This is a genomic window from Methylobacterium sp. Leaf87 (assembly GCF_001422775.1).
Classification (GTDB): Bacteria; Pseudomonadota; Alphaproteobacteria; order Rhizobiales; family Beijerinckiaceae; genus Methylobacterium.
The window spans coordinates 57,672-114,256 of the sequence record NZ_LMMI01000061.1 but is presented as its reverse complement, the minus strand read 5'-3'; the positions used below and the strand labels follow the sequence as shown (position 1 = coordinate 114,256).

51 protein-coding genes and 1 riboswitch (2 of these 52 cut by a window edge) are annotated in these 56,585 nt (G+C 68.8%); of the genes, 26 read left to right on the top strand and 25 right to left on the bottom strand.

Going from position 1 to position 56,585, the window contains the following annotated elements; translation table 11 throughout:
- Positions 1–765 carry the 5' portion of a GTP 3',8-cyclase MoaA gene (gene moaA / locus ASF22_RS22315; RefSeq protein ID WP_244474396.1) on the bottom strand. The gene continues 378 nt to the left of window position 1, outside the view, so 765 of the gene's 1,143 nt are visible here — the first part of the coding sequence; it begins with the start codon at positions 763–765; the stop codon falls past the left edge of the window.
- A gap of 96 nt (positions 766–861) precedes the next feature.
- Between moaA and ASF22_RS22310 the strand changes: the two genes are divergently transcribed.
- The 7 genes from ASF22_RS22310 (at position 862) to ASF22_RS22280 (ending at position 6,552) form a co-directional block, all read left to right on the top strand.
- The gene (locus ASF22_RS22310; protein WP_056268470.1) at positions 862–1,353 is read left to right on the top strand and encodes a DUF971 domain-containing protein; all 492 of its coding nucleotides are present in this window, start codon (positions 862–864) and stop codon (positions 1,351–1,353) included.
- Positions 1,354–1,377: 24 nt separating this feature from the next.
- Positions 1,378–2,754, top strand: a complete 1,377-nt coding sequence (locus ASF22_RS22305; RefSeq protein WP_056268610.1) for an MATE family efflux transporter — start codon at positions 1,378–1,380, stop codon at positions 2,752–2,754.
- Positions 2,755–2,952: 198 nt separating this feature from the next.
- Positions 2,953–3,525 (top strand): iron transporter, encoded by a 573-nt coding sequence (locus ASF22_RS22300; protein ID WP_056175007.1) that lies wholly within the window; start codon positions 2,953–2,955, stop codon positions 3,523–3,525.
- An 11-nt stretch (positions 3,526–3,536) separates the two neighbouring features.
- On the top strand, positions 3,537–3,869 hold the full coding sequence (locus ASF22_RS22295; RefSeq protein WP_056175011.1) for a cupredoxin domain-containing protein: 333 nt from the start codon (positions 3,537–3,539) through the stop codon (positions 3,867–3,869).
- Positions 3,870–3,898: 29 nt separating this feature from the next.
- A complete protein-coding gene (locus ASF22_RS22290) occupies positions 3,899–5,299 on the top strand; it encodes a 4Fe-4S binding protein (protein ID WP_056268607.1) in 1,401 nt (466 codons plus the stop codon).
- Positions 5,300–5,339: 40 nt separating this feature from the next.
- Positions 5,340–6,164, top strand: coding sequence for an FTR1 family protein (locus ASF22_RS22285; RefSeq protein WP_056268467.1), 825 nt, complete (start codon positions 5,340–5,342; stop codon positions 6,162–6,164).
- Positions 6,165–6,180: 16 nt separating this feature from the next.
- Positions 6,181–6,552, top strand: a complete 372-nt coding sequence (locus ASF22_RS22280) for a tRNA-binding protein (RefSeq protein WP_056268464.1) — start codon at positions 6,181–6,183, stop codon at positions 6,550–6,552.
- Between the two features lies 1 nt (position 6,553).
- On the opposite strand, the gene ASF22_RS22275 is transcribed toward ASF22_RS22280, so the two are convergent.
- Together ASF22_RS22275 and ASF22_RS22270 are read right to left on the bottom strand one after the other, a co-directional pair.
- Positions 6,554–6,889: a DUF167 domain-containing protein gene (locus tag ASF22_RS22275; protein ID WP_056268462.1), complete on the bottom strand. Its 336-nt coding sequence runs from the start codon at positions 6,887–6,889 to the stop codon at positions 6,554–6,556.
- A complete protein-coding gene (locus ASF22_RS22270) occupies positions 6,886–7,275 on the bottom strand; it encodes a tautomerase family protein (RefSeq protein WP_056268459.1) in 390 nt (129 codons plus the stop codon). Before ASF22_RS22270 ends, ASF22_RS22275 begins: the two co-directional genes overlap by 4 nt.
- A gap of 202 nt (positions 7,276–7,477) precedes the next feature.
- On the opposite strand from ASF22_RS22270, the gene ASF22_RS22265 reads away from it, so the two are divergent.
- Positions 7,478–8,362 carry a CoA ester lyase gene (locus ASF22_RS22265; protein WP_056174490.1) on the top strand — a complete coding sequence of 295 codons (885 nt, stop codon included), beginning with the start codon at positions 7,478–7,480 and terminating at the stop codon, positions 8,360–8,362.
- Positions 8,363–8,387: 25 nt separating this feature from the next.
- On the opposite strand, the gene ASF22_RS22260 is transcribed toward ASF22_RS22265, so the two are convergent.
- Together ASF22_RS22260 and ASF22_RS22255 are read right to left on the bottom strand one after the other, a co-directional pair.
- Entirely contained in the window at positions 8,388–8,693 is a 306-nt protein-coding gene (locus ASF22_RS22260) for a hypothetical protein (RefSeq protein WP_056268458.1), read from the bottom strand.
- Entirely contained in the window at positions 8,690–10,987 is a 2,298-nt protein-coding gene (locus tag ASF22_RS22255; RefSeq protein WP_056268455.1) for an FdhF/YdeP family oxidoreductase, read from the bottom strand. The genes ASF22_RS22260 and ASF22_RS22255 overlap by 4 nt, the downstream gene beginning before the upstream one ends.
- 237 nt (positions 10,988–11,224) lie before the next feature.
- Here ASF22_RS22255 and ASF22_RS22250 point away from each other — a divergent pair, with 237 nt between their 5' ends.
- Positions 11,225–11,515: a hypothetical protein gene (locus tag ASF22_RS22250; protein ID WP_056268452.1), complete on the top strand. Its 291-nt coding sequence runs from the start codon at positions 11,225–11,227 to the stop codon at positions 11,513–11,515.
- Here the strand turns inward: ASF22_RS22250 and ASF22_RS22245 are convergent.
- Positions 11,512–12,591, bottom strand: a complete 1,080-nt coding sequence (locus tag ASF22_RS22245; protein WP_056268449.1) for a quinone-dependent dihydroorotate dehydrogenase — start codon at positions 12,589–12,591, stop codon at positions 11,512–11,514. The genes ASF22_RS22250 and ASF22_RS22245 overlap by 4 nt on opposite strands.
- Positions 12,588–12,941, bottom strand: a complete 354-nt coding sequence (locus ASF22_RS22240) for a DUF952 domain-containing protein (protein WP_056268446.1) — start codon at positions 12,939–12,941, stop codon at positions 12,588–12,590. The genes ASF22_RS22245 and ASF22_RS22240 overlap by 4 nt, the downstream gene beginning before the upstream one ends.
- 212 nt (positions 12,942–13,153) lie before the next feature.
- Here ASF22_RS22240 and ASF22_RS22235 point away from each other — a divergent pair, with 212 nt between their 5' ends.
- The 4 genes from ASF22_RS22235 (at position 13,154) to ASF22_RS22220 (ending at position 19,050) form a co-directional block, all read left to right on the top strand.
- Entirely contained in the window at positions 13,154–13,786 is a 633-nt protein-coding gene (locus ASF22_RS22235; protein ID WP_056174501.1) for a helix-turn-helix transcriptional regulator, read from the top strand.
- Between the two features lie 170 nt (positions 13,787–13,956).
- Complete coding sequence (locus ASF22_RS22230) at positions 13,957–15,072, top strand: ATP-binding protein (protein WP_056174503.1); 1,116 nt, start codon at positions 13,957–13,959, stop codon at positions 15,070–15,072.
- A gap of 112 nt (positions 15,073–15,184) precedes the next feature.
- Positions 15,185–16,204: a TIM44-like domain-containing protein gene (locus tag ASF22_RS22225; protein WP_056268443.1), complete on the top strand. Its 1,020-nt coding sequence runs from the start codon at positions 15,185–15,187 to the stop codon at positions 16,202–16,204.
- A gap of 527 nt (positions 16,205–16,731) precedes the next feature.
- Complete coding sequence (locus ASF22_RS22220) at positions 16,732–19,050, top strand: EAL domain-containing protein (RefSeq protein WP_244474395.1); 2,319 nt, start codon at positions 16,732–16,734, stop codon at positions 19,048–19,050.
- A 35-nt stretch (positions 19,051–19,085) separates the two neighbouring features.
- Here ASF22_RS22220 and rsmA read toward each other — a convergent pair whose 3' ends face one another.
- The 5 genes from rsmA to lptF form a co-directional block, all read right to left on the bottom strand.
- A complete protein-coding gene (rsmA, locus tag ASF22_RS22215; protein WP_056268437.1) occupies positions 19,086–19,961 on the bottom strand; it encodes a 16S rRNA (adenine(1518)-N(6)/adenine(1519)-N(6))-dimethyltransferase RsmA in 876 nt (291 codons plus the stop codon).
- Positions 19,958–20,980, bottom strand: coding sequence for a 4-hydroxythreonine-4-phosphate dehydrogenase PdxA (gene pdxA / locus ASF22_RS22210; RefSeq protein WP_056268435.1), 1,023 nt, complete (start codon positions 20,978–20,980; stop codon positions 19,958–19,960). The genes rsmA and pdxA overlap by 4 nt, the downstream gene beginning before the upstream one ends.
- A 72-nt stretch (positions 20,981–21,052) precedes the next feature.
- Positions 21,053–23,740: an LPS-assembly protein LptD gene (locus tag ASF22_RS22205; protein ID WP_056268432.1), complete on the bottom strand. Its 2,688-nt coding sequence runs from the start codon at positions 23,738–23,740 to the stop codon at positions 21,053–21,055.
- Entirely contained in the window at positions 23,740–24,834 is a 1,095-nt protein-coding gene (gene lptG, locus ASF22_RS22200; RefSeq protein ID WP_056268429.1) for an LPS export ABC transporter permease LptG, read from the bottom strand. Before lptG ends, ASF22_RS22205 begins: the two co-directional genes overlap by 1 nt.
- A 3-nt stretch (positions 24,835–24,837) precedes the next feature.
- On the bottom strand, positions 24,838–25,983 hold the full coding sequence (gene lptF, locus ASF22_RS22195; protein ID WP_056268426.1) for an LPS export ABC transporter permease LptF: 1,146 nt from the start codon (positions 25,981–25,983) through the stop codon (positions 24,838–24,840).
- 272 nt (positions 25,984–26,255) lie between these two features.
- Between lptF and ASF22_RS22190 the strand changes: the two genes are divergently transcribed.
- From ASF22_RS22190 to msrP, 4 genes are all read left to right on the top strand, one after another.
- Entirely contained in the window at positions 26,256–27,749 is a 1,494-nt protein-coding gene (locus ASF22_RS22190) for a leucyl aminopeptidase (protein WP_056174517.1), read from the top strand.
- The gene (locus tag ASF22_RS22185; protein ID WP_056268423.1) at positions 27,746–28,462 is read left to right on the top strand and encodes a hypothetical protein; all 717 of its coding nucleotides are present in this window, start codon (positions 27,746–27,748) and stop codon (positions 28,460–28,462) included. Before ASF22_RS22190 ends, ASF22_RS22185 begins: the two co-directional genes overlap by 4 nt.
- An 85-nt stretch (positions 28,463–28,547) precedes the next feature.
- Positions 28,548–30,257: an AMP-binding protein gene (locus tag ASF22_RS22180; protein WP_244474394.1), complete on the top strand. Its 1,710-nt coding sequence runs from the start codon at positions 28,548–28,550 to the stop codon at positions 30,255–30,257.
- Positions 30,258–30,379: 122 nt separating this feature from the next.
- A complete protein-coding gene (gene msrP / locus ASF22_RS22175; protein WP_056268420.1) occupies positions 30,380–31,330 on the top strand; it encodes a protein-methionine-sulfoxide reductase catalytic subunit MsrP in 951 nt (316 codons plus the stop codon).
- A 19-nt stretch (positions 31,331–31,349) separates the two neighbouring features.
- Here the strand turns inward: msrP and ASF22_RS22170 are convergent, their stop codons facing one another.
- The 6 genes from ASF22_RS22170 to carB form a co-directional block, all read right to left on the bottom strand.
- Positions 31,350–32,240 (bottom strand): LysR family transcriptional regulator, encoded by an 891-nt coding sequence (locus tag ASF22_RS22170; RefSeq protein WP_056175021.1) that lies wholly within the window; start codon positions 32,238–32,240, stop codon positions 31,350–31,352.
- A 206-nt stretch (positions 32,241–32,446) separates the two neighbouring features.
- Positions 32,447–33,421, bottom strand: coding sequence for a thioredoxin-disulfide reductase (trxB, locus tag ASF22_RS22165; RefSeq protein WP_056174523.1), 975 nt, complete (start codon positions 33,419–33,421; stop codon positions 32,447–32,449).
- Between the two features lie 14 nt (positions 33,422–33,435).
- Entirely contained in the window at positions 33,436–34,470 is a 1,035-nt protein-coding gene (locus ASF22_RS22160; RefSeq protein ID WP_056268418.1) for a mitochondrial fission ELM1 family protein, read from the bottom strand.
- Between the two features lie 60 nt (positions 34,471–34,530).
- Positions 34,531–35,043: a hypothetical protein gene (locus tag ASF22_RS22155; RefSeq protein WP_244474393.1), complete on the bottom strand. Its 513-nt coding sequence runs from the start codon at positions 35,041–35,043 to the stop codon at positions 34,531–34,533.
- A gap of 8 nt (positions 35,044–35,051) precedes the next feature.
- Positions 35,052–35,528 (bottom strand): transcription elongation factor GreA, encoded by a 477-nt coding sequence (gene greA, locus ASF22_RS22150; protein ID WP_187272944.1) that lies wholly within the window; start codon positions 35,526–35,528, stop codon positions 35,052–35,054.
- 126 nt (positions 35,529–35,654) lie between these two features.
- Complete coding sequence (gene carB, locus ASF22_RS22145) at positions 35,655–39,140, bottom strand: carbamoyl-phosphate synthase large subunit (RefSeq protein WP_056268415.1); 3,486 nt, start codon at positions 39,138–39,140, stop codon at positions 35,655–35,657.
- Between the two features lie 318 nt (positions 39,141–39,458).
- On the opposite strand from carB, the gene ASF22_RS22140 reads away from it, so the two are divergent.
- The gene (locus ASF22_RS22140) at positions 39,459–39,902 is read left to right on the top strand and encodes a pseudoazurin (protein WP_056268414.1); all 444 of its coding nucleotides are present in this window, start codon (positions 39,459–39,461) and stop codon (positions 39,900–39,902) included.
- Between the two features lie 51 nt (positions 39,903–39,953).
- Here the strand turns inward: ASF22_RS22140 and ASF22_RS22135 are convergent, their stop codons facing one another.
- Together ASF22_RS22135 and carA are read right to left on the bottom strand one after the other, a co-directional pair.
- Complete coding sequence (locus ASF22_RS22135; RefSeq protein ID WP_056174531.1) at positions 39,954–40,331, bottom strand: hypothetical protein; 378 nt, start codon at positions 40,329–40,331, stop codon at positions 39,954–39,956.
- A 191-nt stretch (positions 40,332–40,522) separates the two neighbouring features.
- Positions 40,523–41,770 carry a glutamine-hydrolyzing carbamoyl-phosphate synthase small subunit gene (carA, locus tag ASF22_RS22130; protein ID WP_056174533.1) on the bottom strand — a complete coding sequence of 416 codons (1,248 nt, stop codon included), beginning with the start codon at positions 41,768–41,770 and terminating at the stop codon, positions 40,523–40,525.
- A gap of 203 nt (positions 41,771–41,973) precedes the next feature.
- Between carA and ASF22_RS22125 the strand changes: the two genes are divergently transcribed.
- The 3 genes from ASF22_RS22125 (at position 41,974) to rpoD (ending at position 46,640) form a co-directional block, all read left to right on the top strand.
- Positions 41,974–42,435, top strand: coding sequence for a GatB/YqeY domain-containing protein (locus ASF22_RS22125; protein WP_056174535.1), 462 nt, complete (start codon positions 41,974–41,976; stop codon positions 42,433–42,435).
- A gap of 80 nt (positions 42,436–42,515) precedes the next feature.
- Positions 42,516–44,441, top strand: a complete 1,926-nt coding sequence (dnaG, locus tag ASF22_RS22120) for a DNA primase (protein WP_056268411.1) — start codon at positions 42,516–42,518, stop codon at positions 44,439–44,441.
- 198 nt (positions 44,442–44,639) lie between these two features.
- The gene (gene rpoD, locus ASF22_RS22115) at positions 44,640–46,640 is read left to right on the top strand and encodes an RNA polymerase sigma factor RpoD (protein WP_056268408.1); all 2,001 of its coding nucleotides are present in this window, start codon (positions 44,640–44,642) and stop codon (positions 46,638–46,640) included.
- A gap of 103 nt (positions 46,641–46,743) precedes the next feature.
- Here rpoD and ASF22_RS22110 read toward each other — a convergent pair whose 3' ends face one another.
- Entirely contained in the window at positions 46,744–47,880 is a 1,137-nt protein-coding gene (locus tag ASF22_RS22110) for a hypothetical protein (protein ID WP_056268405.1), read from the bottom strand.
- A gap of 304 nt (positions 47,881–48,184) precedes the next feature.
- On the opposite strand from ASF22_RS22110, the gene ASF22_RS22105 reads away from it, so the two are divergent.
- From ASF22_RS22105 to ASF22_RS22085, 5 genes are all read left to right on the top strand, one after another.
- Positions 48,185–49,435: an adenylate/guanylate cyclase domain-containing protein gene (locus tag ASF22_RS22105; RefSeq protein WP_056268402.1), complete on the top strand. Its 1,251-nt coding sequence runs from the start codon at positions 48,185–48,187 to the stop codon at positions 49,433–49,435.
- A 47-nt stretch (positions 49,436–49,482) separates the two neighbouring features.
- Positions 49,483–49,612: riboswitch (TPP riboswitch) on the top strand.
- A gap of 76 nt (positions 49,613–49,688) precedes the next feature.
- A complete protein-coding gene (gene thiO / locus ASF22_RS22100) occupies positions 49,689–50,897 on the top strand; it encodes a glycine oxidase ThiO (RefSeq protein WP_056268400.1) in 1,209 nt (402 codons plus the stop codon).
- Positions 50,894–51,106: a sulfur carrier protein ThiS gene (thiS, locus tag ASF22_RS22095; RefSeq protein ID WP_056268397.1), complete on the top strand. Its 213-nt coding sequence runs from the start codon at positions 50,894–50,896 to the stop codon at positions 51,104–51,106. The genes thiO and thiS overlap by 4 nt, the downstream gene beginning before the upstream one ends.
- 4 nt (positions 51,107–51,110) lie before the next feature.
- Positions 51,111–51,890 carry a thiazole synthase gene (locus tag ASF22_RS22090; protein WP_056174548.1) on the top strand — a complete coding sequence of 260 codons (780 nt, stop codon included), beginning with the start codon at positions 51,111–51,113 and terminating at the stop codon, positions 51,888–51,890.
- Entirely contained in the window at positions 51,890–52,519 is a 630-nt protein-coding gene (locus ASF22_RS22085; protein WP_200927170.1) for a thiamine phosphate synthase, read from the top strand. Before ASF22_RS22090 ends, ASF22_RS22085 begins: the two co-directional genes overlap by 1 nt.
- 67 nt (positions 52,520–52,586) lie before the next feature.
- On the opposite strand, the gene ASF22_RS22080 is transcribed toward ASF22_RS22085, so the two are convergent.
- From ASF22_RS22080 to ASF22_RS22065, 4 genes are all read right to left on the bottom strand, one after another.
- Entirely contained in the window at positions 52,587–53,342 is a 756-nt protein-coding gene (locus ASF22_RS22080) for a hypothetical protein (RefSeq protein WP_056174552.1), read from the bottom strand.
- 37 nt (positions 53,343–53,379) lie between these two features.
- The gene (locus ASF22_RS22075; RefSeq protein ID WP_056268596.1) at positions 53,380–54,207 is read right to left on the bottom strand and encodes a transglutaminase family protein; all 828 of its coding nucleotides are present in this window, start codon (positions 54,205–54,207) and stop codon (positions 53,380–53,382) included.
- 143 nt (positions 54,208–54,350) lie between these two features.
- Positions 54,351–55,295, bottom strand: a complete 945-nt coding sequence (locus ASF22_RS22070) for an alpha-E domain-containing protein (RefSeq protein ID WP_056174553.1) — start codon at positions 55,293–55,295, stop codon at positions 54,351–54,353.
- A gap of 127 nt (positions 55,296–55,422) precedes the next feature.
- A protein-coding gene (locus tag ASF22_RS22065) for a circularly permuted type 2 ATP-grasp protein (protein ID WP_056174555.1) crosses the window boundary here: on the bottom strand, positions 55,423–56,585 show its 3' portion. The gene runs 292 nt beyond the window's last position; only the last 1,163 of its 1,455 coding nucleotides appear in the window; its start codon lies beyond the right edge, outside the window; its stop codon occupies positions 55,423–55,425.

Genomic DNA, 56,585 nt, shown 5'->3' with positions numbered 1-56,585 from the left:
GAACTGATCGGTGCGGTCGCCCTCGATCTCGCCGAGGGGCATGACCTCGATCAGGGTCATGTCCATGCCGTCGCCGTGCGCCCAGGCGATCATATCGGCGATCTCGTCCTCATTGACGCCCTTGAGCGCCACGGCGTTGATCTTGACCTTGATGCCGGCGCGCCGGGCCGTCGCGATGCCGTCGAGCACCACCTTGAGATCGCCGCGACGGGTCACGGCCTTGAACTTGGCGGGGTCGAGGGTGTCGAGGGAGACGTTGACGCGCTTGACCCCGAGGTCGGCGAGTTCGGGCGCGAAGCGGCCGAGCTGCGTTCCGTTCGTGGTCATGGTCAGCTCCTCCAGCGCGCCCGTGCCGAGATGGCGGGACAGGCGGCGGAACAGATGCATGATGTCACGCCGCACCAGGGGCTCGCCCCCGGTGATGCGCAGCTTCCTCACCCCGCGCCCGATGAACACCGCGCACAGGCGATCGAGCTCCTCGAGGCTGAGAAGGTCGCGTTTCGGCAGGAAGCTCATGTCGTCGGACATGCAGTAGACGCAGCGAAGGTCGCAGCGATCCGTCACCGAAATGCGCAGGTAGGTGATCGCCCGCTGGAACGGGTCGATCAAGGGCGCGGGCGCGGACAAGGGCGCAGACGCAGGCTTGGACAAGGGCGCGGGGACAGGCGTCACGGGCGCGTCGTCGGTGCGTGGACCCCACATGCGAAACTCTGAACCCTGGTCTGGGGAAGGCACTGGCGTTTGGTCGCGTGACGAACCTAGCATGAAGAAGCATATGAGGTCTTGCACCCGCGCGGGCAAGCGCGCACCGGGGCGACGTGTCCGCACGTGGAACCACCCCTTCCACAAGGAGACTGCCACATGGACCAGCAGACCCCCGCTCAACGAACCACCGCACCCGCTCCGGTCGCATCGGAGCGCTGGCCGACGGAGATCCGGCTGTCGGGCGACAAGCGCAGCCTCATCGTCGCCTTCGAGGATGGCGGGCGCTTCACCCTGCCGGCGGAATACCTGCGGGTGTCGAGCCCGTCGGCCGAGGTCCAGGGCCACTCCCCGGCGGAGCGCAAGGTGATCGGCGGCAAGCGCGAGGTCGCGATCCTCAAGGTCGAGCCCATCGGCAACTACGCCGTGAAGCTCACCTTCGACGACATGCACGACACCGGCCTGTTCGGCTGGGGCTACCTCTACGACCTCGGCCGTGAATACCGGAACCGCTGGGCCACCTACCTATCGGAGCTGGACGAGCGAGGCCTGACGCGCGATCCCGCCATGCGGCCGGCGAAGAAGCCGGCCGGGACTCCGACGGAGAGTTCGGGTGGCGGCAGTTGCGGCACCGGGTGCGGCTGTCATTGAGGGCATATCGATGAGGGCATGCCGATGAGCGTCCGCGGAGCCCACCCCGCACCCGCCACGAACCGGCGCGTCCTGTCCCTCGCTCTGCCGATGACGGTCGCCAACGTCACGACGCCGCTCCTCGGCTTCGTCGGTGCGGCGGTGATCGGACGGCTCGGCGATGCGGCCCTGCTCGGCGCCATGGCGCTCGGCGCCGTGATCTTCGACGCGATCTTCTGGTCGTTCGGCTCCCTGCGCATGGCGACCGCCGGCCTGACGGCGCAGGCGGTGGGCGCCCGCGACGGCGCGGAAGTCGACCGCACCCTGGCGCGGGCGCTCGCCGCAGGTCTCCTCGTCGGCCTCGTCATCGTGATCCTGCAAGGGCCCATCGGGCAGGGCGCCTTCGCCATCAGCGGCGCGAGCCCGGCGGTGATCGCCGGGCTGTCGGACTATTTCCATATCCGCATCTTCGCGGCGCCCTTCACCCTGGCGAACTACGCCATCCTGGGGTCCGTGCTCGGCCGCGGCCGTACGGATCTCGGGCTCGTGCTCCAGATCGCCATCAACCTCGTCAACATCGCCCTGACCCTCGCCCTCGTGCTCGGCGCGGGCATGAGCGTCGCGGGCGCGGGCCTTGCCACCCTGGTGGCCGAGGCGGTCGGAACCGGGCTGGGGCTCCTCGTCCTCGCCCGACTCGGCTCCTATCCGTTCGGCGTGCCATGGCGGATCGTCGCCGATCCCCTGGCGCTCGCCCGGATGCTCAGCGTCAACGCCGACGTCATGATCCGCACCCTCCTGCTCGTCGCCTGCATCGCGGCGTTCTCGGCCCTCGGCGCACGCTCCGGCGACGTGGTGCTCGCCGCCAACGCCGTCCTGTGGAATCTCTTCATGATCGGCGGCTTCTTCCTCGACGGCTTCGCCACCGCCGCCGAGACCCTGTGCGGACAGGCCGTGGGCGCCCACGACGAGGCGGGCTTCCGCCGCGCCGCGCGCCTGAGCCTCGCCTGGTGCCTCGCCTTCGGGGCCGCCATCGCGGGCCTGTTCCTCGTGACGGGTGGGGCTTTCATCGACGCGGTGACGACGAACCCCGAGGTCCGCGAGACGGCGCGGACCTACCTCGTCCCGGCGGCCCTGGCGCCCCTCGTCGCCGCGCTCCCCTTCGCCTTCGACGGCATCTACATCGGCGCCACCTGGACCCGTGCCATGCGCAACCTGATGATCGGGGCCAGCGTCACCTATGGCCTCGCCCTGCTGGCGTTCCACGCGCTGGATCTCGGCAATGCCGGCTTGTGGGCCGCGTTCCTACTGCTGCTGGGCGGCCGTGGCGTCGGTCAGGCCCTGGCCTATTCGGGCCTGACGGCGCGGACGTTTTCCCCAGCGGTCAAGCCGGGACTGCCCGCGCCGGTACGGCAGGTTGCGTGACCGTAATCGCCCCTCGGGCTGAAAGACCAGGAACCAATAGATCGGACGCGAGCACCCACTTTGTTTCGAAAAGATCCAACCACCGTCGAATTAGAATGATTCCGATGTAACAATGTGACGAAGAAGCCTCTTTGCTTGCTTGTGTGGCTGGTCTACGCGCTCGATACCCTGCGCGAAGCTCCGATGTGCGAGAGATCCATGACCGCCCGCTCCATCACCGCCCGATGCTTGCCGTCCCTCCTCGTCGCCGGCTTCCTCGCCGCCGGTGCGGTCCTTCCCGCTCACGCGAAGGAGACGCCCATCGGTCCGCACGTGATCCAGAACGGGCTCGAAGTCGCCGCCGTCTACCTCCAGCCCATCGAGATGGACCCGCCGGACATGATGCGCGCCGCCGCGCAATCCGACCTGCATCTCGAAGCCGACATCCGCGCCGCCAAGGACAACCGCAACGGCTTCGCGGAGGGGGATTGGGTGCCTTCGCTCGCCGTCTCGTTCGAGCTGACGAAGCTCGACGGCGAGGCCGCCACGGGGCCGAAGGTGTCCGGCACCCTCATGCCCATGGTGGCCAACGACGGCCCGCATTACGGCGACAACGTCAAGCTGTCCGGGCCCGGCCGCTACCGCCTCAAGCTCACGGTGGCGCCCCCCGGGGCCGGTCAGCATTTCGGCCGCCACGTCGACAAGGAGACCGGGGTCGCCGAATGGTTCAAGCCGTTCGACCTGATCCAGGACTTCACCTTCGCGGGCATCGGCAAGAAGGGCGCGTACTGACCGTGGCCCGGCTGCCGAACCTCCTCGCCGCCGCAGCAACGGCCACCACCCTCGCGCTCGGGCATCCGGCCCGCGCCGAGGACCTGCCGGTCATCAAGGTCGAGATGCGCGACGGGGCGATCATCCCCGAAATCATCGAGGTGCCGGCCAACACCCGGTTCAAGCTCGAGATCACCAACACGGGCAAGAGCCCTGTCGAGTTCGAGAGCACCGAACTGAAGCGCGAGAAGGCGCTCGCCGCCGGCGCCACCTCGTCCATCGTGTTCCGCACCATCGATCCCGGTCGCTACGACGTGTTCGACGACTTCCACCCGGATTCCAAAGCCACTCTCGTGGCGAAGTAGGCAGCGAAACGGACCGAATGGCGAACCCCATGGCGGCATCGGCCTCCATTTCACCGGGCGAGGCCTGGGTCGATGCCAAGCTGGCCGGCCTCGGCCAGTGGCTCCAGCGCAACGGCGGCATCATCCGCACGATCCAATGGGTCGTCGTGGCGATCTACCTCGTCCTCGTCGCGGTCCCGGCCTTCCTGCCGCTCCCTGGACGCACGGCGCACCTGTGGAACGACCTCACGGTGTTCGCCCAGTTCGCGTTCTGGGGCATCTGGTGGCCGTTCGTGCTGGTCAGCATGGTGGTGGTCGGGCGCGCGTGGTGCGGCATCCTCTGCCCCGAAGGCGCCCTCACGGAATTCGCCAGCCGGTGGAGCCTCGGCCGCGCCGTGCCGCGCTGGCTCACCTGGGGCGGCTGGCCGTTCGTGGCGTTCGCCGGCACCACGGTCTACGGCCAGATGGTCAGCGTCTACGGCTACCCGAAACCGGTATTGGCCGTGCTCGGCGGTTCCACGGTGGCGGCCATCGCCGTCGGCCTGCTCTACGGCCGCAACAAGCGGGTGTGGTGCCGCTACCTCTGCCCCGTCAACGGCGTCTTCGCGGTCCTGGCCAAGCTCGCGCCGGTGAGCTTCCAGGTCGATCACGCGGCGTGGAGCGCATCGCCGAAGCCGAAGGGCGAGAGCTTCAACTGCGCGCCCCTGGTCCCGGTCAAGACCATGAACGGCGCCGGCGCCTGCCACATGTGCGGACGCTGCAGCGGCTATCGCGGGTCCGTGCGCCTCGCCCGGCGGTCGCCCACCCACGAGATCGTCAACGTCGCCGGCAACGAGCCGAGCCTCGACCAGACCGCCCTCATCCTGTTCGGCATGATGGGCCTCGCGGTGGGCGCGTTCCAGTGGTCGTCGAGCCCGTGGTTCATCGACGCCAAGCAATGGCTCGCCACGATCCTGATCGAGCGCGGCATCTCCTGGCCCCTGGAGACGACACTGCCGTGGTTCGTCCTCACCAACTACCCCGAGCACAACGACGTGCTCAGCCTCCTCGACGGCGTGCTACTGCTCGCCTACATCGTCGCCTCGGCCCTCATCCTCGGATCGTCCCTGTCGGGCTTCGTGGCCCTCGGCACCCGCGCCTTCGGGGCGTGGTCGACCCAGCGGTTCCACCACCTCACCCAGACGCTGATACCGGTCGCCGGCTGCGGCGTCTTCCTCGGCCTCTCGGCCCTCACCGTGACGTTCCTGCGCGGCGACGGTCTCGTCATCCCCTATGTCTCCGAATTGCGCGGCGGTCTCCTCCTCGGCAGCAGCCTGTGGAGCACCTGGCTCGCCTGGCGGGTGTCGGGGCTCTACGCGGCCGGCGCGCGCCGGATCGCCGCCACCCTCGCCATCGCGGCGGCCTGCGGCCTCTCGGTGTTCGGCTGGGTGCTGCTGTTCTGGATCTGGTAACCCGCGCGGCCCTTCGGCGCGCACAAAAGGATATCCCCGCATGATCGGCGCTTTCGTCATCGCCTTCCGCGAGGTCATCGAGGCCGGCCTCATCGTCGGCATCGTGCTCGCCGCGACACGCGGGATCAGTGGGCGCGGCCGCTGGATCGCCCTGGGTATCGTCGGGGGACTGGCGGGCGCCGCCCTCATCGCGCTGTTCGCGGAAAAAATCTCCGACGCCTTCGAGGGCGCCGGCCAGGACATCCTCAACGCCGCCGTGCTCATCGTCGCCGTGCTGATGCTGATCTGGCACAACACCTGGATGAGCAAGCACGGTCGCGAACTCGCCGGGGAGCTGCGCGCGGCCGGCGACAAGGTCCGCACCGGACAGACCACGGCGGCCGCCCTGGCCCTCGTGGTCGGCGCCGCGATCCTGCGCGAGGGCGCCGAGCTCGTGCTGTTCCTCTACGGCCTCGTCGCATCCGGCACCTCCGGGATCGATATCCAGCTCGGGGCGCTCGCAGGCGTCGCGGCCGGTGCCGCCCTGTCGGGGGTGAGCTATTTCGGTCTCGCCGCCATCCCGACCCGCTACGTCTTCTCGGTGACGAGCGCGCTGATCATCTTCCTCGCCGCCGGCCTCGCCTCGCAGGCCGCTCAGTTCCTGGTGAACGCGGGCGTCGTCACCGTGCTCGACCGCCCCCTGTGGAACACCACCGCAATCCTGCGGGAGGACAGCCTCGCGGGCCGCGTGCTCCACGCCCTCGTGGGCTACACCGACCGGCCGAGCGTCCTCCAGGGCCTCGTCTACCTCGGCACCATCCTGGTCATGGTCGCCCTGATGCAATGGTCGTCGGCGGACAAGCGCCGGCAGGTCCGGACGGCCTGAGGCGCGCGAGGTCGTCATGCACGTCAGCCCCACGCCCGACGCCCCGGCGGCCGAGACCATCGGATTCGACGCGTTCCTCGCCGTGGATATCCGGGTCGGCACCATCGTGTCGGCCGAGCCGTTCCCGGAGGCTCACAAAGCCGCCCTGAAGCTCGTCATCGATTTCGGCGGCGGCATCGGCCGGAAGCGGTCGAGCGCCCAGATCACCGAGCATTACCGGGCCGAGGACCTGCCCGGCCGTCAGGTCGCCGCCGTGGTGAATTTTCCGCCCCGGCAGATCGGGCCGTTCCGGTCCGAGGTGCTGACCCTGGGCTTTCCCGACGCCGACGGGGCGGTGGTGTTGTTCGCGCCGGACAAACCCGTGCCGAACGGCGGGCGCCTGTTCTGACTTATCGACGCAGGGGCGCGGCCGCGATCCACTCGCCGATGCGGCCGCTCAGAACGACGGGATCGCCCGCGAGCGCCACCACCTTCCGACGAGCCGTCTCGCCCGAGACGATGCGGATCTCGCTGCGCCGCAGCTCCAGGACCTCGGCAAAGTAGCCGATCAAGGCCGCGTTGGCGGCGCCCTCCATCGGCGGAGCAGCGACGCGCAGCTGCACGGCAATCCGTCTGTCAGCCCCGGCGACGAGACCGTCGAGGCCGGACCGCGCGGCGCGGGGGGTGAGCCGGACGGCGAGGCGCACGCCGTCCGCATGGGCGGTATAGGGGAGGGCCGGCGTCACAGCTCGCCCGTGAGGAACTGCGCCCGGCCGTGGCCGAACGACCAATCGGCGTCGCTGTTGACCATGCAGGACACCATCACGTCGGCCGGAGCGATGCCGCAGGCGGCCTCCAACTTCTCCGTGAGCAGGCGATAGAAATCCTGCTTCATCTCCTGCGAACGCGGGCGGGTGAACACCTGCACCACAACCACGTCCTTCGTGCGCGGGATGCCGAGGCCGGTATCCTCGACGATCATCCGCGACGGCTTGTGCTCGGTGACGATCTGGTAGCGGTCGCCGGCCGGCACCCGGAAGGCTTCCAGCATGGCCTCGTGGGCCGCATCGAGCAGGGTCTTCAGCTCGGCCTCGGTACGGCCTTCGATGAGATCGAAGCGGATCAACGGCATGGCACTCTCACTCTTCGGGATCGACGAGCCGCGGCAGAACGGCTGCCTTGCTTGGTTTCGTCGGCGACGTCGGGCGAGATCATAGCAGTCCCTGTCCGCCCGCGTCCCGATTCGGGGAAGGAACTGCCATTCGCGGGGCCGTGCGGGGTGCCCAGGCGCCGATGTTGCATTAAGGTGCGCGGCGATTTCACAGGAACCCGCGATGTCCGACCTCCGCCTCCGCCGCAGCGTGCTGTATATGCCCGGTTCGAACCAGCGTGCTTTGGAAAAGGCCCGGACCCTCGCCGCCGATTCGCTCATCCTCGACCTCGAGGACGCGGTGGCGCCCGACGCCAAGGAACTCGCGCGCGAGCAGGTCTGCGCGGCGGTCAAGGAAGGCGGCTACGGCAAACGCGAGATCGTCATCCGGGTCAACGCGCCCCAGACGCCCTGGGGTGAATCCGACCTCAAGGCGGCGATCCAGGCTCGACCCGACGCGATCCTGATGCCGAAGGTCTCCTCGCCCGCCGTGCTGGAGAGCATCGCCAACCACCTCGAAGCCCTGGAGGCGCCCGACAGCATCGCCGTCTGGGCCATGATCGAGACTCCGGCGGCCATCCTCAACATTCAGGACATCGCGAAAGCCCGGCGCGACCGGCGCACCCGGCTCACCGGTTTCGTGCTCGGCACCAACGATCTCGCCAAGGACACCTGGGCCCAACTCGTGCCCGGCCGCGTGCCGATGCTGCCGTGGATGATGTTCACCCTCGCGGCCGCCCGCGCCGAGGGTCTGATCATCCTCGACGGCGTCTGGAACGACATCGGCGATGTGGACGGCTGCCGCGCCGAGTGCCAGCAGGCGCGCGACCTCGGCTTCGACGGCAAGACCCTGATCCACCCCAACCAGATCGAGCCGGCCAACACCTGCTTCGCCCCCACGGAGGAGGAGGTGCGCCGCGCCCGCATCGTCATCGAGGCGTTCGACAAGCCCGAGAACCTGAAGCGCGGCGCCATCAAGATCGAGGGCCGCATGTACGAGCGGCAGCATATCGGCATGGCCCGCCGGGCCGTGAACTGGTCGGAGGCCATCGCGGCCAAGGGGCAGTAGGGGCGCCTCGCGACGGCCGGGCCACTCAACCGTGAAGGTGGTCGAGGAGCGCCCGGCCCGCTTCGGTGACCGCGTAGTGCGTGCGCTGGGTGCGGGGGGCGCGCTCGATCACCGTCAGCAGCGCCGCCTCGCCGACCAGGACTTCGACGGCCCGCAGCACGAGGGCATGCTCGACGCCGAACACGCGCGAAAAGCTGCGGCTGTCGGCGGCGAGGGCGAGGTGCAGGGCCGCGAGCACGCCCGCTTCCAGGGTCGAGAGCCCGGGCTGCAGGGCGGCGACGGAATCCGTCACCGCCAGGAAGGTTTCGGCGTCGGCCGGGGGTTCGCTCACGCGGCGGCCGGCGCGCGGAGGTGGACGAGCACCGACTTCGAGGTCGGCGTGTCGCTGCCCTCGCCGAAGGTCGAGAGCGGCACGAGGACGTTGAGCTCAGGGTAATAGCCCGCGAGCGAGCCGCGCGGCATGTCGAAGGGCACGAGGCGGAAGCTCTCCGCCACCCGGGTCACGCCGTCGTCGTGGTTGCCGACGATATCGACCCGGTCGCCCATGCGCGCGCGGATCTCCGCGAGGTCGTCGGGATGGGCGAAGACCACCCGGCGTTCGCCGTAGACGCCGCGATAGCGGTCGTCGAGGCCGTAGATGGTGGTGTTGTACTGGTCGTGGCTGCGGAAGGTCTGCAGCACGAAGGTGCCGGGCGTCGTGCTGGCGCGCTGGTGCTCCGTCGTCTCCGGCAGCACATCGGCCGAGAAGTTGGCGAGCCCCGTCTCGGTCTCGAAGTTGCGCTCGGCGGCGAGGTTTCGGAGCATGAAGCCGCGCGGACGCCGCACCCGGACGTTGTAGCCCGCGAACCCCGGGATCGTGCGTTCGATGAGATCGCGGATCCGGTCGTAATCCTCCGTGAGCGACGCCCAGTCGACCCGCTCCGAACCGACGGTCGCCGCCGCCATGCCGGCGATGATGGCGATCTCGGACAGGAGCTCCTTCGAGGCCGGCTTGTTGATGCCGCCCGAGCCGTGGACCATGCTCATGGAATCCTCGACCGTCACGATCTGGGTCTTGCCCCGGGCGTTGCGGTCGATCTCCGTGCGGCCGAGGCACGGCAGCAGGTAGGCGACGCGGCCCGGCACGAGGTGCGAGTGGTTGAGCTTCGTCGCGATGTGGACGGTGAGCTCGCAGGATGCGAGGGCCTTGGCGACGAGGGCCGTGTCCGGCGTGGCGCGGGCGAAGTTGCCGCCGAGCCCGATGAACGCCTTCGACGAGCCGTCCAGCATGGCGCCGATGGCGCCGATGACGTTGTGGCCGTGACGGCGCGGCGCGGTGAAGCCGAACGTGGTCTCCAGGGCGTCGAGGAGGGCGGCGGAGGGCTTTTCGTTGATGCCCACCGTGCGGTCGCCCTGCACGTTGGAATGGCCGCGCACGGGGCACAGGCCGGTGCCGGGCCGCCCGACATGGCCGCGCAGGAACAGCACGTTGGCGAGTTCGCGAACCGTTGCGACGGAATGGCGGTGCTGGGTCACGCCCATGGCCCAGGTGCAGATCACCTTGTCGGCCCCGAGATAGACCTGCGCCGCGACCTCGATGTCGGCACGGGACAGGCCGGACTGATCCTCGATGGCCTCCCAGGTGGTGGCGTCGACGACGGCCCGGTATGCGTCGAGCCCGGCGGTGTGATGGGCGAGGAATGCGCGGTCGAGGACGGACGGCTTGCCGGCGTCGAGCGCCGCATCGTCGGCGGCGAACACCGCCTTGGCGATGCCACGGAAGGCCGCCATGTCGCCGCCGAGGCGCGGCTGGTAATAGTGGCTCGCCACGGGCGCGCTCGCGCCGCGCAGCATCTCGACGGTGTTCTGCGGATCGGCGAAGCGCTCGAGGCCGCGCTCGCGCACGGGGTTGAACACCACCACGCGGGTGCCGCGCTGGGCGGCCTTGCGCAGGTCCCCGAGCATGCGCGGATGGTTGGTGCCGGGGTTCTGGCCAACGACGAAGATCGCGTCGGCCTTCTCGAAATCTTCCAGCAGCACGGTGCCCTTGCCGATGCCGATGGCCGCCTGGAGGGCGATGCCGCTGGCCTCGTGGCACATGTTCGAGCAGTCGGGGAAGTTGTTGGTGCCGTAATGCCGGGCGAACAGCTGGTAGAGATACGCGGCCTCGTTGGATGCGCGGCCGGAGGTGTAGAACTCGGCCCGATCGGGATGGTCGAGGGCGTTGAGAGCAGCGCCGATGGCCGCGAAGGCCTCGGGCCAGGTGGTCGGCACGTAGCGGTCGCTGGTGGCGTCGTAGCGCATGGGATGGGTGAGCCGGCCCTCGCCCTCGAGGGCGTAGTCGGTCCAGCCGCGCAGCTCGCTCACGGTGTGCTTGGCGAAGAACTTCGGCGGGGTGCGCTTGTCGGTGGCTTCCCAAGACACCGCCTTGACGCCGTTCTCGCAGAACTCGAACGAGGAGCCGTGCGCCGGGTCACCCCAGGCGCAGCCCGGACAATCGAACCCATCGGGCTGGTTGGCCTTCAGCATGGCGCGGGCGCCCGAGAGCGGTGCGCGGCTGCCGAGGAGATGCTTGCCACAGCTTTTCAGCGCACCCCAGCCGCCGGCGGCGGACGAACGCTTGGGAGACGCGACCGGGTGATCCATGGACGATCCTGATGGGAAAGCTTCTGAAGTCGTAGCGACCTGCTTCCGTGAGGGATTACCGCACCGCACAGCGGCGCCTCAATCGGTCAAAAACGCAGGCCAGTCATGCGCTTGCACCGGGAAAGGTTTTACCCGGCTGGGTTTCGCCCGGGTTAAGGCACTGCGCTGCCGCACGCAGGTGGGGTATGCGTCGGCGAGGGGGCCTGCGGGCCTGGAACGGGCGAGGAGATCACCAGGATGCGAACCCCCGTACGGGTCAGCGCGGCCGTCGTCGTGGGCATCGCCGTCGCCGTCGCGATGATGGCGCACGATCGCCAGATGGACGCCGAATGGGCGATCTCGCCGGCGCAGATCGCGGACGCGCGAGGGGCGGGCAAGCCCGGCGTCGAGACCGCCCCGGGCCGGTTCGCGCGCCAGCCCGTGGCGAGCGAGGGCGCCGACCTCCTGCCGGTGAAATGGGGGCTGATCGGCCTGTTCGCCGCTTGCGTGGTCCTGGCCGGAACCGGCCGGCGGCGGTCGCGTCCCTAACCCGGCAGAGCCGCGAGAGCTTCGGCGTCCCGTCCGACGAACCCGGCCAAGCTGCCCGCGCCCTCGGCCGCCATCCGGGCGACGAGGCCGGCCTTGATCGACCCGATCAGGGCCGGCCCCTGATAGACCAGGGCGGAGTAGAGTTGGAGCAGGCTCGCACCCGCCAGGATCTTGGTCCAGGCCGCCTCGGCCGAATCGATGCCGCCGACACCCACGAGGGGGATCCGGCCGCCGACGCGCAGGTAGGTCTGCGCGAGCAGCCGCGTCGCGGGCTTGAACAGGGGTCGGCCGGAAAGGCCGCCGGTCTCGCGGGCGAGCGCCGTCTCGGCGAGGGTCGCGGGTCGCGCGATGGTGGTGTTGGAGACGACGAGGGCCTGCACGCCACGCTTCAGGGCGGTGGCCGTCATGGCATCGAGGGCCGCGAGGGTGATGTCGGGGGCGATCTTGAGCAGGATCGCCGTACCGGGATGGACCGCGTCGCGGGCTTCCACAACCCGCGCCAGCAGGTCGTCGAGGAAGGCCTCGCCCTGAAGGTCGCGCAGGCCCGGGGTGTTGGGGGACGACACGTTGACGGTGACGAAATCGACGAGGGGCGCGAGGGCGCGGGTGCAGGCGACATAATCGGCGAGGCGGTCCGTCGCCTCCTTGTTGGCCCCGATGTTGACGCCGATCCGGCCGGGCTTGTCCCGCCGGGCCGCGAGCCGGCGACGCACCGTGTCGAGGCCTTCGCTGTTGAGGCCGAACCGGTTGATCACGGCGCCGTCGGCCTTCAGGCGAAACACGCGCGGGGTGGGATTGCCCGCCTGCGCCTTCGGCACCACGCCGCCGACCTCGACGAAACCGAAGCCGAGGCCGAGGAGCGCGTCGGGCACCTGGGCGCCCTTGTCGTAGCCGGCGGCGAGGCCGACGGGGTTGGGGAAACTGCGGCCGAGGATCTCCACGGCGAGGCGTGGATCGTCGGGCGGCTGGCGGCGCGGCGGCAGCAGGGACAGGCCCCGGATCGTGAGGTTGTGGGCCGCCTCGGCATCGAGGCTGTGCAACAGGGGTTTGGCGAGGGGAAACAGCGCGCCGATCATGCGGCGTCTCCGAAACGTTCCGGGAAGACGTGGTTGCCGTCGGGCCCGACCGGCAGGTCGTGGACCGCCCGCACGGCCCCGAGTGGGAGGTCGCCGTAGAGGTGCGGGAACAGGTCGCCGCCGCGCGAGGGCTCGAAGCGGAGCGCCGCCCCCAGGGCCTCGGTGTCGACGGCGACGAGTAGGAGGTCGTGCACGCCGGAGAAATGCCGCGTCGCCGTCTCGGCCGCCTGGGGCGCGGTGGAGAAGTGGATGAAGCCGTCGGCGACGTCCACGGGCGCGCCGGTGAAACGTCCTTGCGCCTCCGCCGTCGCCCAGAGATCGCGCGGGCAGATCTTGTAGACGAGGGGCATCGGGTCTCCTTCGCGCGAGGGTCGCTCGCATCCGGCGATAGAGCGCAGGCCGGCCCGCCGCAACCGAATCCGCTCGGCCGCCCCCGATCCTTCGGCGGCTCGAGGGCGGGGCGAAACCCGCGGGGGACCATGCCGTTGCTTTCTGGGTATTTTAGTTCTACTTTCCTACACGTAGGCTGAGCGTCTTACACACTTTCCGTCGCGAGCCTCTCATGCTGTCGCACGAGCAGATCTGGACCGCCATCGATCGATTGGCCGAGCGCCACGGCTTCTCGGCCTCCGGCCTCGCGCGCCGTGCCGGCCTCGACGCGACGAGCTTCAACCGCTCGAAGCGCATCGGCCCGGACGGGCGCAAGCGCTGGCCCTCCACCGAATCCATCGCCAAGGTCCTGACCGCCACGGGCGCCAGCCTCGACGAGTTCCTGCGCCTCATCGAAGTCCGGACCGGACCGACCCGATCGATGATCCCCCTCGTGGGCATGACCCAGGCGGGGTCCGGACGGCTCTTCACCGACGAGGGCATGCCCACCGGCGGTCCCGGCTGGGAGGAGATCGAGTTTCCCGATCTCGCCGACGACCGGGCGTTCGCCCTGGAAGTGCAGGGCGATTCCATGGCGCCGCTCTACCGCGACGGCGACGTGCTCATCGTCTCGCCCTCCGCCAGCGTACGCAAGGGCGACCGCGTCGTGGTGCGCCTGAGCGCAGGAGAAGTCCTGGCCAAGGAACTCAAGCGCCGCACCGCCCGCACCATCGAACTCGTATCGCTCAATCCCGACCATGCCGACCGGGTCGTCAACGTGGCCGAGATCGCCTGGATCGGCCGGGTGATGTGGGTGCGGCAGTAGCGGCCCGTACGAAGCTTTGCCGCTTCGCCGGATCGGTTTATGCCTGAGATCCCGAAGGCGGAACGTGCCTCCCGGAACGCCCGGTCACCCGCGGTTCTCGTGTCGAACCCCGATGGGCCGAGGGCGTTTCGTGAAGAGGCGCCGAGAAGCCTCGCACGCGCGGACAGGCCATGGCATCGCCCCCACCGGACGATCAGGCGCCGGACGACCGGCCGGATGCGGCCCCGCAGGCCTACCTCGCGGCGTCGCGGGTGCCGGCACTGCTCGTCGAGGCCGGCCCGGACGGCGAACGGATCGTCTTCGCCAACCCGGCGTTCCTGACGCTCACCGGCTACGGCGCCGAGGCGGTGACCGGCCGCAGCACCCATTTCCTCCTCGGACCGGATACGGACCGGGCGGCGCGGATCGCCCTCGCGACGGCGCTCACCGATACGCCGCCCGAGGGCGTCGAGTTCCTGGCCTATACCCGCGCCGGAGCCGCGTTCTGGGCGCAGATCCTGGTGGCGCCGGTGCCCGGCACCGATCGGCGGCTCGTCCAGATCGTCGACGTCTCCCGCCGTCGCGATGCCGAAGGGGCCCTCAGCCTGTCGCGCCAGCGCGAGGCGCTCGGCCTCCTCACCAACAGCGTGGCGCACGAGTTCAACAATTTCCTCCAGATCCTCATCGGCTACATCGACGGCCTGAAACGGCGTCTGAGCGACCGCGACGAGCCCTTCATCCAGCGCGCCATCCTGCGCTCCACGGATGCGGCGGAGCGGGCGACGATCCTGACACGCCAGCTCCTCGCGTTCTCGCGTCGGATCGCCCCGGACGTCCGGCCCGTGGACCTCAACGCCCTGATCACCGAGTTCGGCGCACGCATGGGTCCGAGTCTGCCGGTGCGGATCAGCCTCGACATCCGCACCACGCCGGGCCTCGCCTGCGGCCTGAGCAACCCGCGCCAGGTGGAACTCGCCCTCAACCACATCGTGGCCAACGCGTGCGAGGCGATGCCGGGAGCGGGCCGCATCACCATCGCGACCTTCGCGGTACCGGTGGGGGATCGCGCCCTGCAGCGCCCCGGGGACGGCGCCGTCGGCATCACGGTTACGGATACCGGCCACGGCATGTCGCCCGAGATGGCGGCGCGCGCGCTCGCTCCGTTCATCACCAGCCGTGAGGCCGGGCGCGGCACCGGCCTCGCCATCGTCCATGGTCTGGTCAAGCGCCAGAACGGCACGGTGAACCTCGAGAGCAAGCCCGGCGAAGGCACCGTGGTCCGCCTCGTCTTCCCGGCCGTGGCTTGAGGACGGAAAAAAAGCGCGGGGCGAGATGGACTAAAACCGCGCCTCGCCCGTCACCATATAGTGACTGGCGCTTCCGCCAGACTCTCAAACGAACCGCATCAGGGGCGAATCCATGCTCACCACCCCCACGCGCCGCAAGCGCGCGGCCACCATCCTCACGCTCGCCGCCACGCTGGCACTGGCGGCGCCCTTGGCGGAGGCACGTCCGGGCGGCAGCAGCGGCGGCATGGGTTCGCGCGGCTCGCGCACTCACGATGCCCCCTCGGCCACCACCACGGCCCCCTCGACCGCAGCGCCGATCCAGCGCACGCAGACCCAGCCCGGTCCGGCCATGGGCAATCCCGGCATGAACCCGGCTGCGGCCCAGCGCCCGCGCTTCGGTGGCGGCTTCATGGCGGGCCTTCTCGGCGCCGGCCTCCTCGGCGCGCTCCTCGGCAGCGGCTTCTCGGGCGGGCTCGGCGGCATCGCGTCGTTCATCGGCCTTCTGCTTCAGGTCGGCCTCCTCGTCCTCATCGTCTCCTTCGCCGTGCGCTGGTTCCGCCGTCGCCAGGCGAGTCCGGCCGCGGCCGGTCACGCTCGCTCGGACCTGAGCGGCAACGGTGCGAACGGGACCGGCGCGAATGGGACCGGCATGGGTGGTGGCCTCGGCGGCAATGCCGGCCGCGGCCCCGTGGGTGGCGCCCTCGGCGGAATGGGTCGCGGTCCTGCGCCCGTGCAGCCGGTGCAGGCGCGTCCGGTCCAGATCGGACCGGGTGACTTCGAGAGCTTCGAGATCGCCCTGAACGGGGTTCAGGACGCCTACGGCCGTGAGGACGTGCCCGCCCTGCGCAACCTCGCGACCCCCGAGATGGCCGGCTACTTCGTCGAGGAGCTCCGTGCCAACGAGGCCAAGGGTGTCGTCAACCGCATCTCCGACGTGAAGCTCCTTCAGGGCGACCTGTCGGAATCGTGGGGCGAGGGCAACGCCGAGTACGCCACCGTGGCCATGCGCTACGCCATCAAGGACGTCACCCTGGACCGTCGCACCAACCGCGTCGTCGAGACTGGCGCACCCGAGGCCGTGGAGCTCTGGACCTTCGTGCGCGAGCGCGGCGGTCGCTGGGTACTCTCGGCGATCCAGCAAGGTCACTGAAGCCTTCACCATCCGAATGAAAAGCGAGGGCCGCCCGGGAAACCGGGCGGCCCATTTCGTTTCGATCGATGGGTCCCGGACGCCGAATGGGTACGTCGGTCCATCGTCGTCGCATCACGCTTTGACGGACGCACAAGACTTACAGGATCTCATTATGGATTTAATATGCAGGTCAATACTCGCGAATTGCTGATTCCTATATGCCCGAATTTTGGCGGGCCTCGATATTTGCGTAGCGACGCAAAAACCTACAAGTAAAAACAAGACATTTGCAATTTATACTGAGCCCTATAGGCTAAAAGCAAATATGTAAATTCGTTAACCATCCTATTAAGCCACGGGTTTGTGAAGAAACGCCGTTTCGACTTGGAAATAATTATCGCAGATCAAGAAAGGACGCAGCTGGAACTCGCTTGGTCATCGCAATGCTGACAACTCAAGGTTGCATATTCTACGAGCATGACTATCGCCTCGTCGGATTGTCCGCCGTCATTTGTATCCTCGGTTGTTTTGCTGCGACGACGACGATGGCTCAGGTGGAACTGTCGGGTCAGCGCGCCTTCTCGCGCTGGATGCTCGCCTCGGCGGCCGTCTTCGGCTGTAGCGTGTGGTCGCTGCACTTCGTCGCCATGCTGGCCTTCACACCCGCGACCGAGATCGCCTACGAACTCGGCCTTACGGGCGCGTCGATCCTGGTGTCCGTCCTCGGAACCTTGCTCGCGCTCCTCGTGCGGCACCGCCTGCTCGGCACCCCCATGGCCGCAGTGCTCCCCGGAACGATCCTGGGTCTGAGCGTCGCCGGCATGCATTACCTCGGCGTCAGTGCGATGCGGGCCTCCAGCCTCGTCGTGCTCGATCCTTCCTACGTCATCGCCTCGGTGGCGCTCAGCGTGGGGTTCGGGATCGTTGCCCTGACCCGAGCCCAGGCGCTTCTCAGCCTCGCGCGGCGCGTCGAGGTGGCGATCTGGCTCACCCTCGCGATCTGCGGCCTACACTTCACCGGTATGGCCGCCGTGTCGATCACCCCCCTGGAGCCCCTGGAGGGGGCCGACCTTCTTCTCGGGTCGACGCAGCTCGGCTTCGCGGTCGGGTCCATCAGCCTGCTCGTCCTCGTCGCCGGCCTGACGGCCCTGCTGCTGCAGCAGCACCTGTCGCGTCGCAACCTCGACGAGATCAGCCGGATGCGGTTGCTCAGCAACCTGGCCTACGAGGTCCTGCTCATTCATCGTGACGGAAAGGTACTTGAGGTCAACAGCGCCGGAACGCGCCTGTTCGGCATGCCGGTCGAGGACATCATCGGCAAGCCGGTCCTCGATCTCTTCTCCCGGTCCGACGCCCCGGCCCTGATCCGGCGCGCGACCCGGCGGTTGGAGGACCTGCATCCCGAGGAGTTCGAGGCGCGTACGGGGGCGGGCGTCCTCGTTCCCGTGGAACTGTCGTGCCGCATCATCGAGTTCGGCGGTCGAACGGCGACCGCGGTCGCCCTGCGCGATCTCACGGCGCTCAGGCGTGACGAAGCCCGCATCCGTCACCTCGCCCTGCACGATGCCCTGACGGATCTGCCCAACCGCTACCTGATGGAGCAGCGCATCGATCACGCGATCGCGACCGCGGCACAGGTCGGGAGCGGTCTGGCGGTGCTCTATCTCGACCTCGATCGTTTCAAGCCGATCAACGACCTGTACGGACATGCGGCGGGCGACGAGCTGCTGGTTCAGGTGTCCCGGCGTCTCCTCGGCGAGCTGCGCCCGACCGACACCCTCGCGCGGATCGGCGGTGACGAGTTCATCGTCGTTCTACCCCAGGCGGCGACGCCGGCGCATGTCTCGGAGGTGGCGACCCAGCTCCTCGCCGAACTCGCCCGGCCGTTCCGGATCGATAGCCACACCGTCGAGATCGGTGTCTCGGTAGGCATCGCGCTCTACCCGGACGACGGTACCACGGTGGAGAGCCTGCTGCGCGCCGCCGATACGGCACTGTATCGGGTGAAGGACGAGGGACGCGGTGGCCTGCGCTTCTTCGAAGCGTCCATGGATGCGCAGCTCCACGCCCGGCGCACCCTCGAGCACGAACTGAGCGGCGCAATCGCCCGCGACGAGTTGCAGCTGTTCGACCAGCCCATCGTGAACGCCCGCACCGGCGAGATCGAGACCTTCGAAGCCCTGATCCGCTGGCAGCACCCGGAGCGCGGCCTCGTCTCACCGGCCGAATTCATTCCCCTGGCCGAGCAGGCCGACCTCATCGCGTCGATCGGGCGGTGGGTGATCGACACGGCCTGCGCCACGGCGGCGACCTGGCCGAAAGCGTGGCGCGTCGCCGTCAACGTCTCTCCGAGCCAGTTCCGGCAATCGGACGTGCCGGCCATCGTCGCCGCGGCCCTCGCCCGGAATGCCCTCGACGCGAGCCGCCTCGTCGTCGAGATCACCGAGAGCGTCTTCATTCAGGACGCCACGAACGCGGTGGACGTGCTCTCGCGCCTGCGCCAGCAGGGCGTTCGCCTGGCCCTCGACGATTTCGGATCGGGCTATTCGAGCCTGAGCTACCTGCAACAGTTCAAGTTCGACAAGATCAAGATCGACCAGTCCTTCGTGCGCCGGCTCGGGCAGGACGCCGACACCCTGACGATCATCGGCGCCATCGTGAATCTCGGGCACAACCTCGGCCTCCACGTCACCGTCGAGGGGGTGGAGACGGCCGATCAGCTCGAAATTCTGCGGGGCCTCGGCTGCGACCAGATGCAGGGCTACCTGTTCGCGCGGCCATCCCCCACGATCACCGGCCGGGAGCTGGAACAGGCCCGTTTGCGTGCGATGTTCGCGGAGACGTTCGTCAGGGCGCGCGCCTGAACGGCGTGCGCCGGCGGGACTACACGCCCGCGGGACTAGGTGCCCGACGCCAGGGCGTGCGCCATGGCGACGAACCCGGCCACCGGCACCTCCTCGGCCCGCGCGGTCTCGGGAATGCCCGCGGCCGCCAGCAGGAGTGCGGGATCGGGGGTCGCGGCCTTGAGGCTCTGGCGCAGCATCTTCCGGCGCTGGCCGAAGGCCGCGCGGGTGACGCGCTCCAGGGTCTCGACGGCGCAGGGCAGGGGGGAGGACCTGGGCGTCAGCCGCACCACGCTCGACGTCACCTTGGGCGGTGGCACGAAGGCGGACGGGGCGACGTCGAACAGGATGTGGGCTTCCGTGCGCCAGCCGCACAGGACGCCCAGGCGACCGTAATTCGCGCGGTCGGATTCGTCCGCCACGATGCGCTCGGCGACCTCGCGCTGGAACATCAGGGTGAGGCTGTCCCACCACGGCGGCCACACCGGCGCGGTGAGCCAGCCCGTCAGCAGGGGCGTTCCGATATTGTAGGGAAGGTTGGCGACGATCCGCACGGGCCCGGTGCCCAGACCCGCTTCAATGAGGGGCACGGGATCGAAGGTGAGGGCGTCGGCATCCACCACGTCGAGGCGGCCCGGGTAATGCGCGGCGATCTCGGCCAGCGCCGGCAGGGCGCGCGGATCGCGCTCGACGGCGATCACCCGGGCGGCGCCGGCACTCAGGAGCGCGCGGGTGAGGCCGCCGGGGCCGGGGCCGATCTCCACCACGGTGACGCCCTCAAGGGGGCCGGCCGACCGGGCGATGCGACCCGTGAGATTGAGATCGAACAGGAAGTTCTGGCCGAGCGCCTTCTTCGGCTCCAGGCCGTGCGCGCGCACGACGTCGCGCAGGGGCGGCAAGCCGTCGTCGGCGCGGTAGTCGATATCGCTCATGACTTGGGGCTTTTCGCGAGGCGGGCGGCGAGGCGCAGGGCCGCCATCAGGCTGTCCGGACGGGCGATGCCCCTTCCGGCGATGTCGAAGGCGGTGCCGTGGTCCGGCGAGGTCCGGATGAACGGCAATCCCAGGGTCACGTTGACCCCGTCGTCAAACGCGATGGTCTTGATCGGGATCAGGGCCTGGTCGTGGGTCGGGGTCAGGGCCACGTCGTAGGTCGCTCGCGCCCGCGGGTGGAACAGGGTGTCGGCCGGAAGCGGACCGCGGATGTCGATGCCCTCGCCCTGGAGTTGCGCCACCGCCGGCTCCAGCACGTCGCGATCTTCCAGGCCCATGGTACCGTTCTCGCCCGCGTGCGGGTTGAGGCCCGACAGGACGAGGCGGGGGTTGGCGAGGCCGAAGCGATGGCGCAGGTCGTGGGCGACGATGCGGGCGGTGGCGACGACGAGCTCCCGCGTGAGCAGCTCGGGAACCCGGCGCAGGGCCACGTGGATGGTCACCGGCACCACCGCGAGGGTCTCGCTCCACAGCATCATCACCGGAAGCGGTACCGCCTCGCCGGGCTCGACGCTCAGCGCCGCGAGGAACTCGGTATGCCCCGGATGGGCGAAGCCGACCTGGGTCAGGACGTACTTGGCGATGGGGTTGGTGACGAGCGCCGTGGCGATCCCGGCGCGCACCAGGGCGACGCCCGCGGTGATGGATTCGAGGGTTGCGCCGGCGTTGGCCGAGTCCGGACGCCCCGCCACGGCGCCGATTCGGGCGCCGCTCGGCAGGGGCATCACCGGGAGCGCGCGGGGAAACACCTCGGTGGCGTAATCCGGGCCGACCTCCGCGATGGGGATCGAGAACCCGAGTTCGCTCGCGCGCCGCTCGACGAAATCCGGGTCGCCGATGAGGAAGAACGGCGGCAGACCGGGGCCTTCGTCGCGGTCCCGCCACGCCATCAGGGCGAGTTCCGGCCCGATCCCGGCCGGATCGCCGAGGGTGAGGGCGATCGGTTGGTGATCGGTCACGCTGGGCCCCGTCCTTGCGCTGTCATGCCGACCGCGTCGCAGGTCGAGGCCGACAAGGCAAGGCGGCCGGGCTCACCGGATGGTGGCGATCCCGTCGGATGTGGTGGCGGTGCCGAGGTTCTGGCGCAGGTCCGCCTCGCCGAGGGTCTTGAGCTCGACGCGCAGCAGCACCGTGCGGTTGCGCTCCGCCGTGCCCAGCGCCGTGGCGATGGGCGAAACGATATAGTTCAGGGACACCGTGGTGCACTCGTCCTGATAGCCGGCCCCGAGGCTGATGCCCGAGAGGTAGGACTTGCCGGGATTCACATAGATCGGCGACGGGCCGACGGGGTTCTGCAGATAGGCGGTGTAGGCGTCGGCGAAGTTGTCGCGCACGTCGAGGTAGTGGCTGAGGTCCACCAGGGCCGAGCCGGTGACGAACCAGTTCGGCGTCACATGGTAGGTGGCGGACGCGGTCACGCCCTCGCGCCGGTGTACGAAGCCGAGGGCCGGCTGGGCCTCGTAGTAGGAATAGAACACCGACAGGTCGAGGGGCAGGAACGGGGCGAAGCGGGCCGTGACGCCCGTCTCGAACCGGTTGACGGCAAAATCCCGCTGGTCGAACCGCGCCCGCGAAATGAAGCTGATGTTCTGGTTCGGCGAGAGCTGGAACCGGCCGACAAAGTCGGACCGGCGGTTCTCCAGGCCCGAATCGAGGCCCACATTGGCGATGTCGCCGCGGCGGAACGAGTTGACGCCGGCGATCTGGATCGACTCGCCGAACATCACGTTCGCGTACCAGCCGGCGGGCGTGACAACGGAATATTGCCCGCCGATGTTGGTCCGCAGGCCGCCCTCGACTCGGTCGTACCCTGAGAACTTGTCCCACTGGAACAGGGAGGTGTCGTCGAAGACGAGGCTCTGCGCGTCCTCGTTGGGCAGGCGGCCGATGCGGGTCTCGCTCGGACGGGCGATGACCTGGACGATGGGCTCCAGGGTGTGGACGCCCAGCGGCCCGAAATTCGAGACGAACGGGTAGCGGTAATCGAGGCCGATGGCCGGCATCACCCGGCCGGAAATGTCGGAATCCTGGGTCGTCAGGTTCTGAGCCAAGGCGTTCTGGTAGCCAGAGTTGCGCGGGTCGACGAAGAACGCGTCGGTGCGCAGGTAGGCGAACGGCGTGAACACCTGACCGGCGTCGTCGATGAAAGTCCGGCGCCAGGACACCTGCGCCGAGGCGCGGGTCGTCGTGCCGGCCAAGCCCCGGATCAGGCAGGTGCTGCGGGTGAAGGTCAGGCAGGTCTCGTAGAGCGGGAAGCTCTGGCCGTTGGCGCTCGGGCTCAGCAGGTACGCGCCCGTGCGGGGAATGCCCTGGAAGTCCGTGGCCTCGCGGGTCAGGCTGGTGATGTTGGATTCGAATCGGACCTCGCCGCCGAGCGGGGCCGGCCCGTTGATGCGCTTGTCGTAGTCGATGACCGGCGCAACGATGGGCTGTTCCTTCTGCCAGTCGAAGCTCGACAGGCCCTTGAAGTAGTAGCCCCGCGCCTCGAACCACGAGCGGTCGCCCTGTCCGATGAGGTAGGCCGTCGAGACCGCCTCGCGGAAATAGTCCGTCGTGATGCTCTGGTTGCGGATGCGGTAGTTGTCCAGGAACCACTTGTCGGTGACGCCGACGAGGTCCCATCCCGTGCGCCAGCGGTCGTTGATGTAGAACTGGCCCTTCGACTCGACGGCGCCGCGGAAATCGCGGTCCCCGGCGCCCAGCGGCCCGGGCAGGAACGCGCTCGGCGTCGTCTGGAAGATGCCCGAGAGACGCAGGTTGTATGAACCCGTCTCGAGGCGCTGGCGGAACTCGGCCTGGCCCAGCACACCCTGGTTGCTGAGGAAAGCCGGCGACAGGGTCAGGTCGTAATCCGGCGCGAGATTGAAGAAGTACGGCACGGCGAGGCCGCTGCCGAGCGCCGTGGACGAAATGAAACGCGGCGTGAGGAAGCCGGATTTGCGCTTCACGCTCGGATCGGCCGTCTCGAAATACGGCAGGTAGGCGAGCGGGATGCCGGCGATCTCGAGGGTCGATTCCTCGAACGCGATGGTATGGGTCTCGTTGTTGTGGATGATCTTGGTGGCGCGGATCTGCCACAGCGGCGGCGTCTCCGGGTTGTTCTTGCACGGCTCGCAGGCCGTGTAGGTGCCGTACTCGAAGCTCGTGCGGTCGCCCTCGATGCGCTCGGCGCGGGGCGCCGAGAACCGGGTGCGGACGGGCTGGCCCTTCACCTCGATGGTCTGCTGGATGCGCAGGGCGTCGATGAAGCCGTTCTTGAAGTCGTCCGTCAGCTCCATCTTCGCGCCGGTCAGCACCGCCCCGGTCTCGTCGGTGAGGCGGACGTTGCCCTCGGCGAAAACCCGGCTGGTGTTGCGGTCGTAGAGGACGCGGTCGGCCTGCAGGGTGCGCGGACCGTAATGCAGCTCGGCGTTGCCGCGCGCCGCGACGGTGTTCTTGTCGTTGTCGTAGACGAGCTCGGCCGCCTCCACGAGAAGGCGCTCGGCCGGCTTGTTCGAGGCGGGCTTGCCCGAAGCCAGCTTCGCCTTGGCGTCCGTCGTCTTGGCGTCCGTCGTCTTGGCGTCCGTTTGCGCAGCCGGACGGGCATCGGCCGCGGTGGAGACCACGGCCGGGAGCAGCGCCAGCAGACCGGCGGCGAGTGCGATGTCGGCGACCTTACGCAACGCGAGTCCCAACTCCTGCCACGACCCCACCCCGTTTCCCGATCCGGAGATCAGCATCAGCCGTCCTCCTGGTAGAGAAGCGTGAGCGTACCGAGAAGACTTCCTACCACAGCCGGGAACCACGCCGCCACCGCCGGCGTCACGATCCCGGACGCACCCAGTCCCTCGAGGAGCTGCCGGGCGACGTAGAGCGCGAACCCGGCCGCCACGCCGCCGAGCACGAGCTTTCCCACGCCACCAAAGCGGAAGAACCTTAAGGAAACGCTGGCCGCCACGAGCACCATGGCGACGAAGAGAACCGGGCGCGCCATGAGCACGTCATACTGGAGACGGTAGCGCGTGGCATCCAACCCCGCCCGCTCGTTGCGTGCGATGGTCTCGGGAAGTTGCCAGAAAGGCACAGATTCCGGGGGTGTGAAGCGCTGGCGCACCTGTCCGGGGTCGAGGGTGGAGGCGATGAGATATGTGGAAAAGCCCTCCGGCGGCGCGTCCGGGGTGAGGAGGCGGGCCTCCTGCAGCTCCCAGTACCCGTCGTGGAGGATCGCCCGCGCGGCATCGATCTCCGAAACGAACGCCCCGGCCTCGTCGAAGGTGTAGGCCGAGACGCCCGCCAGCGTCGTGGTCCCCTCGATGGCCGTCTCGGCCCGCAGGATCGCCTGCCCGTCGACGCTGCGCTGGCGGATCCAGATGTCCTTGCCCGAACCCGCCTTGGTGGAGCGCGCGAAGATCTTCGCCTCGATCTCGGTGGAGCGCTGCTTCAGCAGGGCCGAGACCGGATTGTAGACGCCCACCGTGAAGGCCCCGATGGCGAGCGCCACGAACAGGCCGGGCTGGAGGAACTGCCACGCCGAGATCCCGGCGGCCCGCGCCACCACGAGTTCCAACTTGCGCGAGAGCTGCAGCAGCGAGGCCATCGATCCGAACAGGATCGCGAAGGGCAGCACGCCCTCGGCCACCGCCGGGGTGCGGAACAGGGCGAGCTGGGCCATCAACCCCGTGGACGCGCCCTCGGCGTCGCCGGCGCGGCGCAGGAGCTCGACGAAATCGAGGGTGTAGACCAGGGTGAAGACCGTGAGGAACACGCCCAGGATGGTGCGCAGGAACCGCAGCGCGAAGTAGCGCCCGAGGGTGAGGCCGATGAGTGCGCTCACGGCTCAGGCCCGTCCGAGGCGTCGGCGGCGCAGCAGCCCGGCGAGGCGCGCGTTCCAGGCCCGGACCGCGGGCCCGTGGAAGATCAGGACGCTGGACAGCGCGATGGCCAGCAGCGGCACGGCGTAGATCGCCACGACGGCGCCCTGGCTGCGGGTGGCGGCACTGGTGGCGGCGAACCCTGCGATGCGCAGCACCACCACCGCCAGCACCGCCCCGGCGACGGCGAGCCCCCGGCCCTGGCGGGTGGTGCGGGGATCGCCGAGCGCCGCGAAGGCGATGAAGGTGAGCGCCAGCGGATAGAGCCACGACGACAGGCGGTCGTGCAGCTCGGAGCGGAAGCGGCCCTTCTGGAGCTGGTAGTAGCCCTCCGCCCGATCGGGAAAGAACAGCTGCGTCGTCGAGCGCTCGCGCGGCTTGTAGGTCACCTCCGAATCCGGAGGCGTGAAGGCGGCCAGATCCACGGTGTAGCGCTCGAAGGTGATGATCGAGGAGTCGCGCGAATCCTTCTGCTGCCGGTGTACGCTGCCCTTCTCCAGGGCGAGGTAGCTCTGGCCGCCGTAATCCACCGCCTGGCCGCGCTCGGCGAGGTAGACCACGCTTTTTCCCGCCTCGCGCTTGTCCTGGATGAAGATGCCGAGCAGCGATCCGCCCGGTCCACGCTCGCGGAAATGGAAGGTGATGCCGCTGTCGAGGCTGGTGAACTGGCCTTCCTTGACCACGTTGGCGATGAAGTCGCCCCGCACCCGGGTGAGCACGTCGCGCAGTTCCTGGAACGAGGACGGCATCACCTGGATCGTCAGGAACGCCACGGCGAAGCTGACGGCGAGGCCGAGGGTAAGGAACGGGCGCAGGATGCGGCGTGGCTTCATCCCCGCCGCCGACATGACGATGAGCTCGGAATCGCCGTTGAGCTTGTTCAGGGCGTAGACCACGGCGATGAACAGGGCCACCGGCGAGATCACGGTGACCAGGGTCGGCAGGGACAGGCCGGTGATGAGGAAGAAGATCACCAGGGTCTGGCCCTTGGCGGTGATGAGGTCGAGTTCCCGTAGAGCCTGCGTCACCCAGATCGTACCCGTGAGGCCGACGAGGCAGGCGAGGAAGGCTCCGAACGCGATTCGGAAGATGTAGCGCTCGATCTGCGTCATCGGTTCTCGCGGACGGATCTCCCGGGGGACGTTTGGCCGGGTCACCGATGCGGCGACCCGCCGATGTAGCGCAGGCCCGCAGGTCGCGTCGAGCCACCCCTGAAGCGCACCAAACCGGGCGGTTTGACGGCGTTTTCCGCCGCCGCGCCATCGCGTTGCGTTCTGACGCTCGTCGGGTACACAGGAAACCGATCCGGCGCCGCCCGTCCTTCGCGTGCCGCGCCGCACACACTCGACGCGCGACCTTGGCGCGCCCATGGAAAGCTGCAGGCATGGCGGACGGTATCACGATCGCATTCGAGGCCCTCGGACCGGTGGGCCGGGGCGACCTCGTCGTCTTCGTCGGCGACGATCTCGCCCTCTCACCCGAGGTGGCCCAGGCCGTCGGGCGCGGTGCCGCCGACCTCGTCGCCCGCGCCGCCGCGAGCGAGCGCTTCAAGGGCAAGTCCCTCTCGGCCCTCACCCTGCCGGCCCCCGCCGGCCTCGACGTGGACCGCCTGGTGGTGGTCGGCCTCGGCTCCGAGAAGGACCGGGCCAAGCTCGACTGGCCGGCGCTCGGCGGCTTTGCCGCCAGCAAGGTCACGGGCCGCACCGCCACCCTGGCGCTGGTGCTCCCGGGCGTGACGGTGACGCCCGAGAACGCCGCCGACATCGCGCTGGGCGCCCGCCTGCGTCACTACAGCTTCGACCGCTACAAGACCAAGAAGAAGCCCGAGGGCGAGGAGACCCGCGGCACGACGCTCACCCTCATGGTGACCGATCCGGCCGCCGCCGAGGCCGCCGTCAGGACCACCGATGCGGTGGCCGAGGGCGTGATCCTGGCGCGTGAACTCGTCAACGAGCCGCCGAACGTCCTCTTCCCGGCGGAGTTCGCCCGCCGCGCCGAGGACCTGACGAAGCTCGGCGTCGAGGTCGAGGTGCTCGGCCCCGGCAAGCTCGAAGCCCTCGGCATGGGCGCACTCCTCGCCGTGGCCCGCGGCTCGGTGCGCGAGCCCCGCGTGGTGATCATGCGCTGGAACGGCGGAGCGGCGGACGAGGCCCCCATCGCCCTCGTCGGCAAGGGCGTGTGCTTCGATTCCGGCGGTATCTCCATCAAGGGGGCGGCCGGCATGGAGGATATGAAGGGCGACATGGGGGGTGCGGCCTGCGTCGTCGGCACCCTGCACGCCCTGGCGTCCCGCAAGGCGAAGGTGAACGTGGTCGGTGCCATCGGCATCGTGGAGAACATGCCCGACGGCGACGCCTTCCGCCCCGGCGACATCGTCACCTCCATGTCGGGCCAGACCATCGAGATCATCAACACCGACGCGGAGGGACGCCTCGTGCTCGCCGACGTGGTCTGGCACGTCCAGGGCGCCTACAAGCCGAAGTTCATCATCGACCTCGCCACCCTCACGGGCGCGATCATCGTGGCGCTCGGCCAGGACATCGCCGGCCTGTTCTCCACCGACGACGACCTCGCCGCCAAGCTCACCGCCGCCGGCGAGGCGACCGGCGAGGCCGTGTGGCGGATGCCGCTGATCCCGGCCTACGACAAGGCCATCGACTCGAAGTTCGCCGACATGAAGAACACCGGCGGGCGCCACGGGGGTGCGGCCACCGCCGCGTCCTTCATCAAGCGCTACACCAACGACGTGCCGTGGGCGCATCTCGACATCGCGGGCGTCGCCATGTCGTCCTCGTCGTCGGAGATCAACCGGAGCTGGGGTGCGGGCTGGGGCGTGCGCCTCCTCGACCGCCTCGTGCGCGACAACTACGAGGCGTGAGCCGCGTATCCGCCGCCGCCTGGGCGCTGGCCCCTGCGGCGGCCGCGATCCTCGGCGTGGGCCTGGCCTGGGCGACGGGGTTCAGCCAGCGCACGGTCCTGCCGGGGGTGGTCGAGGCGCGGTTCTACGGCTTCTTCCTCGACCGGTACCCGCTGTTCGCCGCCGCCATCCTGTACGGGCTCGCCGCCCTCCTCGTGACGATGATCCGGCCGGGGCCGGGCCGACCCGTCCGGCGCTTCGCCGGCGGCGCGGTCGCGGTCGCGATGCTGCTCGCCGCCGGCCTGTACCCCACCTTCGGCGGCCCGACCCTGCGGTCGGGCTTCGCCACGGGCGGCGTCGCCTTCCTCAACGGGCAGACCATGACGGTGGCCTACGGCCTCGGCGCGGCCTCGGCCGCGTTCGTGTTCGGCCTCGCCCTCGGTTTCGGCGGCCTGCTCATGGCCGGCACCGTCCGAAGGGGTGGAGGCTGGGGCCGATGGCTCCTGGCGGCGGGCGGGCGCGTGCTGGTGCGATACATGTCGCTCTGGTTCGCCCTCGCGGTGCTCGGCCTCGCCCACGCCACCGGGCTCGGCGCCTGGCCGCGCCGCCCGCTCACGGGCGGGGAGGCGGCCCTCGCCGCCGCCCTCGTCCTCCTCGCCTTCCTGCCCCATTCGGCGCTCGCCTGGCTCGACAACCGGGCGCGCCATCGGCCACCATCCGGCGCGGTGGCTTGATCCGGGCCGGCAAATCCGGAAAGATGGTTCAGATGTGAACGAAAGCGGCACCAAGCCGCTGCGCCACATCACAGGGAGGTTCGCAATGCCCCAGGATCGGGTGGCCCCTCGTCGTGGCGCCGAGCGTCCGTGGCTGTCCGCCTACCCGCAGGGAATGCCGGCGGAGATCGACGTGGCGGCCCTCGGCACCCTCGTCGACCTGTTCGAGGACACCCTGCGGCGCCATCCCGACCGGCCGGCGGTGCAGTGCTTCGGCTCCCGCATCACCTACGGCGCGCTCGGCGAATCCGCGCGGGCGGTGGCGGCGTGGCTCGCGGCGCAGGGCTACGGCAAGGGCGACCGCATCGCGATCATGATGCCCAACGTGCCGGCCTACCCGGTGGCGATCCTTGGGGTGTTGCTCGCCGGCTGCACCGTCGTCAACGTCAACCCGCTGTACACGCCGCGCGAACTTACCGCGCAGCTCGCCGATTCCGGCGCGCGCGCCCTCTTCGTCCTCGAGAATTTCGCCCACACGGTGGAGACGTCCCTTGCCGAGGTGAGCCTGGAGCGCATCGTCGTCGCCGGGCCGGGCGACGGCCTCGGCCTCAAGGGGCGGGCCATCGGCTGGGCCAGCCGCACCCTGAAGAAAGCGGTGCCGGCCTATGCCCTGCCGCCCGAGCGGACGGTCCGGTTCGAGCAGGTCCAGCGCCTCGGCCGGACCCTGCCGCGCCCGGTCGTCGCCCTCGCCCCCGACGACCTCGCCTTCCTGCAATACACCGGCGGCACCACGGGGGTCGCCAAGGCGGCGATGCTGACCCACCGCAACATCGTCGCCAACGTCGCCCAGTGCCAGACCTGGTTCTGCATCGACGGCGACGACGGCCACGAGCGGGTGATGATCACGGCCCTGCCGCTCTACCACATCTTCGCCCTGACCTGCTGTTTCTTCCTGTTCGTGAAGCTCGGCGGGTGCTGTCTGCTGATCCCGAACCCGCGCGACGCCGACGGCTTCGTGAAGACCCTCAAGGGCAACCGCTTCACCCACCTCTCCGGGGTCAACACCCTGTTCAACCTGCTGGTGAATCATCCGGGCATCGGGGCGGTGAATTTCGGCCACATCGATTTCGTCATCGCCGGCGGCATGGCGGTGCAGGCCCCCGTGGCGGCCAAGTGGAAGACCATCACCGGCACCACCATCGTCGAGGGCTACGGCCTGTCCGAGACTTCGCCCGTGGTCTGCGTGAACCCGCCGAGCCTCGTCGAATGGTCCGGCACCATCGGCTTCCCGCTTCCGTCGACAGACGTCGCCATCCGCACCGTGGACGGGCGGAGCGCCGGCCCCGGCGAGCCCGGTGAATTGTGCGTGCGCGGGCCCCAGGTCATGGCCGGCTACTGGAAGCGCCCCGACGAGACCGCGCGGGCCACCACGCCGGACGGATACTTCCGCACGGGCGACGTCGCGGTGTTCGAGCCCGACGGGCAGGTCCGCATCGTCGACCGGATGAAGGACATGATCCTGGTCTCGGGGTTCAACGTCTACCCCAACGAGATCGAGGAGGTTCTGGCCGGCCATCCCGGCGTCCTCGAATGCGCCGTGGTGGGCGCGCGCCACGACGAGACCGGCGAGATGGTGGTGGCCCACGTCGTCCGGCGAACCGACGAGACCACGCCCGATCTCCTGCGGGCCTTCGCCCGGACCCAGCTCACGGGCTACAAGGTGCCGCGCCGGGTGGTGTTCCACGAGGCCCTGCCGAAGACCAATGTCGGCAAGGTCCTGCGCCGGGCCCTGCGCGACGATCCGCCCGCTTCGTGAGATCGCGCCGCGTGTAACCAAACGGGCCGCCGGTCCGTATGGTGGGTATCGGGCGGATGCCGAGAATCGACGCCGGGCGTCGAAGTGAAGCGTTCCGGCCGGCATCTGCGAAGGAGCCTCACATGCACATCAAGCGTCCGCGCGGCTGGGAAATCCCGGAGCACCTCGCGACCCCCGAGAGCGTCTTCCTCGACCGCCGCGCCCTGCTCGGCGCCGGGGCCGGTCTGGCCGCATCGGCGTTCCTGGGCGCCCGCGGCGCGTACGCCGCCGCCGAGCCCGGCCTGTACCCGGCGCCCCGCAACGAGGCCTACGCCCTCGACCGCGCCGTCACGGCGGAGAAGTACAGCGGCGACTACAACAACTTCTACGAATTCGGCATGTCGAAGAGCGTGCTGCCGGCGGCCAACGCCCTCAAGACCAAGCCCTGGACCATCAAGATCGACGGCCTCGTCGAGAAGCCGTTCGAGATCGGCTTCGAGGACCTCCTGCGCAAGGTGACCCTGGAGGAGCGGCTCTACCGCCACCGCTGCGTCGAGGCGTGGTCCATGGCCGTGCCGTGGACGGGGTTTCCCCTCTCGAAGCTGGTGGCGCTCGCCAAACCCGCCTCGGGTGCGAAGTACATCCAGATGCAGACCTTCCTCGACCCTGCCATGGCGCCGGGCCAGCGCTCGTTCCTGTACCCCTGGCCGTACATCGAGGGGCTGACCATGGCGGAGGCGGCCAACGACCTCGCCTTCGTGGTCACGGGCATCTACGGCAAGGCCCTGCCGAACCAGTTCGGCGCGCCGATCCGCCTCGCGGTGCCGTGGAAGTACGGCTTCAAGTCGGTGAAATCGATCACCAAGATCTCGTTCGTCGCCGAGCGGCCCAAGACCTTCTGGGAAGGTCTGCAATCGGCCGAGTACGGCTTCTGGGCCAACGTCAATCCGGCCGTCTCGCACCCGCGCTGGAGCCAGGCGACGGAGCGGGTGCTGGGCACCGACCAGCGCGTGCCGACCCTGATCTACAACGGCTACGGCGAGCAGGTCGCGGGTCTCTACAAGGGCCTGGAGAAGGAACGCCTGTTCGTGTGACGGAGCCCAGGCGCGGCGCTCAGTAGATCCAGCGCTGCGCCTTGGCGACGAGGAAGTCCCGGAACGCCTGCACGCGGGCGACGGTGCGCATCTCCTCCGCGTAGACGAGGTAGCTCTCCATGTGCGGCATCTCGCTGTCGCGCATGACCTGGACGAGGCCGGTGCCGCTCTCCACGGCGTAGTCGGGCAGGATGCCGATGCCGGCGCCCGTCTCCATGGCCTGCTGCAGGGCCGTGATGTTGTTCACCGTGAAGTGGATCGGCCGGCGCTCCTGGCCCTCGCGCCCGACGGTGGCGAGCCAGTGGGTGGCGAGCAGGTAGGACGGCTCGTTGCCGCCGAACGAGATCAGCCGGTGGTTGTCGAGGTCGGCGATGCTCTTGGGTTCGCCGAAGCGCTTGACGTAGTCGGCCGCCGCGTAGGCGTGGTAATGCACCGTGAACAGCCGCCGCTGGATCAGGTCGGGCTGGGCCGGCCGCCGCATGCGGATCGCGACGTCGGCCTCCCGCATGGCGAGGTCGAGTTCCTCGTTGGTGAGGATCATCTCGACGCGGACGTCGGGGTAGAGGTCGAGGAACTCGGCCACGCGCTGGGCGAGCCACGAGGTACCGAGCCCCACGGTGGTGGTCACCTTGAGGTCGCCGGACGGGCGCTCGCTGGTCTCGACGAGGCGCGCGCGGGTGTTCTCCAGGCGCAGCTTCATGTCCCGCGCGGCGCGAAACAGCAGGTCGCCCTGCTCGGTGAGGATGAGCCCCCGGGCGTGGCGGTGGAACAGAGGTGCCTTCAACTCCCGCTCAAGGGCGCTGATCTGGCGGCTGACGGCCGATTGGCTCAGGCCGATGTCGTCGCCGGCGCGCGTGAAGCTGCCGGCCTCGGCGACGTTGAGGAAGATGCGGATCTTGTCCCAGTCCACGGCGTCCACTCCCGTACGCACCCCGGTGCCGTCCCGTTCGCCGTTGCCGGCCCGGACCCTGACACGCGCCGCACGGATACCCACGGATCACAGTGTGGGCCGTCCATGCGAGAAGCGCCGACGGCCCATGCCGTCAGCGCTCAGGTTAGGACTTCGATCTTGCGATTGTGTTGCGGCCGGGCGCAAGCCGCGGCGGACAAAAATCGCTATTCGGCCGCAGCTTGCTGTGGGGTCTCGCCGACTTCGAGGGCGGCGATGAACTTTTCGGCGTCGAGGGCCGCCATGCAGCCCATGCCGGCCGCCGTGATCGCCTGGCGGTAGATGTCGTCGGTGACGTCGCCGGCGGCATAGACGCCGGGAATCGCCGTGTGGGTCGTCCCCGGCTTGGTCTCGATGTAGCCGCCGTCGCGCATGGCGAGCTGACCCTCGAAGATCGCCGTCGCGGGCTGGTGCCCGATGGCGATGAACACGCCGTCGGTCTTGCGTTCGACGATCTCGCCCGAGCGCACGTCCTTGAGGCGCAGGTGCGTCACCGACGGGGGCTTCTGCGTGCCGCAGACTTCCTCGACGGCGTGGTGCCACAGCACCTCGACGTTGGGATGCTTGAACAGGCGCTCCTGCAGGATGCGCTCGGCCCGGAACTCGCCCCTGCGGTGGACCACCGTCACCTTGGAGGCGAGGTTGGCGAGATAGAGCGCCTCCTCCACGGCGGTGTTGCCGCCGCCGACCACCACGACCTCCTTGCCCCGGAAGAAGAAGCCGTCGCAGGTGGCGCAGGCCGAGACGCCGAAGCCCTGGAACGCCGCTTCGGAGGGCAGGCCGAGCCACTTCGCCTGGGCGCCCGTGGCGATGACGAGGGCGTCGCACGAGTAGGTCTCGCCGGAATCGGCTTCCAGCCGGAACGGCCGGACCTTGAGATCGACCTTGGTGATGTACTCGGACACGATTCTGGTGCCGACATGCTCGGCCTGGGCGCGCATCTGCTCCATGAGCCAAGGCCCCTGGATCGCTTGCGCGAAGCCCGGATAGTTCTCCACATCCGTGGTGATCATGAGCTGACCGCCGGGCTGGAAGCCGGAGATCATCAGGGGCTCGACCATGGCGCGGGCGGCGTAGATGGCGGCGGTGTAGCCGGCCGGCCCCGAGCCGATGATGACGAGCTTGGAATGGGTGTGCGCCATCGGATTCGTCTCCTTCAGGATGGGTCGGCGGAGGACAGGCGCGCGACATGCGCGTCGTAGGCCCGCGCCATCGCCTGCGCGATGGCCGGCGTCGCGTCGAGGGGTTCGTAGCGCAAGGTCTCCAAACGACCGATGAAGGGCTTCAACGCGCCCGCCATGGCGAGGCCCGCGAACAGCCGCCTGTGACGGATATAGGTCTTCGGCAGGTCGAACAGGAGGACCGGGGCGCCCGTGCTCACGGCCTCGCCGACCATGTTGGCCGAATCCGACGTGACCACGATGGACTCGGCGAGCGCCAGCATGGCGACGTAGGGGTTCTCGCCCGTCCCGTCCCAGAAGAACCCGCCCTTGGCCGCGACCAGGGCCTCAAGAGCGTCGCGCAGGTCCGGCGGGGTGCGGCGCGAGACCGTCAACATCAGCGAGCAGCCGCCCTCCGAGAGCTTGGTCAGATCGCGCACGAGGCGGCGCATGTCGGCGTTGCGGTAGGTGAGATGCCGGCTGTCGCCGCCGATGAGCACGGCGATGCGCGGCCAGGGCAGGCCGGCGAGGCGCGGATCGGGCCGGGCGCGCGCGGCGGCGAGGCGCTTGGCGGACACCTGATGCGGCGCGGTGAGGGTGGTGAAGACGTTCTCCCCCCGCAGGTCGTCGTAATCCGGCACCCAGACGAAGTTGGCGGTCTGCGGTCCCGTGCGCGGGTCCTTGAGGAACGCCGTGAAGGTTCGTCCCCCCGAGGCTTCGCGGACGGCCCGCAGGTACGGTACCGACCGCCGACCCGAGGCGACGAGGATGTCGGGCAGCGGCCCCGACAGGGCGCCACGCGCCCGGCCCGGCCGATCGCCCGGGTCCACCGGCCCCCACGGCGCCATCCAGCCGAAGGGCGGGCGCGGCGTGATGCGCCGGGTCTCGAAGGCGAGGCCGAGGGTCTCGGCGAGGCCCAGGCACTGGTTCTCGTCGCCGGCCTTGCCGTCGGTGACGATCCAGGTCCTGGCCTGGGCGATCTCGCGCGGAGGGGTGGGGGTCGTTGCCGGACGGCCGGACGGTGCATGCATCCGGGACGCTTTCGCCATCGGCGCCGCCACGTCAATCCCGCCGGTCGGTTCGCCCGACGATCACTGCGACGGCAGGGCCCGCCGAAGCCAGCCGGCGTAATGCGCCGCGATGGCGGTCACCCGCCGACGCTCCGATTCGGGATCGTACCAAGCCCCGCCGGAACTCGCCGGGACGACGGACAACTGGGGATGCCAGGCCAGCACCTCGCCACGGCGACCAACGAGGAGGGCCTCCCCGTCGAGATAGTCGGAATCCATGCTGCCGCCGAAGCCGCTCCGGCCCTGGTTGCCGACATAGGGGTTCATCGACAGGCTGCGCAGGCGCACCACCAGGGTCGGGCCGCGCCCACCGGAAACATCGGCGAACTCGGCGCGCAGGGCCTGGGTGAGATCGTCCTGAAGCGCCCGGGCGCGGGGACCGTCCCCCTGGGCGAGGAGGGGTCCGACATCGACGCGGATGCTGGACAGCCGCTCGCCCCCGAGGCTCGGCAGACCCTGGGCCGAAGCCGGGGCGGCGAGGGAGAGAAGGCCGAGAAGGCCTCCCGTCCCGGCCCAGCGCAACAGGCGGCGCACGACGACGCTCAGGCGCCGTACTGGACGGCGACGACCTCGTAGGACTTGCCGCCGCCGGGCGTCGTCACTTCGACGGTGTCGCCCACACCCTTGCCGATAAGGGCGCGGGCGATAGGGGAGGTGATGGACACGAGGCCCGAGCGCACGTCGGCCTCCGGCTCGCCGACGAGCTGGTAGGTCTTCTCTTCCTCGGTGTCCTCGTCGACGAGCTTCACCGTGGCGCCGAACTTGATCTTGGTCCCGGAGAGCTTGGTGACGTCGATCACCTCGGCGCGCGCGATCATGCTTTCGAGTTCCATGACGCGGCCCTCGTTGTGGGACTGCGCCTCCTTGGCGGCATGGTACTCGGCGTTCTCCGATAGGTCGCCGAGGGCTCGTGCCTCGGAGATCGCCTGGATGATGCGCTGGCGCTCCACCTGCTGGCGGTGCTTCAACTCCTGCTCCAGCGCCGCGTAGCCGCGCACCGTCATCGGAACCTTGTCTATGGTCATCGTCTCGCGCCACAATGAAGAGGCCCGAAGGGAGCGCAATCGCTCCCCCCGGGCCAGAATAAGATCGTCCAGAACCTAATGCGTCGCGGCCGTGACGCAAGTCACCCGCAACGCGATGATTCAGGCCGCGAAGTATTCCTGCAAGGCGCGGACTTGGAGATCGCCTTCCAGATAGGCCTTGATCCCCTCGGCCGCCGCCATCGCACCCGCGAGAGTGGTGTAGTACGGCACTTTATGCAAGAGGGCCGCGCGGCGGAGCGAGCGGGAGTCGGAGAGCGCACCCGCCCCCTCGGTGGTGTTGAACACGAGCTGGATGTCGCCGTTCTTGATGGAATCGACCACGTGCGGCCGGCCTTCCAGAACCTTGTTCACCCGCTCCGTCGGTACGCCCTGTTCCGCGAGATAGCGCTGGGTGCCGCTGGTGGCGATGATGGTGAAGCCGAGTTCTGCGAGCAGGCGGATCGCCGGCAGGATCCGGGCCTTGTCGGCATCGCGCACGGAGACGAACACCGCCCCGCCCTTCGGCACCTGGGTGCCGGATCCGAGCTGGCTTTTCGCAAAGGCGACGCCGAAGCTCGAATCGAGGCCGATGACCTCGCCGGTGGAGCGCATCTCGGGGCCGAGCAGCACATCGACGCCGGGGAAGCGCGCGAACGGGAACACCGCTTCCTTGACGGCGATGTGATCGAGCACCTTGGCCTTGAGGCCGAAGCTCGCCAGCGGCTCTCCGGCCATGACGCGGGCGGCGATCTTGGCGATGGGCTCGCCGATCACCTTCGCCACGAACGGCACCGTGCGCGAGGCGCGGGGGTTCACCTCCAGCACGTAGATGGCGCCGTCCTTGATGGCGTACTGCACGTTCATCAGGCCGCCGACCTTGAGCGCCAGGGCCATGGCCTTCGTCTGCCGCTCCAACTCCGAAATGATCTCGGGCGAGAGCGAGCGCGACGGCAGCGAGCAGGCCGAATCGCCCGAATGGATGCCCGCCTCCTCAATGTGCTCCATGATGCCGGCAATGAACACGTCCGTGCCGTCGCAGATGGCATCGACGTCGATCTCGGTGGCGTCCGACAGGTAGCGGTCGAACAGGAGCGGGTTCTTGCCCAGCACCGTGTTGATCTGCCCCGTCTTGTCGTTGGGGTAGCGCGCCTTGACGTCGGAGGGGATCAGGCTCGGCAGGGTGTCGAGGAGATAATCCGCGAACTGGGTCTCGTCGCGGATAATCGCCATGGCGCGCCCGCCGAGCACGTAGCTCGGCCGCACCACGAAGGGCAGGCCGAGATCGGCGGCGATCAGGCGGCTTTGCTCGACCGAATAGGCGATGCCGTTCTTCGGCTGCTTCATCCCGAGCTTGTCGAGGAGGCGCTTGAACTGGTCGCGGTCCTCGGCGAGGTCGATGGCGTCGGGCGAGGTACCGAGGATCGGCACGCCGGCGGCCTCCAGGGCGCGGGCGAGCTTGAGCGGGGTCTGGCCGCCGAACTGCACGATGACGCCGTGCAGCGTCCCGGCCTGACGCTCGGTCTCGATGATCTCGAGCACGTCCTCCTCGGTCAGGGGCTCGAAGTAAAGCCGGTCGGAGGTGTCGTAATCCGTCGAGACCGTCTCGGGGTTGCAGTTGACCATGATGGTCTCGTAGCCGGCCTGGGTCAGCGCGAAGCAGGCGTGACAGCAGCAATAGTCGAACTCGATGCCCTGGCCGATGCGGTTCGGGCCACCGCCGAGGATGATGACCTTCTTCGCCTCCGTCGGCTGGGCCTCGTCGACGACCGTCCCGGCGAAGGGCGCGACATAGGTCGAGTACATGTAGGCAGTGGGCGCCTTGAACTCGGCCGCGCAAGTGTCGATGCGCTTGAACACCGGGCGGACGCCCAGCGCCCGGCGGTTACTGCGCACCGACTCCTCGTCGGTCTTCGCCAGCACGGCGAGGCGCGCGTCGGAGAAGCCGGCGGCCTTGAGCTGGCGCAGCGCTCCCGGCGTCGTCGGGATGCCGTGCGCCTTGACCCGCTTCTCGAGGTCGATGATCGCCTGGAGTTGCTCCAGGAACCACGGATCGATCTTGCACGAGGCGTGGACCTCCGCGTGGCTGACGCCGAGGCGAAGGGCCTGGCCGACCTTGAGGAGCCGGTCCGGGGTCGGGGTGCCGAGGGCCGCCTTGATGGCGTTGTGGTCGTCGCCCTTGCCGAGGCCTTCGATCTCGATCTCGTCGAGGCCGGTGAGGCCGGTCTCGAGGGAGCGCAGGGCCTTCTGCAGGGATTCGGCGAAGCACCGGCCGATGGCCATGGCCTCGCCCACCGACTTCATGGCGGTGGTGAGCGTCGGCTCGGCGCCGGGGAACTTCTCGAAGGCGAAGCGCGGAATCTTGGTGACGACGTAGTCGATGGTCGGCTCGAACGAAGCCGGGGTCGCCCCGCCCGTGATGTCGTTGGCAATCTCGTCGAGGGTGTAGCCAACGGCGAGCTTGGCCGCGACCTTGGCGATGGGAAAGCCCGTGGCCTTCGACGCGAGCGCCGATGAGCGCGAGACGCGCGGGTTCATCTCGATGACGATCATCCGGCCGGTGGCCGGGTCGATGGCGAACTGGACGTTGGAGCCGCCGGTCTCGACGCCGATCTCGCGAAGCACCGCGAGCGACGCGTCGCGCATCACCTGATATTCCTTGTCGGTCAGCGTGAGCGCCGGCGCGACGGTGATGGAATCGCCCGTGTGGACGCCCATCGGGTCGATGTTCTCGATGGAGCAGACGATGATGCAGTTGTCGTTCCTGTCGCGGACGACCTCCATCTCGTACTCCTTCCAGCCGAGCACGCTCTCCTCGATCAGGACCTCGTTTGTGGGCGAGGCATCGATGCCGCGCTCGACGATGTCGAGGAACTCCTCCCGGTTGTAGGCGATGCCGCCACCCGTGCCGCCCATGGTGAAGGAGGGGCGGATGATCGCCGGCAGGCCGACATCGGCGAGCGCGATGAGCGCCTGCCCGATGGCGTGCTCGCCGTAGCGCTTGCGCCGGTCGGATTCGCCCCGGTGCCAGGTCTTCTCGAACGCGGCCAGCGCGGGCGCGCGGGCGTCGCCCTCGGTGGCGGTCTCGATCCGGGCGATCTCGGCGAGGTACTTCTCGCGGTCGACCTTCTTGGCCGCCGACGCGTTGGCCACCGCCGATTTCGGCGTCTCCAGTCCGATCTTGGTCATGGCGTCGCGAAACAGCTGGCGGTCCTCGGCCTTGTCGATGGCCTCGGCGGTGGCGCCGATCATCTGGACGTCGAACTTTTCGAGGATGCCCATCTTCTTCAGGGACAGGGCGCAGTTCAGCGCGGTCTGGCCGCCCATGGTCGGCAGCAGGGCGAAGCCCCCCGGCACCACGTGGCGCTCCTTCTCGATGATCTTGGCGACGATCTCCGGGGTGATCGGCTCGACATAGGTGGCGTCGGCCATGTCCGGGTCGGTCATGATCGTGGCGGGGTTCGAATTGACCAGCACGATCCGGTAGCCCTCCTCGCGGAGCGCCTTGCAGGCCTGGGTGCCGGAATAGTCGAACTCGCACGCCTGTCCGATGACGATCGGGCCCGCACCGATGATGAGGATCGTGGAGAGATCGGTGCGTTTCGGCATCGGGGGCCCTGGCTTGCGGGCACGCGCCCAGGCACACGCGGCGCCACCATCGGGGGCTGCCGTGTGCGGGCGCGAGCGGCGTGGATTGTCGTTAGGCTTCGCGTCTACACGCCGCCGCCCGGTTTTGGAAGGGCGGAGCGGTGGGCGCCGTCAGCCATACGCAGGAACCATGCCCGCCGCCGGCCCCCAAGATCTTCTTACGAATAGAACTGTTTGAATTCGTAAGTATCGGCGAATTTGCCCGACATTGTGCGTTGCTATATTTGCGCAAGATCGACGAAACGCGTCGATATTCTTCAGAATCATTCGAGGAAACGCATGACGAAGCTCACCCTGCTCGCCGGAACGGTCACCCTGTGCACGACCCTCGGCACGGCCGCGATGGCGGCCGAGTTCACGGTCAAGACCCTCGACAGCGGCGCGGACGGCATGATGGTGTTCGAGCCCGCCCTGGTGAAGCTGGCGCCGGGCGACAGCATCCGCTTCACCCCAACGGACAAGGGGCACAACGCCGAGCTGATCAAGGGCATGGCGCCCGAGGGCGCGGCGACGTTCAAGACCGTGGTCGGCAAGGAGGAGGAGGTGGCGACCTTCGACAAGCCGGGCGTCTACGGCATCAAGTGCGCGCCGCACTACAACATGGGGATGATCGGCCTGGTGGAGGTGGGGGACCAGCCGGCGAACCTCGACGCCGCCAAGGCCGTTCCGCATGGCAAAATCGCCACGAAGCGGTTCGAGCCGCTGTTCGCGAAGGTGCAATAGGCACGCTCGCCGGCCGGAGGTGATCGTCCGCCCCCGGCCGGTTCGCTGAACTTAAAGGCCGGCGTAGAGTGCGGCGACGGCCCGGTCGATGGACAGGGTGAACACTCCGAAGGCCACGACGGCGGCGGCGGCGAATTCCAGGGCGGCGCTGGATAGCGTCTGGCTGCGGCGCAGGAGTTCGCGGCCGAAGAACAGGCTCACCCAGGCGATGGTGAGAACCGCCGGCAGGACGAACAGGAAGGACAGGGTGCTCTCGACGCGGTCGAGCCCGGCGGCGGGGTCGATGAGGGCCCGGATGTTGCGCACCCACGGCGCGTAGCAGGCCGCGTACAGGGTGGTCATCCAGGACAGGCCGACACCGACGCCGAGATGGAAAGTGAAGAGGCGATGCAGGCGCGAGAAGTCGTCGCGCGCGTCGTCGAAGGTCATGTGGAGATCCCCGCCATCGGTCCGGTTCGGGCCCGCGCGACGAAGCTTCGAGCGTCGTCCTTAGCGGGCCGTTCATGGGGCGGGGATGCCCGGCAATGCCGGACATTTTGTGACGCGCTCCGGTCCATATCGGGGCAGGTGGCTCGCACAGACCGGACTGGAGCGACCCCCGACGCGGCCGGCCGCCGACCTCACTCCGCCACGGCGTGGAGCGTCTCGGGCTTGCCCGCCCGCATCAGGGCGACGAAGCGCTCGAACAGGTAGTGGCTGTCGCGCGGCCCCGGCGAGGCCTCGGGGTGATGCTGCACCGAGAAGGCCGGGCGGTCGGTGAGCGAAAGGCCGCAATTCGAGCCGTCGAACAGCGACACGTGGGTCTCCACCGCGGTTGCCGGCAGGCTCCCCGGATCGACGGCGAAGCCGTGGTTCATCGACACGATCTCGACCTTGCCGGTGGTCTTGTCCTTCACCGGATGGTTGGCGCCGTGGTGGCCTTGCGCCATCTTCACCGTGCGGCCGCCGAGCGCCAGGCCCATGAGCTGGTGCCCGAGGCAGATGCCGAAGGTCGGCACCTTCTCGGACAGGAGTTCGCGGATCACCGGCACGGCGTATTCGCCCGTCGCCGCCGGGTCGCCGGGGCCGTTCGACAGGAACACGCCGTCGGGCTTCATCGCCATGATCTCAGCCGCACTCGTGGTGGCGGGCACCACGGTGACGTCGCAGCCGGCTTGCGCCAGCAGGCGCAGGATGTTGCGCTTCACGCCGTAATCGATGGCCACGACCTTCAGGCCTTGGCCGGCCGGGCGGTCGCCGTAGCCGGTCTTCACGCCCCAGGTGGTCTGCGACCAGGCGGAGGTCTCGCGGCTGGTCACCGGCGGCACGAGGTCGAGGCCCTCCATGGGGGCCAAGGCGGCGGCGCGCGCCTTCAGCGCCTCGCGGTCGAAGCTGCCGTCCGGAGCGTTGGCGATGACGGCGTTGGGCATGCCATGGTCGCGGATCAGGGCGGTGAGCGCGCGGGTGTCCACCCCGGTGATGCCCACGATGCCGCGCGCCTTCAGCCAGGCGTCGAGGTGGCTCGACGAGCGCCAGCTCGACGGGTTGGTCACCGCCGAGGCGATGACGGCGCCGCGCACGCCCGAGGCCGGGGCGGCGTCGAGGCTCTCCAGATCCTCGTCGTTGGTGCCGGTGTTGCCGATATGGGGAAACGTGAAGGTGACGATCTGTCCGGCATAGGACGGGTCGGTCAGGATCTCCTGATAGCCGGTCATCGCCGTGTTGAAGCAGACCTCGCCGTCGGCGGCCCCGGTCTGGCCGATGCCGAACCCTTCGAGGATCGTGCCGTCGGCGAGAACCAGGAGGGCGGTGGCGACGGGCTCGGCCCAGGGGGCCGGGGAGGGTGCGGCGGTGGCGGGGTGCGCGCGGGCGCCTTCATCTTGCAGCATCGGCGTGATCTCGCTTATGTCCGGCCGATCCCGGCGCCGTGCGACACGGCGCATGCCGTGCGACACGGCACACGCGGGTGGCTTGTCGTGCGGCGCTCATACCGAGCGGGCGGCGATGGGGTCAATGTGGCCCCACGCACCCACCGGCTCAAGACGCGCGATCCACTCAGCAATTCACAGACCAGCCCGATCAGGAGACTTCCATGCTGCGCGCCCGCCTCACCACCGAGATGAAAGAGGCCATGAAGGCCGGCGACAAGGCGAAACTCGCCACCGTGCGGATGATCCAGGCCGCCCTGAAGGACAAGGACATCGAGGCGCGAGGGCTGGGCAAGGAACAGCCCACCGACGAGGAGATCCTCGCGCTCCTCCAGAAGATGATCAAGCAGCGCAACGAATCGGCCGGCGTCTACGATCAGGGCGGCCGCCCGGAACTCGCCGAGAACGAGCGCGCCGAGGCCGCGATCATTGCCGGGTACCTGCCCCAGCAGATGGACGAGGCCGAGACCCGTGCCGCCATCGAGGCCGCCGTCGCCGAGACGGGCGCCGCCGGCCCCAAGGACATGGGCAAGGTCATCGCGTCCCTGAAGGCGGCCTATGCCGGCCGGATGGATTTCGGCAAGGCGAGCGGGCTGGTGAAAGAGGTGCTGAACGCCAAGGCGTGAGGCGAGGCGGCAGGCCGCGACGCTCGGCGTTCGGGACTCCTTAAGGCCCGTCGGCTAGACTGGGCGGCCGCAGAGGTCCAATGCGCTATCCGCCCCACATCCTCGAAGAGATCCGCGCGCGCCTGCCCGCCTCCGACGTGGTCGGGCGCCGCGTCCGGCTGAAGAAGGCGGGGCGCGAGTGGCGCGGCCTGTCGCCGTTCAACGCCGAGAAATCGCCGTCGTTCTACGTCAACGACCAGAAGCAGTTCTACCACTGCTTCTCGAGCGGAAAACACGGCGACGTGTTCACCTTCCTGATGGAGACGGAAGGGCTGAGCTTTCCCGAGGCCGTCGAGCGCCTGGCCTCGGAGGCCGGCGTCAGCCTGCCGACCCCGAGTGCCGACACCCGGGAAATGGAGACGAAGCGCGCCGGCGCCCTCGACATCATGGAGATGGCGGCCGCGTTCTACGAGGCGCAGCTCGCCGGGAGCGCCGGGATCGAGGCCCGGGCCTATCTCGACCGGCGCCAGCTCGGACTCGACACCCGCGCGCGGTTCCGCCTCGGCTACGCGCCGAACGACCGCTACGCCCTTCGCGATCATCTGGCCGCCAAGGAGGTGTCCAAGGAAATGATGGCCGAGCTCGGCCTGATCGTGACCGGCGACGACATCAAGGTGCCGTACGACAAGTTTCGCGACCGGGTGATGTTTCCCATCACCGATTCGCGCGGACGCGTCATCGCCTTCGGCGGCCGGGCGATGCAGAAGGACGCCAAGGCGAAGTACATGAACTCGCCGGAGACGCCGCTCTTCCACAAGGGCCAGCTCCTCTACAACCTGCACGGCGCGCGGAAGGCCGCCCACGATCGCGGTACCATCATCGCCGTCGAGGGCTACGTCGACGTCATCGCCATGACGCTGGCGGGCCACCCGAACGCCGTGGCTCCCCTGGGCACCGCGCTGACGGAGGAGCAGGTCGCGCTGCTCTGGCGCCACGGCGACGAGCCGATCCTGTGCTTCGACGGCGACGGCGCCGGTCAGCGCGCCGCATTTCGGGCGCTGGACGTCGCCCTGCCGGGCCTGACGCCGGGCAAATCCCTGCGCTTCGCCATGCTGCCCGAGGGGCAGGACCCCGACGACCTCCTGCGCTCCGAGGGCAAGGCCGCCATCGACCGGGTGCTGGAGGGCGCGCGCCCCCTGGTGGAAGTGCTGTGGTCGCGGGCGACCGAGGGCGCGCCCCTCGACACGCCCGAGCGCCGGGCAGGCCTCGCCAAGATCCTGCGCGAGATGGTGGCGGGCATCCGCGACGAGACCGTGCGGGGGTTCTACCGCGACGAGATCGAGGGCCGCCTGCGCGCGCTCTCACCCCAGTCGAACCAGGGCCGACGCGGCCCGTGGGAGCCCCGACAGGGCGGCGGCGGCGGCCGGCCGGCCTACCAGCGGACCCCGCGCCCGGGCGATCCGCCGCCGTCGCCGCGCATCACCACCAAGTTCAACCCGCTCTATGCGGGCGAGACCAACGCCGCCGGCCCCGTGGCGTTTCGCGACCGCGAGGCGATGATCGTGTCGAGCCTCCTCGTCCACCCGGAACTCCTCGGCATCGAGGCGGAGGATCTCGCCGAACTCGAACTCGGCGATTCCGACGCGCAGGCCCTGCGCTCGCTGCTCCTCGACAGCCACGCCGATGCCGGACAGCCCGGCGTCGAGGTCCTGGAGGCCCGCCTGCGGCGCACCGGACTGGTCGAGGCGTCGGAACGACTGGCCACTCATGTGCGCCCCGGGGACCGATGGACCCTTGACGCGCATGCCGATCCCGTGCGTCTCGAAGACGCATTGCGTCAGGCCGTGATCTTGCACCGCAAGTCCGGCGCGCTAAATAGCGAACTTCGCTTGGCGGAACACGCCCTGGCCGAGGACTTCACGGAGGCGAACTTCGCTTGGCTGTGTGACGTGAAGCAACGTATGGCCGTGGTCGCCGGAGCGGAGGCGGAGGAGGACGGGTCCGACGCCGATGCGGCAGCGGGCTAGGCCCTCGAAGGAACGGAATTCTCGCGCCGAAGGCGGCGCATGGTTAACAATCGGTCAAGCGTCTCGCTTGCATACCGGGATCTGAGATCGACGCGGGCGCTTTTCGGCGTTCCGCACACCATATGCATTGCAACGTCGTAGACGCGGAGTGAGCCACACACTCCCGCGCGACATTGCCACGACAACCATAGGCGGACCATGGCGACGAAGGCAACGGAACGGGACGAGACGGATGCTGCCCCCGAGGCACAGACGGACGGGCCGCTTCTCGATCTGACGGATGCCTCCGTCAAGCGGATGGTGAAGCTCGCCAAGAAGCGCGGCTACATCACCTACGAGGAGATCAACGAGGTCCTGCCCGACGGCCAGTCCGATCCCGACCAGATCGAGGACGTGCTGTCCCAGCTCTCCGAGATGGGCATCAACGTCGTCGAGGCGGAGGAGACCGAGGAGACCGCCGGCGAGACCAAGGCCAACGGCGAGGCCGGCGAGGACGAGGACGGCGCGGAGGGGACCGAGGTCGCCGAGATCGCGCCGACCAAGGCCCCGGCCGTGCGCGAGACCACGACCAAGGAGCCCACCGACCGCACGGACGATCCCGTGCGCATGTACCTGCGCGAGATGGGCTCCGTGGAGCTGCTGTCGCGCGAGGGCGAAATCGCCATCGCCAAGCGCATCGAGGCGGGCCGCGAGGCGATGATCGCCGGCCTGTGCGAGAGCCCGCTGACCTTCCAGGCCATCATCATCTGGCGCGACGAACTCGTCGACGGCCGGGTGCTCCTGCGCGAGATCATCGACCTCGAAGCCACCTACGCGGGTCCCGACGCCAAGAACGCGATGCAGATCGCGGAAGGCGGCGAGGAAGCCGAGGAGACCGAGGCCGAAACCCCGGCGGCGCCCGAGGGCGACGACGAGGACGACATGGAGAACAACGTCTCCCTGGCGGCCATGGAGACCGAGATCAAGCCGCGCGTCCTCGAGACGTTCGACAACATCGCGAACAACTACAAGAAACTGCGCAAGCTCCAGAGCGAGCACGCCGAGGTGAAGGCCTCGGGCGGGACCCTGACGGACGCGCAGGCCGTCAAGCGCGACGAGTTGAAGGACATCGTCGTCACCGACGTGAAGTCCCTCTCGCTTAACGCCAACCGCATCGAGGCCCTGGTCGAGCAGCTCTACGACATCAACAAGCGCCTCATCTCGCATGAGGGCCGCCTGATGCGCTACGCCGAGACCCACGGCGTCGCACGCGACGAGTTCCTGCGCCACTACCAGGGCTGGGAGCTCGACCCGAACTGGATGGAGCGCGTCGGCAGCCTCGGCGGCCGCGGCTGGAAGAACCTCGTCGAGAAGGGCCAGAAGGAGGTCGTGCGCCTGCGCGAGCAGATCCTCACCCTCGCCTCCGAGACCGGTCTCGAAATCGGCGAGTACCGCAAGATCGTCAACATGGTCCAGAAGGGCGAGCGCGAAGCCCGTCAGGCCAAGAAGGAGATGATCGAAGCGAACCTCCGCCTCGTGATCTCCATCGCCAAGAAGTACACCAACCGCGGCCTGCAGTTCCTCGACCTGATCCAGGAGGGCAACATCGGCCTGATGAAGGCAGTGGACAAGTTCGAGTACCGTCGCGGCTACAAGTTCTCGACCTACGCCACCTGGTGGATTCGCCAGGCGATCACCCGCTCCATCGCCGATCAGGCCCGCACCATCCGCATCCCGGTGCACATGATCGAGACGATCAACAAGATCGTCCGCACCTCGCGCCAGATGCTGCACGAGATCGGCCGCGAGCCGACCCCCGAGGAACTGGCCGAGAAATTGGCCATGCCCCTGGAGAAGGTGCGTAAGGTCCTGAAGATCGCCAAGGAGCCGATCTCCCTCGAAACCCCCATCGGCGACGAGGAGGACAGCCACCTCGGCGACTTCATCGAGGACAAGAACGTCGTCCTGCCCATCGACGCGGCGATCCAGAGCAATCTGCGCGAGACCACGACGCGCGTCCTCGCGTCGCTGACCCCGCGCGAGGAACGTGTGCTGCGCATGCGCTTCGGCATCGGCATGAATACCGACCACACCCTCGAAGAGGTCGGCCAGCAATTCTCGGTGACCCGCGAGCGCATCCGTCAGATCGAGGCGAAGGCCCTGCGCAAGCTCAAGCACCCGAGCCGGTCGCGCAAACTGCGCAGCTTCCTCGACAACTGAAGTCGTAAAAAGGCGGCCCGGTAGGCCGCCTTTTTCGATTCAATGCATCGCCGTACGTTCAGTCAGCGGCCTTCGGCATGTTGCGCCAAGTCGAACTGTCTCGTCATGCTTTCCGGATGTAACTGATGGCGGCGACCACTCCGCCACGCGGTTCGTTCACCGAGGATTGCAGGAAGTAACCGTCCTTAGTGACTTGCATCGATACTTTCCGGGCATCGTAGAGTCCGCGGAAAACGCTTTCTGGCGTCACGTCGCCGATAACGTCCATGTTTGTTCCATTGTCATTCGTATAGGGGCTCGCGAAGAACAGGGCGATCCGCTTCTTTGTCACCGAGGTGCTGAAAACCATGACGCCCTCGGCGCCGCGTAGCCCGAATTTCTTGTCCGAGAAATAGATCCCGGCGGAAATGAAATTGTCCGGGTCGTCCTTGCCGAAGATGGTGCGATGATTGACCTGCACTTCGGGTGAACTCAAGCCCGACGGATGGTCGGCCATGAAGCTCTTCATGTCGCCATGCGCCATGTAGAGATCGCCTTGGTTGGCACCGGTCAGACCATCGCGCCACTTGTTAACCGTCAGGTTCTCGTCCGTATCGTTCATGACGATTCCGAGGATCTTCTTCGGGTTTTCCAGAAACAGGAACAGGAGCAAACCGACGAGGGCGAAGACGATGACCGAGATGGCAGTCTTCATGCCGAGGCCGGCGATTCCCGCTCGTGCAGCACCGAGGAACGTCGTCCCACCAGCACGATAGGCGTCGATAGCGAGCTTCGTGGCTGCGAGACCGACGCTGAGCACGCCGCCGCCGATGATTTCACCGGCCGCCTGCCCGGGCGTCTTCGCGTTCGAGGCGTTCTCGAACCGCTTCGTCAGCATATAGACATAATCTTTGACGTCGTTCCCCCTGTAACTCAGGATTGTGGGGACGTCCGTGGGTACGATCGTGAAGTTGGGCTCGATGTCCACGTCACTCGCCAGCATCGCGTCCAGGAGCGCGTCTTCGGCTTCGCAGTTGGGGCTGCCCTGATGCCAATCCTCAAGGTAGCCCTCACGCTTCGCCTTATCGAAGATCGCATCGAGCAGTGCCCCGGCGGCACGCTTCTTCTTCTCGGCATATGGGAGATGCGAACGAAGGATAGGTGCGAGGTCGACGTTGAACTGCTTTCGCAGATTGCCGATGACCTCCTCGGCGAACGCAACTTCAGAGAGTTCGAGTAAACGGCTTTCCAAGCGAATCATCACACGCTTCCTTACGTTGAGGTTGCGTTATCGAGATGCAATACAACCTGGAAGAAAACAATCTCAGATTTCATTTCACGTGAGGATTCGACACCGTCGTGATTCGAGGCCTTTCGGGATCGTGCCCATCTCCCCCACCGGAGGTCCTGGGGGAGGCGAGGCGCGGAATTCGAATGGAATTGCAACCGGGGTCCGCAGATTTCACGTTGATCCAACCATCGTTTCCCGGTTGATGGCGGTTCGGAGAGCCGCGCAAAGCGAGCGTCCGGTTGCCGAAGCGCGATCCTTGACCCAACTAGGCCATATGCTCGATCGAGGTCCGCCCCAGTCGCCGCCCACCGCCGAAGCCGACGGATCGGAAGCGAACGACGTTCCGTTCGGCGCCCTGCAGCAATGCGTGGCCCTGCGCGACTGGCTGCTGAGCGAGGGCGCCCGGATGCCCAACGCCGAGGACCTCCTGGCGGGGCTGGCCGAGCGGCTCATCGACCTCGGGGTGCCGGTGGACCGGGCGACCACGGCCATCGACGCCCTGCATTCCGAGTATTCCGGCGTCGGCCGTTTCTGGACCCGCGAATCGGGCTCGACGGTGCGGCTGTTCCCCCACGGCGACGCCTCCGACAAGGCCTACCGCGAGAGCCCGTTCCAGACGGTCCACGAGACCGGGGAGTGGCTGATCCTCGATCTTTCCGAGACGCCGTCCGACGCCTACGCGGTGATCCCCGACCTGAAGGCCGAGGGCTACCGCCACTACATCGTGGCGCCGCTGTTCTTCACCAACGGCACCCGCAACGGCATCACGTTCGCCACACGCAGCGCGGATGGATTTCGCGACGAGGACGTGGCGATCCTGCGCTTCGTCATCCCGACGCTCGCCGCCGTGATGGAGATGCGCAGCATCAACAAGCAGCTCGACCACGTGCTGCGGATCTATGTCGGCGACGAACCGCACAAGGCGATCCTGGCCGGCTCGATCCGGCGCGGCCACGTTCAGCGCATCCGCTCGGCGATCCTGTTCGCCGACATGCGCGACTACACCCGCATCTCCGCCGAGATGACCCCGGAAGAAGCGGTGGACCTCCTCAACATCTTCTTCGACTGTCTCGTGCCGGCCATCGAGCGCGAGGGCGGCGAGGTGCTGAAGTACCTCGGCGACGGCCTGCTGGCGATCTTTCGCGAGCGGGGCGACGACCTCGGCGGGGCGGCCAAGGGGGCATTGACGGCGGCCCAGAGCGCGCTCGCGGCCCTCGCCGAAGCCAACGGCCTCGGGCGCTTCGCCCAGCCCGTGGCGGCCGGCATCGCGCTCCATCACGGCGAGGCCGCCTACGGCAATGTCGGCTCGGGCGCGCGCCTCGACTTCACGGTCATCGGCCGCGACGTGAACCTCGCGAGCCGCCTCGCCCGCCTCAACCGGACGCTCGGCGAGCCCCTGCTGATGTCCAAGCCCTTCGTGGATTTCCTCTGGGGCGATCCGGTCTCCCTCGGCACCCACGCCCTCGACGGGTTCGCCGAGCCCATGGGGGTGTTCCGCCCCGGACGGCCGGCCGCGACGGTGTGACGAGGCGCGCGGGGTGTTGACCGGAGCGTCGTTGCGGCCCACATCGGTGGTGTTCCAGGGAGATCCCCGGCAAGGGGCTGAGAAACCGATGAGCGGCCTGCGTGCGGGCGGCGGCGCGGAAATCCTTCGAACCTGAACCGGTTCATACCGGCGTAGGGATTGGACCGCCGTGTTTGCCCGCCCGAGTTCGGCGGGCTTCGCTCAGAAGCGCACCGGCCCCACACCCCCTGCGTCCGTCGCGGAGGTTGTCCAGGTGCTCGTTCCCAGCCGACCCATCGATCTCAGGCGCTCACCCGCCGCCGCCCGGGCGCAATCCGCCCTGCCGGCCCGCTGCGATGTCGCCATCGTCGGCGGCGGCCTCATCGGCCTGTCCATCGCCTGGCGCCTCGCGGAACGCGGACGCGCCGTTACCGTCGTCGAGCGCGAGACCGTCGGCGCGGGGGCGAGCCTCGCTGCCACCGGCATGCTGGCGCCGGCCGCCGAGCACGAGCCCGGCTCCGACCAGCTGCTGCCCTTGGCCCTGGTGAGCCTGTCGCGCTGGCCGGGGTTTCGCGACGCCCTGCAGGCGGCGTCGGGCGTCGACATCGACTACCGGGAGGAGGGCACCCTGGTGCTCGCCATCGGCCGCGACGAGGTCGAGCGCTTGCGCTTTCGCCACGACCTGCAGGTCCGCTCGGGCCTCGAGGCCACGTGGCTGTCCGGGCCGCAGGTGAGGGCCCGCGAGCCGGCCCTGCGCCCGGCCGTCACCGCCGGCCTCTACTGTCCCCACGATCATCAGGTCGATCCGAGCCGGGTCATGGCCGCCCTGGTGCGGGCCTGCACGGCCGCGGGCGTCACCATCGTGGAGAATTGCTCCGTCGAAGCCCTGGACTGGGCGGGCGACCGGGTCACGGGGCTCCTGACCGGCCAGGGCCGGCTCGCGGCCGAGACCGTGATCCTCGCCGCCGGCGCCTGGAGCGGGCAGACCGGGCTGCTCCCCGATGCCCTAGCGCTGCCGGTGCGTCCCCTGAAGGGCCAGTCGCTGGCGCTGCGCACCACCGCCCGCACCGGAACCCTCACCCACATGGTCTGGACCGAGCAGGTCCACATGGCCCCGAAGAGCGACGGCCACCTCATCGTCGGGGCGACGGTGGAGGATTGCGGCTTCACCCCCGGCGTCACGGCGGGCGGCCTCTACGCGCTGCTGGAAGGGGCGCGCCGTGTCCTGCCCGGTATCGAGGAGATGGCCGTCGAGGCCGTGTGGAGCGGCTACCGCCCGACCTCCGACGACGACGCGCCGATCATCGACACCCTGGCCCCCGGCCTCGTCGCGGCGACGGGCCACCACCGCAACGGCTACCTCCTGGCGCCCGCCACCGCCGACGCCGTCGCGGCCCTGCTGACGGACGGCGCCGTGCCGGACTACGCCAGCGCCTTCGGCCGCGCCCGCTTCGCCCCGGCCGAGACGAGGGCGCGTGTATGAAACTCATCCTCAACGGCCGGCCCCACGAGAGCGCGGCGCGCGACCTCGACGCCCTGTTCCGGATCGAGGCCGAGGAGACCGGGATCGAGAGCCCACAGGGCATCGCCATCGCCGTCAACGGCGCGGTTATCCGCCGCCGGGACTGGGAAACGACGCAACTCGAAGAGGGCGACCGCGTCGAGATCGTCCGCGCCATGCAGGGAGGCTGAAACCATGACCGAACCCCACGACGATCCCCTCGTCATCGCCGGCATCACCCTGGGCTCGCGCCTGTTCATCGGTACGGCGGGCTATCCCACCCAATCCATCATGGCCGAATCCGTGGCGGCGTCGGGCGCCGAAGTGGTGACCGCCTCGATCCGCCGGGTCTCGCTCCAGGGCCACGGCTCGGACACGGTCAGCAAGCTCAAGGGCTACCGCTTCCTGCCCAACACCGCCGGCTGCGAGACGGCGCGCGACGCGATCATGACCGCCGAACTCGCCCGCGAGGCCCTCGACACGACGTGGATCAAGGTCGAGGTCATCGGCGACCGCGAGACTCTGTACCCGGACGTCGCCGAATTACTGGAGGCCTGCCGCCACCTCGTGGAGGACGGCTTCACCGTGCTGCCCTATTGCAACGACGATCCGGTGGTGTGCCAGCGCCTGGCCGACATCGGCTGCGCCGCCGTGATGCCCATGGGCTCGCTCATCGGCTCCGGCATGGGTGTGGCGAACCCGGCCAACCTCGAACTGATCTGTCGGCGCTCGCCCGTGCCCGTCATCGTCGATGCCGGCATCGGCACGGCGTCGGACGCCGTCATCGCCATGGAGCTCGGGGCCGCCGGCTGCCTCCTCAACACGGCGGTGGCGAAGGCCGACGACCCCGTACGGATGGCCCGCGCCATGGGCCACGCCGTCGCGGCCGGCCGCCTCGCGCACCGCGCCGGCCGCATTCCTCGGCGCGGCCGGGCCGAACCGTCGAGCCCGCAGCTCGGCCTCGTCGGCTCATGATGCCGCTGCCGTCGCCGCTCCTCGTGGTGACGGACCGGACACTGGTCCCCGGTGGGGAGCAGGACCTCGTCGCCCGGATCGACGCGCTTCTCGCGGGCGGCGCCCGCTGGGTCTGGTTTCGCGAGCGCGACCTGGCGCCGGCCCCGCGCGAAACCCTGGCGCGCGCGCTGCTGGAGCGGGTGCGCGCCCGGGGCGGTGTCCTGAGCATCGGCGCAAGCGCGGCCCTCGCGGCGGATCTCGGGGCGGACGGCGTCCACCTGCCCGGCGGGGCGACACCGGCCGATTTCGCGGCGGCGCGGGGTCGGTTGCCCAACGGCTTGATCGGAGTCTCGGCCCATTCGATCGGGGAGGTCGAGGCGGCCGCGCGGCATGGCGCGGACTACGCCACCCTGAGCCCGATCTTCGCGACGTCGAGCAAGCCCGGCTACGGCCCGGCCCTGGGGCCGGAGGCCATGCGGGCGGCGAAAGCGTGCGGGCTGCCGGTCATCGCCCTCGGGGGTATCATGGGCGAGAGGGTCAGGCCCTGCCGGGCGGCAGGGGCCGCCGGGATCGCCGTCATGGGCGGCCTGATGCGCAGCCGCGACCCGGCGGGCGACGTGGGCGCTTTGCTCGGAGCCTGGAAGACCTGACGAGTCGGGGAGCGTCTCCCACCCGCTCGTGGGGGAGGGCCGAACGCGATGCGAAACTCGAAAAAATCTACTTCGGGTCGGCGGCCGGGCCGTAGGGCGGACGCGGGATCGCCCGGTGAGCGGCGCGCAGGGCCGCCGACCAGCGTTCGCGCAGATCGTGGAAGTAGCCTTCGCCCGCCTCGATGCGGTGGTTGACCTCGAGGGTGAGGGCGTCGCGGCGGACCAGGGCGATGTCGATGGGCAGGCCGACGCCGAGGTTGGACCGCATGGTCGAATCCATCGAGACGAGGCCGACCTTGAGGGCGTCGTAAAGATCGGTCTCGTATTTCACCGCCCGGTCGAGGATCGGCTTGCCGTACTTGTGCTCGCCGATCTGCAGGAACGGCGCGTCGCCGCTGCATTCGATGAAATTGCCGGCGGCGTAGATGAGGTACAGCTTCATCGGGTCGGTGCCGATCTGGCCGCCGAACAGCAGCGAAACGGAGAAGCGCAGGTTCGCCGCCTCGAACCCGGCCTTCTCGATCTCGCGCACCCGGCGGATGGCGCGGCCGACGAGCTGGGCGGCCTGGAACATGGTCGGTGCCTCGACGAGCTTCATCTTGGCCTCGCCGGCATCGCCCTCGACGCCCTCGGAGAGCAGGCTCAGGACCGACTGGGTGATGGAGAGGTTGCCGGCGGACGCCAGCATCATCACCCGCTCGCCCGGCACGTTGAAGTGGTGGAGCTTGCGGTAGGTGGAGATGTCGTCGAGGCCCGCGTTGGTGCGGGTATCGGCGATCATTACCAAGCCGTCCTCGACCAGGACACCGACGCAGTAGGTCATCGTTTCAGCTTTCTTCGTGCCCGAACGCCCCGTATCGTCAGGACTGGACCGTCGCCTGTGCTTGCTCGACGCGGAGCTTCACGTCGAGGGTTTCCGTACCGCCACCCATGCGGCTGCCGCGGATCGGAGCCGCGCCGAGGTAGTCGAGCCCCACGGCGACGCGGATATGCGCCTCCGTGGTGGCGATGCCGTGGGCGGGGTCGAAGCCGACCCAGCCGAGGTTCGGCACCAGGGATTCGACCCAGGAATGACCCGCCTCCTGGTCGACCATGCCGTCGTCCCGGTGGAAGTAGCCCGAGACGTAGCGGGTCGGGATCTCGAGGTGGCGTGCCGCGGCGATGAAGATGTGCGTCAGATCCTGGCAGACGCCCTTCGCCTGCTCGAACGACTGCGCCGCCGTGGTGCTGGCGCTGGTCGGGCCGGGCTCGAACACCACCTTGTCGTGCACGGCGGCGAGCAGGCGGTGGAGGCAGGGCAGGGGCGAGGCGTCGCCCGCCTCCCGGACCGCGCGGGCGAAGGCCTGGATCGGCTCGCTCGCCAGAGCGAGATCGGAATCGCGCAGGTAGAACTCGTCGGGCAGTCGCTCGACGGTGCCGCGCACCACGCCGTGCATCTCGTTGGTGTCGACCTCGCCGGTGACCCGGATGGTGAGGGATTCGGCCGGCTCGTCGGCGGTGAACCAGTGCACCACGTTGCCGAATCCGTCCTCGCGCTCGCTGATCCGGCCGTCGATGGACGGCTCGATGCGCCAGCGCCGGACATATTGGCCGTCATGGTCGCGCGGCCGCAGGCGCAGGACCTGGATCAGGTTCCGGGCGGGATGCTCGTAGGTGTAGTTGGTCTCATGAAAGACGCGGATTCGCATGAGGGCGGCCTTTGCGCGGGTCCGGGCAGAGCCCGCCACCCCTAAGCATCATTCCCCGACGTGTCACACGGTTCGAGGCGAACCGGGATAAGTCGACGGATTTCGAGGCGGGTGTCACGTCGGCGGCGCCACGTGACACCCGCTCAGACGAGATATTGCTCGATCACCGCCGCGCCGAGGCGGTTGTTCTCGGCGATAAACGCCGTGACGAATTCGTGCAGCCCCGACGTGAAGATCCGATCGATGTTCTCGCCCTCCAGCCGCGCCAGGGTGTTGCTGGCGAAACGTTGGCTGGCCCCGCGCCGCCCGTAGGCGTCGGCGATGAGGTCGAGGTGTTCCACGAGCATGCCGTAGCAGTTGTGCAGCGAGCGCGGCATCTGGCGGTTGAGGATGAGGAGATCGGCCACCAACAGGGGCTTCACGCTCTCGCGATAGACCCAGTGATAGGCGTTGAAGGCCGAGACCTCGCGCAGGATCGTGGTCCACTGGAAGTAGTCGAGGCTGCCGCCGACGCGCTCGGTGGCGGGCAGGAGGATCCGGTACTTCACGTCGAGGATGCGGGCGGTGTTGTCGGCCCGCTCGATGGCGGTGCCGAGGCGAGTGAACCAGTAGGCGTCGTTGCGCAGCATGGTGCGGTAGGCCGAACCGTCGAAGGCCAGGGACACGCCCTTCACCCATTCGAGGAAGCGGGAGAACTCGTCGCGGTTCAGGTCGCGCCCCTCGTAGTTGCGCAACTCCAGCCAGGCGCCGTTGATGGCGTCCCACATCTCGGTGGTCAGGGCCGTGCGGACGCTGCGGGCGTTCTCGCGCGCCGTTTCGATGCAGGAGCGGATCGAGGACGGGTTGTGCGGACTGAAGGCGAGGAAGTCGCAGACCGTGGCCTCGGTGACGCCGTCGTAGAGCGGCTTGAACACTTCCGGATCGCCGGCCGACGCCAGGGCCGAGGCCCATTCGTTGGTCTCGCCGCCACCGTAGCTCGACGGCAGGGCCGCGAGCCGATGCGCCGCGTCGAGGATACGGGCGACGAACTCGGCCCGCTCGACGTAGCGCGAGAGCCAGTACAGGTTGTCTGCGGTCCGGGAGAGCATGGGCTTCCGTTGAGGCGCGGCCACCCGCGACGCGCGCGGGAACCGTTGGGCTGAGGGGACTATGCGGAGGCGATGACGGGTTGGGAAGCGCGCAGGACCCGTGCCGCATTCGGACGGGAGGGGATTGTCAGGCGTCGAGGACCCAGGTGTCCTTGGTGCCGCCGCCCTGGCTCGAATTGACCACGAGGGACCCTTCCTTCAGGGCGACGCGGGTGAGGCCGCCGGGCACGATGCGGATCTCGTCGGAGCCGCACAGCACGAACGGGCGCAGGTCGACGTGGCGCGGCGCGACACCGGAGGCGACGAAGGTCGGGCAGGTGGAGAGGGCGAGGGTCGGCTGGGCGATGAAGCCGTCGGGTGCGTGCTTCAGCTTGCGCCCGAACTCCTCGATCTCGCGCTTCGTCGCGTGCGGGCCGACGAGCATGCCGTAGCCGCCCGAGCCGTTGACCTCCTTCACCACGAGGTCCTTGAGGTTGTCCATGACGTAGGCGAACGCCTCCTTCTCGCGGCAGCGATAGGTCGGCACGTTATGCAGGATCGGCTCCTCACCGGTGAAGAACCGCACGATCTCGGGCATGTAGCTGTAGACCGCCTTGTCGTCGGCGATGCCGGTGCCGACGGCGTTGGCCAGCGTCACGGTCCCGCGCTCGTAGGCGTTCATGAGGCCGGGCACGCCGAGCACCGAGTCGGGGCGGAACACCAGGGGGTCGAGGAAGTCGTCGTCGAGGCGGCGGTAGAGCACGTCGACCCGGCGCGGCCCCTCGGTGGTGCGCATGTAGACCACGTCGTCCTTGGTGAAGAGGTCGGAGGCCTCCACCAGATCGACGCCGAGCTTGTCGGCGAGGAACGAGTGTTCGTAGAACGCCGAATTGTAGCGGCCGGGCGTCAGCAGGGCGACGGTGGGGTCCCGCGTCGCGGTGGACGGCGCCAGGGACCGCAGGGTCGCCAGCAGGGCGTCGGGATAGTTCTCCACGGGGGCCACGCGGTGGCGTGAGAACAGCTCCGGGAACAGCCGCAGCATCACCTCGCGGTTCTCCAGCATGTAGGAGACGCCGGACGGCGTGCGGGCGTTGTCCTCCAGCACGAAGAAGTCGTTCTCGCCGGTGCGGACGATGTCGATGCCGGCGATGTGGACGTAGAGGTCGTGCGGCACCTTGAAGGCGCGCATCTCCATCCGGTAGTGCGGGTTGCGGTAGACGAGATCAGCCGGGATGATGCCGGCCTTGATGCATTCCTGGGCGCCGTAGATGTCCTTCAGGAACGCGTTGATGGCGGTGACGCGCTGCTTGA

Excerpts from the sequence above, each read along its gene's own strand:
- ASF22_RS22310 (WP_056268470.1), top strand. The coding sequence starts at position 862 with ATGGACCAGCAGACCCCCGCTCAACGAACCACCGCACCCGCTCCGGTC.
- ASF22_RS22305 (WP_056268610.1), top strand. The coding sequence starts at position 1,378 with ATGAGCGTCCGCGGAGCCCACCCCGCACCCGCCACGAACCGGCGCGTC.
- ASF22_RS22300 (WP_056175007.1), top strand. The coding sequence starts at position 2,953 with ATGACCGCCCGCTCCATCACCGCCCGATGCTTGCCGTCCCTCCTCGTC.
- ASF22_RS22290 (WP_056268607.1), top strand. The coding sequence starts at position 3,899 with ATGGCGGCATCGGCCTCCATTTCACCGGGCGAGGCCTGGGTCGATGCC.
- ASF22_RS22285 (WP_056268467.1), top strand. The coding sequence starts at position 5,340 with ATGATCGGCGCTTTCGTCATCGCCTTCCGCGAGGTCATCGAGGCCGGC.
- ASF22_RS22280 (WP_056268464.1), top strand. The coding sequence starts at position 6,181 with ATGCACGTCAGCCCCACGCCCGACGCCCCGGCGGCCGAGACCATCGGA.
- ASF22_RS22270 (WP_056268459.1), bottom strand. The coding sequence starts at position 7,275 with ATGCCGTTGATCCGCTTCGATCTCATCGAAGGCCGTACCGAGGCCGAG.
- ASF22_RS22265 (WP_056174490.1), top strand. The coding sequence starts at position 7,478 with ATGTCCGACCTCCGCCTCCGCCGCAGCGTGCTGTATATGCCCGGTTCG.
- ASF22_RS22255 (WP_056268455.1), bottom strand. The coding sequence starts at position 10,987 with ATGGATCACCCGGTCGCGTCTCCCAAGCGTTCGTCCGCCGCCGGCGGC.
- ASF22_RS22250 (WP_056268452.1), top strand. The coding sequence starts at position 11,225 with ATGCGAACCCCCGTACGGGTCAGCGCGGCCGTCGTCGTGGGCATCGCC.
- ASF22_RS22245 (WP_056268449.1), bottom strand. The coding sequence starts at position 12,591 with ATGATCGGCGCGCTGTTTCCCCTCGCCAAACCCCTGTTGCACAGCCTC.
- ASF22_RS22240 (WP_056268446.1), bottom strand. The coding sequence starts at position 12,941 with ATGCCCCTCGTCTACAAGATCTGCCCGCGCGATCTCTGGGCGACGGCG.
- ASF22_RS22235 (WP_056174501.1), top strand. The coding sequence starts at position 13,154 with ATGCTGTCGCACGAGCAGATCTGGACCGCCATCGATCGATTGGCCGAG.
- ASF22_RS22230 (WP_056174503.1), top strand. The coding sequence starts at position 13,957 with ATGGCATCGCCCCCACCGGACGATCAGGCGCCGGACGACCGGCCGGAT.
- ASF22_RS22225 (WP_056268443.1), top strand. The coding sequence starts at position 15,185 with ATGCTCACCACCCCCACGCGCCGCAAGCGCGCGGCCACCATCCTCACG.
- ASF22_RS22220 (WP_244474395.1), top strand. The coding sequence starts at position 16,732 with ATGGCTCAGGTGGAACTGTCGGGTCAGCGCGCCTTCTCGCGCTGGATG.
- rsmA (WP_056268437.1), bottom strand. The coding sequence starts at position 19,961 with ATGAGCGATATCGACTACCGCGCCGACGACGGCTTGCCGCCCCTGCGC.
- ASF22_RS22205 (WP_056268432.1), bottom strand. The coding sequence starts at position 23,740 with ATGCTGATCTCCGGATCGGGAAACGGGGTGGGGTCGTGGCAGGAGTTG.
- lptF (WP_056268426.1), bottom strand. The coding sequence starts at position 25,983 with ATGACGCAGATCGAGCGCTACATCTTCCGAATCGCGTTCGGAGCCTTC.
- ASF22_RS22190 (WP_056174517.1), top strand. The coding sequence starts at position 26,256 with ATGGCGGACGGTATCACGATCGCATTCGAGGCCCTCGGACCGGTGGGC.
- ASF22_RS22180 (WP_244474394.1), top strand. The coding sequence starts at position 28,548 with ATGCCCCAGGATCGGGTGGCCCCTCGTCGTGGCGCCGAGCGTCCGTGG.
- msrP (WP_056268420.1), top strand. The coding sequence starts at position 30,380 with ATGCACATCAAGCGTCCGCGCGGCTGGGAAATCCCGGAGCACCTCGCG.
- trxB (WP_056174523.1), bottom strand. The coding sequence starts at position 33,421 with ATGGCGCACACCCATTCCAAGCTCGTCATCATCGGCTCGGGGCCGGCC.
- ASF22_RS22160 (WP_056268418.1), bottom strand. The coding sequence starts at position 34,470 with ATGCATGCACCGTCCGGCCGTCCGGCAACGACCCCCACCCCTCCGCGC.
- carB (WP_056268415.1), bottom strand. The coding sequence starts at position 39,140 with ATGCCGAAACGCACCGATCTCTCCACGATCCTCATCATCGGTGCGGGC.
- ASF22_RS22140 (WP_056268414.1), top strand. The coding sequence starts at position 39,459 with ATGACGAAGCTCACCCTGCTCGCCGGAACGGTCACCCTGTGCACGACC.
- ASF22_RS22135 (WP_056174531.1), bottom strand. The coding sequence starts at position 40,331 with ATGACCTTCGACGACGCGCGCGACGACTTCTCGCGCCTGCATCGCCTC.
- carA (WP_056174533.1), bottom strand. The coding sequence starts at position 41,770 with ATGCTGCAAGATGAAGGCGCCCGCGCGCACCCCGCCACCGCCGCACCC.
- ASF22_RS22125 (WP_056174535.1), top strand. The coding sequence starts at position 41,974 with ATGCTGCGCGCCCGCCTCACCACCGAGATGAAAGAGGCCATGAAGGCC.
- dnaG (WP_056268411.1), top strand. The coding sequence starts at position 42,516 with ATGCGCTATCCGCCCCACATCCTCGAAGAGATCCGCGCGCGCCTGCCC.
- rpoD (WP_056268408.1), top strand. The coding sequence starts at position 44,640 with ATGGCGACGAAGGCAACGGAACGGGACGAGACGGATGCTGCCCCCGAG.
- ASF22_RS22110 (WP_056268405.1), bottom strand. The coding sequence starts at position 47,880 with ATGATTCGCTTGGAAAGCCGTTTACTCGAACTCTCTGAAGTTGCGTTC.
- ASF22_RS22105 (WP_056268402.1), top strand. The coding sequence starts at position 48,185 with ATGCTCGATCGAGGTCCGCCCCAGTCGCCGCCCACCGCCGAAGCCGAC.
- thiS (WP_056268397.1), top strand. The coding sequence starts at position 50,894 with ATGAAACTCATCCTCAACGGCCGGCCCCACGAGAGCGCGGCGCGCGAC.
- ASF22_RS22090 (WP_056174548.1), top strand. The coding sequence starts at position 51,111 with ATGACCGAACCCCACGACGATCCCCTCGTCATCGCCGGCATCACCCTG.
- ASF22_RS22085 (WP_200927170.1), top strand. The coding sequence starts at position 51,890 with ATGCCGCTGCCGTCGCCGCTCCTCGTGGTGACGGACCGGACACTGGTC.
- ASF22_RS22080 (WP_056174552.1), bottom strand. The coding sequence starts at position 53,342 with ATGACCTACTGCGTCGGTGTCCTGGTCGAGGACGGCTTGGTAATGATC.
- ASF22_RS22075 (WP_056268596.1), bottom strand. The coding sequence starts at position 54,207 with ATGCGAATCCGCGTCTTTCATGAGACCAACTACACCTACGAGCATCCC.
- ASF22_RS22070 (WP_056174553.1), bottom strand. The coding sequence starts at position 55,295 with ATGCTCTCCCGGACCGCAGACAACCTGTACTGGCTCTCGCGCTACGTC.